Here is a 57,671-nt window from a genome sequence, read left to right as displayed (position 1 = left end):
CGCCGCTATAGCTTGGGCGAGGAATCCGCCTTCCCGCCCAAGTCGCTGCGTTGTTTGTGCGCTGCGGAAGGTAGAGTATTCTCGGTAATATCCCAGTGATGTTGATACTCCGATGATTACGAACGCCGTCAACGGGATAATTGCCAAAATCATTAAAAGTAGAGATAGCGGCAGTCTCGACATATGTTCCTCATAGACGACTATAAATTACACCGGCTTCCATTAGCGACGCGGTCCAGAACATTGCGACATTGACCGCTATGTGTGAGATGACCTCGGCATAATTACTATAAGATTAACCCCTGTAGTGGTCTTGAACTGCGTTGCGCAGATCGGAACATCGTCGCGTTCAGGGGATCATCTGCAAGACAGATCTTGGGCCGAGGCAGTCGGATTTTCTGGAGAGTGCTGTTGCTACAAGCCTTGAGGACAGTCGAGCGTGCCGGCTGATCGTAGCTCGGTCGGCGCAATCTGCTTATGATATACGCAATGTTTCCGAGGGAAGTACCCCATAGCGCTTGCGATAGTCCGCAGAAAATCTGCCTCTATGCACGAAGCCCCATTTCAGAGCGACCTGCGTGACCGAGAGGCCAGGTTCGCCTGTCATCAGTTCCTGATGCACTAATTCCAACCGTAGGTGCTGCAGGAATGCCAGAGGGGTCGTATTCCGAAAGTTGCGAAAACCGCTTTGAAGAGTGCGTCGGCTTACGCCACAAGCCGTTGCGATTTCCTCAAGAGATAGCGGCCGAGTAATATTGGCACGCATATAGTCGACCGCCCGCTTAACGGCCTTGGGTAAGGGTGATTCAGCAACGCGGCATAACTCAGATGAGTAGCGATGCTGCGCAGCTTCGATCAAAAGCTCCATCGTCGTTTCAGTGAGGTGATGAAGTGCTATCGGTGATTGAAGGAGGGTTCCGTCTCGTAATCCAGCATACAGCACTGGTACCAGTTGAACCAAAAGGGAGCCGAACCCGACCGATAGGTCGATTTCTGGCGAAAAATCGAGGCTGCCTCTTATTGGCGTATTGAGCCGACATCCCAAACGGCGCGTCAGCTCATCATGGGCGATCCTAAGCCCCAAATGTTTCCTTGGCCCAATGAATTGGGTCGTACTCGCCGACATACTGTTCACGAAAACGCCCCGCGTTCCCTCTGACGGGATTTGTCTGCCGTCAACGGTAACGACCGATCGCCCATGTAGTGGAAGCATGATGATGTTTGCCTCCGCCGGTCCCCGGTGCTGGACCGTTAGGTCGCCCTCGTAGTGCGCGGCAATAACCGCAATCGGACCATTGGTAATCGCATGTACATCGTAGGCGATCGTCTTATCGCCATGTACATGCGCTTCAGATTGCGGGGAAAGCCTCGAAAGCGCTGCCGCGAGTTCCTCGCTGCAGGTACCTTTGAGCGAGAAATGGTCAATCTTAGAGGGGGACACTCTCAACTCTCCACATCATCACTTCTTCCCGAAACGGTATTCAAGCATGAGGCCCGCCTATCGCTAACGACAGGCGGACAGGGCAATTGACTTGTCGCGGCCAGTCCTCGCCGTGAATTCGACGCAGTCGAAGTCGCCTAAGTTGATAGTGCGAAGATCAATCATTGTTATATATGGAACTCCGACAGAATTGTTACCTGCTGCCAACCATCGCTTCGCAACCGATTCCCAAATGTCTGGCCTTTGATGGTCTCCATTCACGGCCCAGCAGACTCGGGCGTGCTCGCGCTAGCGACTAAACCTCATCCTTTAAGGTTTCTTTTTGCGTGATCAAACGTGCGGAGTGATGGCCGGAAACAAAGATCCATAGCCAGCTTAGTCCCACTGCCAATCTGCTCCTCGTACCTATCAGGAAGTAGATATGGGCAAGCCCCCAAATCCACCATGCAATTCCGCCCTTGAGCCGGATTTTCCCGAAGTCGATAACAGCCGAATTCGGCCCGATGGTAGCCAGGTTTCCCAGATGCCTATATCTGAACGCACTTGGAGTGGGTGTACCCAGACGTCGTGCTTCAATTACCGAAGCGACATATTTGCCTTGCTGTTTGGCGGCGGGAGCCACTCCGGGGACGGGTGTTCCATCAGCGGCCTTCACGGAGGCAGTATCTCCAATAATAAAAATCTCGGGCTTACCGCCAACAGTCAGATCTGGCTGCACGACCGCCCTACCCGCCCTGTCCTTTTCAGCACCGACCCAGGCGGCGGCGTTCGACGCTTGCACCCCCGCAGCCCAGATGACGGTCCGGCTTGAAACGAACTCATCTCCGATCGCGATGCCGTTCTCGTTGCATGCCGTCACGGGAATGCCTGTTCTCACTTCGACGCCCATCTTGATTAGCGACTGCTCGGCATATCTCGAAAGTGCTTCCGGGAACACGGGTAGGACACGTGGACCTGCCTCGATGAGAAGGATGCGCGCCGATCTGGTGTCGATGCTACGGAACTCCTCAACAAGGGTTCGTTGGGCCAGTTGCGCTATAATCCCAGCCATCTCCACGCCTGTCGGGCCTGCTCCGATTATGCTGAACGTGAGCATTGCCTTCCGCCGTTCGGGATCAGTCTCCAATTCGGCCTTCTCAAACGCGAGAAGAAGCCGCCGCCGGATGGTCGTCGCGTCTTCGAGTGCCTTTAGCCCGGGCGCAAACGGCTCCCACTCGTCCCGGCCAAAATAGGCGTGCCTTGCACCTGTCGCGAGAACGAGCGTGTCATAGGGAATAGCATTCCCATCCTTGAGCGATACTACGCGTGCCTCGGTATCAACGCCAACAACCTCGCCCAGCAGCGTCGATACATCCTTTCGTCCTCTGAACAATGCTCTGATGGGCCAGGCTATCTCCGAGGTTGCCAATACAGTCGTGGCAACTTGGTAGAGGAGCGGTTGAAAGAGGTGATGGTTGCGCCTGTCGACGATCGTTATGGAAGTGTCGGGACACTTGAGGTCCTTCGCTAACTGGAGTCCGGCAAAGCCACCGCCGACTACGACAACTCGATGCGTATCCATTTCGTCTCCCTCAAACCTGCGCGCTCGGGGCGCGCGCCTCGTAGAAATGGCCATTGCGCCCGATCAGTCGCTGATACGGGTATTTACATTAATCGACGGTGGACTCACCAACAGTGGAAGAAGAGGCTCCAGCACCCGCTTGACATTAGGATGTTCGCCATGGCCAACGACAGCCGCCTCATTCTGCCAGCCGTCTAAGATGATGAAAGTGTTCGGATCGTCCGACCGCTGGTAGAGGTCGTAGTAGAGACAACCAGACTCTTCGCGGGCGGGTCCAATGAATTCCTGAAGGAGTTCTTTTACGCGATTTCGATTTTGGGACGTGGTTTTGAATTCCACGACAAGGTGCTGTTCCTCTGACTTCTTCGATGTCATTTGCGCTGGCTCCTAATTGAAAACGACGACCGGCTTGATCACTCGCCCGGCTTCGGCGTCCGCGATCGCTTCGTTGATCTTCTCGAAGGGATACTTGGTGATCAATTTTTGGAAGGGGAAAAGCCCAGCCTGATTAAGATCCATCATCTGCGGAATGAACAGCTGTGGAATCTGATCACCAAGGATCGCACCCTGGATCTTGCGATTGAACACCATTAGATCGAGGGGGATGGGAATGTCGTTCCCGAGCGCGTCGAGGCCGAGCAAGACAACGTGCCCGCCGGCACGGGTGCACTTGATCGAGTTCAGAATAACCGGAATGATGCCAACTGCGTCGATCGCGAAGTCGGCACCGCCGCCCGTCAGCGCATGGATCTGGTTGACTACGTCGGGATCTTTGCCGTTGATCGCATGTGTGGCACCAAGCCCCATGGCCATGTCTAGCCTCTGCTGATTCAGATCTATGATGATAATCTTGCTGCACCGACGAACTTTGGCGGCCATCACGGCGGCCATGCCGACAGCACCTGCGCCGAAAACGGCTATCGTCGACCCTATTTCCGGCTTCATCGCGTTTATCACTGTTCCTGCACCCGTTGCCATGCCGCACCCGAGTGGCGCAGCGTCGGTAAGGTCGAGGTCTGTTTTCGGCAAAAGCGCTGCATTGTTTTCAGTCGCAAGGATATGCGTCGCAAAGGACGACTGGCCCACGAAATTGCTGCCAATGCCAACTTCATCGCAGAGCAATGCCTTCTTACCATTCGGACGAAGCCCCGTAAGATTGTACTGGGTATAGTTTTGGCAGTTCATTGGGTGAGAACGGCGGCAGTCGGCGCAGAATCCGCATGAGCTCTGGCTCAGTGCGACGTGATCACCCACTTTGAGGCTCTGAACTTCTGGTCCGACCGCCTCGACGACGCCGACGCCTTCGTGCCCCGGGATCACCGGTGCCGGCGGGCCAAAAATACCGTCGCGAAGCAGCAAGTCCGTGTGGCAGATCCCGCTCGCAACCGTGCGAACCAGGATCTCGTTGCCTTCGGGGTCAGCCAGTTCGAGTTCACGGAATTCCAGCGGGCTCTTTGGTTTCACGGCGACAGCCGCAGTGATTTTCACCATTATATTCTCCTGCGTTCTCCCGCAATTGCTACGGGAATGGCTTGATCGGCCCGACGGACTAGACGCGACCCGCGCGCGCACCGTAGATGATTGCGGCAAATGCAATGATCACGCCCTGGACGATAAGCTTGCCCGGCTCCTGGATGCCGAAGACGGTCAGCATCGCGAACAGGAAGCTGAAGGCAACGACGGCAACGAACGGCCCGGCGACGCCGCCCCGGTCGACGCCGAACGTCACACCGCCGAGGATCGTGGCGGCGAGCGCATTCATGAAGGTGTCGAAGCCTGGCTTGATGGTGCCGACCGCCAACGCGGATACCTGGACCAGGGCCGCGATGCCTGTCAGGGCGCCCGCGAGCGTGTGCGAGACAAAAATCGTACGTGCCAACGGAATTCCTGTAGTTTCCGCCGCCCTCGGATTGTCGCCGACGGCCCTGAAGTAACGCCCGACGATGAGAAAGCGAAATGCGATAGAAATCAGGGCGGCGATGACGATCCACAGGACCACGGAATAGGAAAGGCCGTGGATATTGCCGCTCGTAAGTATTCGAAGCCAGCTTGGCGTTGAACCGGGCGCGCGGCCGGCGCTCATGTATTGGACGATCCCAATCAGAATGGCCGAAACACTTAGTGTGGAGATAACGGCAGAAGCGCGCACGTATGCTACGAGTATTCCGTTTACACCCCCCACAGCTAGCCCAATCACAACAGGCATGAGGACGGTCATTAGCGGTGGATAGTTGTTGAGCTGGCCCGAGCTGGCCAGATAAATCGCGAACGCGAAAATACCGCTGACAGAGAGATCGATGGATCGCACCCGCATGACAAGCGACTGGGCGAGCACCGCGATCCCGAGCGGCGCTGACTGCTTGAGGATTACAAACCAGTAGTTGGGATTTATGAGCGTGGCGCTCACTGCTGGAGCAACCGCAACCAGGATTGCGAGCACATAGTATGCGGGCGGTAGCCCGAGTATCCACGAAATGGCGCTCTTACCCCTCAATAAGCGAGATGGTGCTTCAGTTTTCGAGTCTGATGTGGTCATCGAGAAGTCCATCTCTTTCAAAGTCCGATTGTTTTGCGTCGCTGCGAAACGACGAGTACGAGAAGCAACACACCCTTGACGACCGACTGAAGAAATGCAGAGACGTTGGCCAGATTCATCACATTATTCACTGTCCCGAGGATCGCCGCGCCAACGACGGTTCCCACAATGCTTCCGATGCCCCCGGCGAGGTGGACCCCACCCAATGCTGCAGCCGTTACAGACTCAATCCCGAATGAAGCGCCGCCCTTAGGATCACCCGATGCAAGGCGACCTGCAAGAAACATCCCCGCAGCGCATGCGAATAGAGCGGAAAGAACATACGCTTTGATGATGGTGCGCTCGACGGGAACACCGTTCATCCGTGCGTTGAAGTCATTGCCGCCGGAAGCGAAGAGGTAGAGGCCGAAGGGACGACGATAGAGAATCCAGGATGCGAAGAGCGATGCCGTGATCAACCAAAACAATGAGTTAGGTACGGGGCCGATGGATCCGGCTACCGAGCCGGAAAGCCACTCCGGAACGCGCCCACCTGGGATTGGCAAAATGATCAACGCGATACCTTGGCCGATGCCCATTGTTGTCAGCGTCATGATGATTGGATGTACATTGAGGCGCGCGACACCGTAACCGTTCGCTACTCCGAACCCCATCGCCACCGCGATGCAGATAAGCACGCGGGTTATCTCAGGAAGATCAAGCGTCATGATCGTCGTCGTTAGACTGATGACGGACCCAACCGACACGTCGAGGCCGCCAGTGAGAATGACGAACGTCTGACCGAGAGCCGAGATGACGAGCACCGTCGATTGCGCCAGGAGATTAGACAAATTCTCCGGATCCATGAAGTCCGGCAATAATATTACCGAGGCGACAACCATCACCAGGAGCGTTCCAATGGAAAGCCCGATCGCTCCCGCGCGATAAGGGAGCTTCAGGCGACTGGCAAATGAATTCATAAGTTATCCTCCTCAATGCACCGCAGCACGGGGATCCGGTGACGCACTCGCCCCCAGCGCAGTCTCGAGGATTCTTTCCTCGGTCGCCCCCTCTGCGGACATCTGCCCGACGATCTTCCTGTCATGAACGACCAAAATGCTGTCGCAGAGCCCTATAAGCTCAGCGTGCTCGCGCGACGAAACCACGACAGCACCGCCACGATCACTGAAGTCCCGCAGCAATCTGTAAATCTCTGCCTTTGCACCGACGTCGACGCCGCGCGTGGGCTCCTCAATAACGAGGATGTCCACTCCGGAGAGCAACCAGCGGCCCAGCAGCACCTTCTGCTGATTCCCGCCCGAGAGTTTACCTACGGGCGCATTGGGATCGGCGGCCGCAACTCGTAACGACTTGATCACCTCGCGGACCTTCGACACCGATCGCCACGCAACGCTTGCCATATTCCGATTGAGCTGTTTTCCCAGCGCGATGTTGTCGTAGATAGGCAGGCGCAGGAACAGCCCTTCCTGCTTCCTGTCCTCAGGGATAAAACCGATTCCTGATGCGACCGCGCGAGCGAACCCTGACCCTACATTCACCACATGCATGCTGTTGTCGGGGCCGGCACGCCACACGGCGATGGCCTTTGGCGATTCAACGCCCACAATGGCACGCATTATCTCTCGCTGGCCCTGTCCTTCGAGCCCTGCCAGCCCGATGATTTCACCTTTTCTGACAACGAAAGTGACTGTCGAGCTGCTGTCGTCGAGGCGCAAGTCCGAAACCTCCAGCATTGCCGCTCCGGTGGCCTGCGAGCGCGGCGGAAAGAAGTTCTGAAGTTCGCGACCAACCATTGTCGCTACCAGCGTTTGCAAGTTGAAGTCCTCCGCTCTTGCAGTCCTTACCCAAGCGCCATCTTTCATGACGGTGATGGTGTCGCATAGTTCGAAGACTTCATTCATGCGATGAGAGATGTAGACGACAGCCTTATGTTGAGCCTTAAGGTCGCGGATAACCTTGAAAAGATGCGCGACATCGGTCGAGTTCAACGCCGCCGTTGGCTCGTCGAAGATGAATACGTCCGCGTTCGACGTAAGTCCCTTCGCGATCTCTACTGCCTGCTGCTGCGCGACAGTCAGTGTCTCGACGATCGCGGTTGCGTCGAGCTGTGGAAATACGTCAGCCAGCAAAGCGCGAGCGCGTTTCACTACCTCGACGCTATCGATCGAACCGTCAATGCGACGAGGTTCGTGGCCCAGGAACATGTTCTCAGCAACGGTGAGATTGGGGATCAGGGTAAACTCCTGAAACACCGTCGACACTCCCGCCAACCGTGCCTCCTTAGGGGAACGGAAATTGACTTCCTCCCCGCGGAGCCGAACACTTCCTGCGCCCGGCTGATATACCCCCGCCAGAATACGCATCAGGGTGGACTTCCCCGCGCCGTTTTCCCCCATCAGAGCGTGCACGGAGCCACGTTCCAGGGAAAAGCGAACGTCCGAAAGGACTTTCGTGAAACCAAACGATTTGTTGATGCCGACCATCTCGACAAGCGTGCTCATGGGAATTTCCATCTTCGACAGGGATACGGGCACGAGTGATCGTGCCCGTAGTTCATCAAGCCTTGAAATAATCAAGGAGCTTTTCGTTCGGCATTTCGGTCGGCGCCCAGTACGCATCAGTGAGATCTGCGCGATAGAACTGGGAGAGCGTCTCGTCGGTGATCGGCTTGGGGCGGTTCGTCCAGTTACGCTGAATCGGCTTCCCATCCAGCAAGGCGAAGGCGGCCCGTAGCGCGGCAGTAGACAGAGCGGGTGGGCAAATCGGACCGATCGAGGAAAGTTTTTCGTCATTCCAACGACGCATCCAGCCGTTAAGTGCTTCGCCCGTGATTGGGGGGATCGTTGAGGCGCCAGCCTCCTGCAAGGCATCCAAAACGCCAAGAGACATGTTGGCTCCATCGGTCCAGATGCCCGCGACATCGGGGTCGGAGAGATACAAGCTTTCGGCGATCTTCTTTGAGTCCTCATAAGACCAGCTTCCGTGCTGGGTCGACGTGATCTGAAGTCCAGACTTGCTGAAGACTTCCATGGCGCCTGCATAACGATCTGCATCGATGGGATGCCCGGCGACGCCACGCAGAACCCATACCTTGCCCTTGTTGCCAAGCTTGTCGACGAGGAACTGAGCCATCACGCGCCCGAAATAGAAGTCGTCGCCCTGGACCTGAACCGTAAACTCCTCGGTGTCGACGCGTCCGAGATAGACTACGGTTGGAATGCCAGCAGCCTTTGCCTTCTTGATGCCCTCGACGGCGGAACCGGTGGTTAGCGGTGCGATGATGATCGCATCGACCTTCTGGGCGATCAGATCCTCGATATCGGCAACTTGTTTGGAGGCATTGAGATCAGCGCTCCGGAACTGGTAATCAGCGATCCGATCCTTGTTCTTTTTTACTTCATATTCGGCTTCAAACGCCGTCTGGTAGGTATGCGTTGAACCAGCGAGGCCGTAGTGGCTGTGTCCGATCTTCCACGGGCCTGACTTCTTGAACTTACCCGCGTCGACAATTGGGTTGGCGCCTTCGGAGGGCCAAGTGTCAGGTAGGAGACTGATCGCGTCGTCGGCGCGAAGAATCCCCGGCATTCCGAACGTGCCGGCTACAGCAATTGCGCCGCTCGCTTGTAGAAATGTACGTCTCTTCATGAAAATTCCTCCTCCGGCCGCTCTGGGCGGCATTGTCTGTTAAGGCGAGAGCCTTGCCTTCCCAAGCCGTGCCGGACTCTCCTCAATACGGCGGAGTGCATTGGTATGAACTATCAGACAATCTGTCAATAAATATAAACTTCGACGTTTGTTTTTTTCGACATCGTTTTGTTTTCACTTGCACATAGTCGCACTTGACGGATTGTCCGATAGTGCGACAATATTCGTGTTCGCTAAATCGATGGGAGGGTTATGAATGTCCACTCTGGTGATTGTCCGGCATGGCCAAAGCGAAGGGAACGCGCGCGGGGAGTTCACGGGTACGAGCGACGTTCCGCTCACACAGGAGGGCTGGTCTGAGAGCAGGCGAGCCGGCTCACTGCTCGCGAACCTCGGCATCTCGTTCGATATTGCGTTTAGCTCTGCCCTCTTGCGCACAGTCGACACTTGCAGAGCGATTTTGAACGAAACCAACGGCGATCTGCTGGAGCCAATCAGGAGAACCGAGTTGAACGAACGCGACTACGGACAGCTCACCGGCATCAACAAGAACGTGGCACGTGAGCGGTGGGGCCAGGATGTTGTCCAGGTTTGGCGCCGCTCGTACAGCACTCCACCACCTGGGGGAGAAAGCATACGGGACATAAGCGCGAGGGTTCTGCCCTTTTTGATAAGCGAAGTGTTCCCCCCCTTGTTGAGAGGGAAATCGGTTCTTGTGGTGGCCCACGGGAATACGATCAGGTCACTAAAGCAGGGCATCGAACGCCTCACGATCCAGGATACGCTCGCTATTGAGTCACCGACCGCCGCGCCAACTGTATACCGGATCGCGTCGGACCTCTCGATCATCGAGAAGACTAACGTCCTGGTTGGTACTGTCTGTTAAGCCTGGCTGGCAGTAGCATCGTTTGTAGTCGGTTGAACTTGGCAATACCGGTGTCTCGAAGCTGTCGATAGCCTTCAGAACCGGCTCGACGTCGGCAAGCGACGCCATCCGGCTCGCCTCACACGTTGCTACTAAATTTTCGTCTGCCGATCTTTCAGCCCAAAGCGGGACAAGACGCATGCTCCCTTTCGAACATGCATCGGAACCCTTTGATCACTTCAAATCAGCGTTCACTCGTGACTTTGCAAAAATGCAGCCCTGCTCCGGTTGAACTGATCTAATTTATAGAGTAATTATTGACTGATTGTCTGACGATGAGTACGTTCGCGCGAATTGCGTTGTGAGCCTTGGAGGACAGTTACATGAAGCAGGCATATGCGGCGGTCTCGCGCGAAAAGGCGAAGCCCTTGATCTTGGAGTGCATAGGGATTGAGGAACCTCGTGCAGACGAGATTTTGGTCCGCATCGTCGCATCGGGGGTATGTCATACCGACCTGGTGGTCAGGGACCAGGGATATGACGTACCTCAACCTGTTGTGTTGGGACACGAAGGCTCTGGCGTCGTCGAGGCCGTCGGGAGCGCAGTTAAAGATCTTGTGCCCGGTGATCACGTTGCTTTGAGCTACGCCTATTGCGGCAAGTGCGAAAAGTGCCTTTCCGGTACACCTTTCTACTGCGAGGACTTCTTCGGTCGCAATTTCCGCGGCACTCGTCCGGATGGCACCTGCCCGATCCATGATTCTCACGGGAAACAGATTAGTGGCTGCTTCTTCGAGCAGTCGTCATTTGCAACCTACGCCATCGCCAGCGAACGAAACGCCGTGAAGGTTGCAAAGGATGTTCCACTCGAGTTGATCGGACCGCTCGGGTGCGGGCTTCAGACCGGTGCTGGCGCGGTACTGAATTGCCTCAAGCCGAAGCCCGGCTCGTCAATAGCAGTGTTCGGTGCTGGTGCGGTTGGCATGGCGGCTACGATGGCCGCGAAAATCGCCGGATGCGCGACCATCATCGTGATCGACTTGAACGATGAACGGCTGGAACTTTCGCGCGAACTCGGGGCGACGCACACGATAAATGCCCGCAGATTGGACAGCGTTGCCGCGATCAGGAAGATCGTCCCCGCAGGCGTTGATTTCAGCTTGGAATGCACGAGTTCGCCGCGAGTTTTCCGTCAGGCAGTCGACTGCCTTGGTACGCCGGGAACATGCGGTCTCGTTGGCTCGTCCGCTCTCGGCACTGAAGGCACGATCGATATCGGGAACTTCCTTTTCGGCCGCACATTGATCGGCGTTGTCGAAGGACAAAGCGTTCCGTCCGAGTTCGTCCCGCAGTTGATCGAGTATTGGCAGCAGGGACTTTTCCCGTTCGACAAACTGGTTCAGTTCTATGACCTCGACCAGATCAACGAGGCGATGGCTGATTCCGAGAGCGGCAAAGTCATTAAGCCGATCCTTCGCATGAAGCATTAGTTTTGCGAGACTTTTCGAAAGACAAGACGGACCGCGATTAAATGCGATCCGTCGGAACAGCCGTGCTCAAGACGCCTGGCAGGGCCCACGCAAAAGCTCTAGAGTCTGTCAGGTTTATTTTGAACCATACCCTGCATGTCTGAGGTAGTTGGAGCACTCTTGGGGACTGAACGTCTTCAAGAGTTCTCCAATGCGTCTCCATGTTGTTTCAACGGTTCGTTCGTCTGCCTTTCTGACGAGTGTCTTGAGCTTTGCGAACATCATCTCGATGGGATTGAGGTCGGGGCTGTAGGGCGGCAGGAAGAAGAGATGTGCACCGACATCTCGGATCGCATCGCGGGCCGGCTTTCCTTTGTGGCTTCCGAGATTGTCGAGGATGACGATGTCACCGGCTTTGAGTGTCGGGACCAGACATTGCCGAACCCATGCGGTGAAAGCGATGCCATTGATGGGACCATCGAGGACGAAGGGGGCAACGATGCTATCGCGGCGTAAGCCGGCCAGGAAGGTCAGTGTCTTCCAATGACATGAGGGACTTCTGCAATGAGGGGCTCTCCCCGCTGACACCATCCGCAGGTGCGTGTCATATTGGTCTTGACCCAGGTCTCGTCGATGAAGACGAGACGGTCCGGATCAAGCCGATGCTGATGGGTCTTCCACCGCATCCGGAACCGGGCCACCTTCGGGCGGTCTTGCTCGCTTGCCACCAGCGTTTTTTTTGAAGGTCTTGCCTTCGCTGCGCAGAAAGCGCCAGACGGTGTCGTGAGACACGTTGATCCCCGCAGCCTTCAGGTCCGCCGACAGTGCGCGCACCGTCCAGTCGGACTTGACTTGTAGCCGCTGACGCACGGCGTCGGCGGCCGCACCCCTCAGTGTCGGTTTGACATAGCCGCCGATCTTCGCCGGCGCCAGGCCTTTACCTGAACGATCGAGCTGTCCGATCCGTACCGCTGTCGCAGCCGATATGCCGAACCGCTCCGCTGCGGCGCGAACCGTCATGCCATCATTCAACGCTGTAGCAATGCGCGTTCGCAAATCCAGAGAAAGAGGTCGCACCATCATCGCTGGCCTCCACACCAGCAATGACCTTGAATCACAAAATCAAAGACAAGGGAATCTCCGCACGATTCCGATTAGCGCTGATGACCTGCCACTGCGAATTTCCTCCAGAATTGATTAGAGTCCGGCCCATCAAAGGACGGACGAATGAAGAAGCAGAGATTTACCGAAGAGCAGATTATTGCGGTGCTGAAGGAGCAGGAGGCTGGTGCGAAGGCCGCCGACCTTTGCCGCAAGCACGGAATTTCAGAAGCGACGTTTTACAACTGGAAAGCCAAATACGGCGGCATGGAAATCTCTGAGGCCAAGCGGCTGAAGGCGCTTGAAGATGAGAATGCCAAGCTGAAGAAGCTGCTCGCCGAGCAGATGCTGGACGCAGCAGCACTCCGCGAGCTACTTTCAAAAAAATGGTAGGGCCTGCCGCCAAGCGTGAAGCCGTCACGCATCTGAAGGCCGTGATGGGTCTTTCGGAGCGGCGGGCCTGCCAGATCATATCCGCCGACCGCAAGACGGTGCGTTATCGGTCCTGCCGACCGCCGGAGGTGGCGCTGCGGGCAAAGCTGCGTGACCTTGCAAACGAGCGTCGGCGTTTCGGCTATCGGCGACTGTTCGTCCTGCTTCGACGGGAAGGAGAGCCGTCCGGCGTCAATCGCATCTACCGGCTCTATCGCGAGGAAGGGCTTTCCGTTCGCAAGCGCAAAGCCCGGCGGCGTGCTGTCGGCACGCGTGCACCGATCCTGGTCGAAGCGAAGGCCAATGCCCGCTGGTCGCTGGATTTCGTTCACGACCAGTTCGCTTGCGGAAGGAGGTTTCGCGTGCTCAACATCGTCGATGACGTGACGCGCGAATGCCTGGCGGCGATCCCGGACACCTCGATCTCCGGTCGTCGCGTCGCTCGCGAACTGACGACGCTGATCGAACGGCGCGGCAAACCGGGGATGATCGTCTCCGACAACGGCACGGAACTCACTTCGAATGCTATCCTTGCCTGGTCAAAAGATCATAAGGTCGAGTGGCACTACATCGCGCCGGGAAAGCCGATGCAGAATGGCTATGTCGAGAGTTTCAACGGGCGCATGCGCGACGAGCTGCTCAACGAAAGCCTGTTCTTCGGCCTCGACCATGCCCGAAGCGCCATTGCTGAATGGGCCGACGATTACAACCACTTCCGGCCGCACTCATCGCTCGGATACCAGACCCCGGCAAGCTATGCCGATACCATTGCCGCAACCGGCTCCAACGCTGCGCGAGATGAAAGCTTCGCGTTTCCGCCGGTTGCTCACACCGCGCCACTTGGCGTATTCAAAACCGCCGGGGCTCTAATCGCTGCTGGATGAAAGTTCGGTGGCAGGTCACTGACAGACTCTAGGACTCTGCCGGTCAAAGGCGGCCCCCTACAATCACCGGCAGGTAAGTGGCGAGGGCGGCTCCGTTATCCAAGGGGTCCAGAGAACACCTGCGCGCCAAACACTGAAAAGACGTTGTTCCGGCCGACGTGTTCAGCTGACGTGTCCTGGTCCAACAGGTGGCCAAACCGATCGCGCTTTGTCTTAAGATAAGTGATGTTGGACGCGCTAGATGCGGCGATCAGACTCTGGCGAGACGACACGATGACGCCTGACGTTCGCAGCGCCTCTATTTTTGTAGGATTGTTGGTCAGAAGCCGAACGCTGCCGATACCGAGGTCGCGGATGATATCCGCCGCTGCGTTATATTCGCGGGAATCAGATGCGAAGCCGAGTTCCCGATTTGCCTCAAGAGTATCACGACCATGATCCTGCAGGCTGTAAGCCGCAATTTTGTTTCCTAAGCCAATGCCACGCCCCTCTTGCCCACGCATGTAGATCACGCAACCAGCGCCCGCTAACTGGACCGCCCGAAGAGCCATTTCGAGCTGTTGACCGCAGTCGCATCGCATGGACCGGAACGCCTCACCTGTCAGACATTCAGAATGCACCCGTACCAGAACGTCTTCCTTCTCGCACAACTCGCCAAGTGTCAAAGCTAAGTGTTCCGTTCCCGTCAAACTATCGCGATAAGCAATTGCCTTGAAATCCCCAAACCGCGTTGGCATAAAGGACTGCGCGTAACGCTTTACCCTCGTATCACGACTCCTGCAGTACTCAATCAAAGCGTCGATCGTTACTATGTGCAGGCCATGTTCGATTGCGAACTTCTCGAGATCTGGCAGTCGAGACATGGTTCCGTCGTCATTGGCGATCTCGCAGATTACGCCAGCCGGCGCCAGGCCGGCAAGTCGTGCAAGATCCACGGCAGCTTCGGTGTGGCCAGGACGGCCCAGGACACCGAGACGATTTGCACGCAAAGGAAAAATGTGACCCGGTCGCGATAAGTCTTCCGGCCGCGTCTGCGGATCGATGAGCGACTTGACGGTTGCTGCTCGATCTTCGGCTGAAATCCCTGTCGTTGTGCCGTGTTTGCAATCGACGGAAACGGTAAATGCCGTCTGCAGTGAGTCCGAATTACGTGTGACCATCAGGGGGATCTCGAGTTTGTCGAGACGTTCGGCTGGAAGTGGCACGCAGATAAGGCCTCTCGCATATTTCATCATGAAAGCGATGTGCTCAGCTGTTATTTTTTCGGCAGCAACGACTAGGTCGCCTTCATTCTCCCGGTTTTCGTCGTCGACCACGATAACCATCTCGCCCGCTTCGATCGCCTCGATCGCCTCATCTATGCTCGAAAAAGACATGGAATCCTCCTCCTTATTATGGGCTGACGGCGCGACGCGCGGCATCGAGCTCTCTGTCGACAAGCGCGCGCAGGTTCTCAGAAAGAGCATCGTTCTGAAAATCTTCATCGAGAGCGAAAATGAAACGGCTATGTATTTGCGCTTCGAAAAAGTCGAATAAGGCTTCCATCGAGGCTTCGACGAGCGGCTTGTGACTCGATGCTTTACCGGTTGCAAAAGGGATCACATAGCGGCCCTTAAGCGCTTTCATGTCGACAAGGTCGAATAAATGCTTCAGCAACCCAGTGTAAGAGATGCTTTGTAGACCGGACTACCAACAACTAGCACGTCACTAGCCAAAATATCGTTGAGTGCCGCTTTAACAATCTCAGCGGCGCTGGAGGGCAACACTGTTGCCCCAAGGTGCGGATGAAGGTCGACAAGGTCCCAGCAGCTTGCTTCGTTGCCGGACGCGCGCACCCGATCCACCATGAAGTCTGCTACGGCCCGGGTTTTCGAGGGGCGCGATAAATTCCCCGTTATCACAACAACTTTCATGTCACAGGACTCCCAACATTCTCGCATAAGACAATCTTACAATTTTCACTCACACCGCAATGGAGGTCGTTGAGGACCCGTGGGGGCAAAAATAGTCCTGCGGTGTCCTGAGCCCTCACAACCCGTAATTTCCCAACCTCGAAGGCTGGATTGCTTCGCAGAAGTCTTCTGTCTCGTACGACTTTATTCTCTCAATGGGTGGGCTCGCCGTGCAAACGCACCTACTGTCTGCAATCCCTGCCGCTTTTACCGACCCAGCACGTTTGCGTTAGAACCTCCTGGACACGGAATGAGGCGTTGCCGCTTGATATACGGTCGCCGTGGCTCCACCTCAGTTACGACAGGTAGTATCCCGGTCACTTACGGGAACTCTGGTGAGCTTGCCTTCGATGGATCATGGGCGAGCCAAGGTGCCGCATGCGATACCCATACGTTTGACATCGGCACACTTCCAGGATCGGTATCGAACGTGCCGGCTCTAACGACTTTGAGCTCCGGGCTGGCCGGCCGCTCCGCATAAACGTGCGAGCCACATACCGAACAAAACCACCGCAGCTTTCCAGGCGTCGATTCGAAGCTATGAAGCGTATCTTGGCCTGTAAGGATCTTGAAGTGCTCGCTTTTCACCTTCGCAGCGGTATTGTGATCAGCGGCGTGTGACTTCCGGCATGTTTGACAGAAGCAATTCCACATGGGTCCATCAATTTCCTGAACCTGGTACGTAACCGCTTTGCATTGGCATGATCCGAAGATTGGCATCGGGTATCCTTTCACTGATTCATTACGTTGATTTCAAATTTCTCGTCGCCGCTAAGCCAGCGTTTGATGTTGCGCGCAGCCTGGCGGATGCGGTGTTCGTTCTCGACGAGCGCCAGACGGACGTAGTCGTCGCCCATTTCGCCGAAGCCGATACCCGGTGCAACGGCGACGTCGGCCTTCTCGACCAGCAGCTTGGAAAACTCCAGCGAACCGAGATGACGGAACTTTTCCGGGATCTTCGCCCAGGCGAACATGGTGGCGGCCGGCGGCGGCACGTCGAAGCCGGCCTTGCCGAAGCTTTCGACCATGACGTCGCGACGACGCTTGTAGACGTTGCGAACCTCCGCAATGTCGGAACCGTCGCCGTTCAGCGCATGGGTCGCGGCCACCTGGATCGGCGTGAAGGCGCCGTAGTCGAGATAGGACTTGACGCGGGTGAGCGCCGCGATCAGCCGCTCGTTGCCGACGGCAAAGCCCATGCGCCAGCCGGGCATGGAAAAGGTCTTCGACATCGAGGTGAATTCGACCGTCACATCCATTGCACCCGGCACTTCGAGAACCGATGGCGGCGGAGCGCCGTCGAAGTAGATCTCGGAATAGGCAAGGTCGGAAAGCACGATGATGTCATGCTTCTTGGCGAAGGCGACGACGTCCTTATAGAAATCGAGCGTCGCGACGAGGGCCGTCGGGTTCGACGGATAGTTGAGGATCAGCGCCAGCGGCTTCGGGATCGAATGCCGGACCGCCCGCTCCAGCGGCGGGAAAAAGCTCTCATCCGGCTCAACCGACATGGAGCGGATCACGCCGCCCGCCATCAGGAAACCGAAGGCGTGGATCGGATAGGTCGGATTCGGGCAGAGGATGACGTCGCCAGGCGCGGTGATCGCCTGCGCCATGTTGGCGAAGCCTTCCTTGGAGCCCAAGGTGGCGACCACCTGGGTATCCGGGTTGAGCTTGACGCCGAAGCGGCGGGCATAATAGGCGGCCTGGGCACGGCGCAGCCCCGGAATGCCCTTGGAGGAGGAATAACGGTGGGTGCGCGGATCCTGCACGACCTCGCACAGCTTGTCGACGATCGACTGGGGAGTCGGAAGGTCAGGGTTTCCCATGCCGAGATCAATGATATCGGCGCCGCCCGCTCGCGCGCTTGCTTTCAAACGGTTGACCTGTTCGAAAACATAAGGCGGCAAACGTTGAATTCTGTGAAAGTCCAGCACACTATTTCCAATCAAATCGCAGATACCTCCCGCGCCGATTATAGAAACCGACGCGGGAGGCTGGGAGGTCTCCTTCCGGAGAACATTCATTACTTCTTCGGCCGCCAAGCTAACGGATCTTCAGGACGTTCGAAGTAGTTTGCAGCGACGTCTGCAGGCCACCAGCCGCTGTTCTTCGGCTCGATCCAATCCGTGGAATTGGGATCGCAATCTTCCTTCAGCACTTCCTTCACGTCATCAATGGTGTAAGGAAGCGCAGGACGAAGAATCGACTGGATCTTTGGTCCCTGGCCTTCGAGCGTTCGCATCATGACGTCCCACACAAGGCGGGCATCAGACCGCGGCGGCCAGAAATGGAAGCTCTTGCTTATGAAATCAGGGTTCTTACGCCAGTAGCAGGCTGCGGAAGCCTCACCCCCGAGCACGATAGGCATCATGTCGCGGCCGGATTGCTGTACTGCGTTCACGACACCGTTTTCTGAAGCGGACTGAACGAGAATGCCATTAACCTCAGCAAGATTGGTGGCAAGAAACTTCTGAACCTCAACCTGGGCGACCTGGTCGGTCCATTTGCCAGCTATCGTGCCTACAATTTTGATACCGGGGAATTTATCGAACGCGTTCTTCGCGCCGATGTCGAAGCTGTCCGATGATGCGAAACCGGGGATGCCCGATACCATCAGGACGTTGCCTTTTTCACCGATTTCCTTGGCAAGCCATTCAGCAGCCTTGTAACCACCGTCGGTGTTATTCTCTGTGGCATTGATTGCGTAGGGTGATGTGACATAGCCCGAGACTGAGAAGACTGGCACGCCTTTCGAATGAGCATACTCTATGGTCTTGTTAAGTGCGGTAATGTTCGAGCAGCAAATGACGATCGCATCAACACCGTCGTCAACCATCTGCCGCATCTGCTGGATTTGGACAGCGTCTTTGAGGTCAGACTGCGTGACGATTAGATCGGAGACTAGGCCTGCTTCCTTATATTTCGGAAGCAATACGTTGGTGAATTCGTCCAGGATGTTCGCGCGCCAGGTATTACCGGCATATGTGGATGCATAACCAATTTTCCACGGCGGTGGACGTTTTGGAACAAAATCCTTGTACACCGTCCCCCCGAGCGGAATGGCGGGATCGATATTCTCGTAAAGCGCCTTTTGGTCCGGCGGCAACGAATCGAGGCCGTCAGCCTTCGCCACGCCGTTCATGTGATAAAGGCTCGACAGCGTAAAAAGCGCTGCAACGATTTTCTTCAGCATTCAGGGCCTCCTCCCCTTGTGGTTCCGCTCAACCGCCGGCCCCTTTGGCCGCCAGCCGCGAAAATCCTGCCAGAATCTGGCAGAGTTCGTGTCGGGACAGCAATCGCCGTCCCGAGGACTGGTTCAGTTGCGCAGACCGGCTTGCTTGAGCAGCGGCATGACACGGTCGTTAAAGAAGGGAAGTTCCTCGTTGTAATCGACCATTGTCAGCAAGGCGCCGTTGACGCCTGTATTGCTGAGATCCACGAGCTTGTCGGCGACTTGTTCTGGATTGCCGACGATCGGGTATCCACCCCAGCCAGCGACGAAGCGTTCCTTGAATTTTTGATACATTTCGGCAGAATGGTTTTGAGATTGCACCTGCAGAACTTCACAGATGTTCTCGCATGCCTCCCAGTCACCCTTCTGGTTGACGTAGTAGTCGTAGTATTCCTTTGCTTCCTTCTCCGTTTCGCGAACGATAACGGGGCAAGCTGTGAATGTGCCAAGATCACGGTTATATTCATTACGCGCCAGGTCCTTCACCTTTTTGACCCAGGCAGCGCCGGATTCCATGTCTTGCATGAAGCCGAAGTTGAAGTCGCAGAACTTGGCGGTGAAATGCAGTCCCTTGCCCGAGGCGCCGGCGCAGATCAGGAGCGGGCGACCCGCCTTGTTGTAGGGTTTGGGTTCACTGAAGGCGTCTTTGACTTTGAGGAACTCGCCTTCGAAGGTAACGCCATTGCGTTTCCAGAGCGTCTCGACGATATCCATCCATTCAGTGGCGTATTCATAGCGGGTGTCGTGCTCCATCATAGGAACTCCGAACATTTCCATTTCGGGAGTGAACCAGCCGGTAACGAGATTGAGGCCGTATCGACCCTTCGAGATGTGATCGATTGTTGTCGCCATCTTGGTTGCAACAATCGGGTTTAGCGTCGGAATGTGAGTCGTTGAGAAGAACTGGAGCTTCGTGGTGACCGCCGCGAGAGCGGCCGCCCAGGTGAACGTATCCATGTTCACGCCATTGAAGTTTGAAGGACCGCCAAAACCACGCCAGCGTGCAATCGGCACCATGCATTCCCAACCGGCTGCCTCAAGCTTCTTTGCAATCTCGACGTTGTGGTCGAAGGTAGGTTCGAACGTTGTCTCAGCGAGCGTAATCGCGCATGCATTCGAGCAATTCGTGCCAAATACGCCGAGCTTGAGCTTGTTATCATTGAACATTGGGTTTCCGGCAGCGCGGAAATCGTCTTGTGCGGTCACTGTAGTCCCTCCTCGGGCCGGCAACGGATGATGCTCAGCCCACTCAAATGCGTTGAATAACTAGATGCCCATCTCGTCGAAAACTTCCGCTGCCACGCGGAAGCTGTCGATGGCCGCAGGAACACCGCAGTAAATCGAAACCTGGAGGAAAACCTCCCGAATTTCCTCTTTGGTAAGACCGTTGTTGATTGCTCCGCGAACATGCAGTTTCAGCTCATGCGGACGATTGAGGGCCGAAATCATCCCGAGATTGAGGATGCTGCGCTGCTTGCGCTCCAGGCCCGGCCGATTCCAAATTGCGTCCCAGCAGTATTCCGTGACGAGGGTTTGCATCGGCCAATTGAAGTCGGTGGCTTTGCTGACCGACGCATCAACATAGGCCCCCCCCAAGACTTCACGCCGGGTCTTTAGTCCGCGCTCAAAGCGCTCTGTGACTTCACGTCCATGAATTTCTCTTGCGGGTGCCATATTGCTCACGCTTTTCTCCTTGCCGCCCTTGGGCTTTCGATGAGTGATGTGATTGGTGGTTAAAGCCACCTACTATGCGGCCGATCCACTGATGGACGACGACCTGACGAGTTGACCGTTTTCGTAGAGAAGCGGCGCGATTGACTCGATGAACCGTGCTTCGAGCACTTCTCCGAGCACAACATCATGCGTTCCAACGTGAACGACATCTTTTAGCTTGCAGACAAACGCCGCCTGCGCATCGGACAGGACCGGCATGCCGTCGAGAGACAGCCACTCGCCGTAATGAAAGCGCTCTTCACCCTTCAATTGCCCACTGAACAGCGGCACAAGATCGGCATGTGAAAGATGCAGCATGTTCACGGCGAACTTCCCGGAGATCTTCAAAGGCTGATTCACCGAAGCCGATTGGTTGATGCAGACAAGAACAGTTGGTGGGTCCGCGGTAACCGACTGGACCGCGGTGGCGGCCATGCCATGACGGACCCCGTTGAGTTCGGTCGTGATCAAGCAGATGGTTGATGTGAACCGACGCATAGCTGCCTTAAAAGCCAACTGCGCCTCAGTGCTGGTATCGGCCATATTGTCCTCCCACGGCCAAATTCGATCGAGCCTAGATAAACAGATCAGCAGACAATCTGTCAACCGGATTTTCACAATTGACAGATTGTCTGCTAAAATGTCTTCTAAGGCACCCAAAAATGAGGAGATGGTCGATGGATTTGAATCAAAGGGTTTGTATCGTCACAGGGGGCGGCAGCGGCATTGGTCGTGCGACCGCCGAGCTTTTCGCAAAGAACGGCGCCTATGTGGTTGTTGCTGATGTCAATGAAGACGCCGCGGTTCGTGTGGCGAACGAGATCGGCTCGAAGGCTTTCGGTGTTCGCGTCGACGTCTCGTCCGCCAAGGACGCGGAAAGCATGGTTGAGAAGACGACCGCAAAGTGGGGCCGGGTCGACGTGCTCGTCAATAATGCCGGGTTCGGAACGACGGGGAATGTGGTGACCATTCCTGAAGAAACTTGGGACCGGATTATGTCCGTAAACGTCAAAGGGATCTTCCTTTGCTCAAAGTACGTCATTCCTGTTATGCGACGGAACGGCGGAGGTTCGATCATCAATACGACTTCCTACACCGCAACCTCAGCAATCGCGGACAGGACTGCCTACGTAGCATCGAAAGGAGCAATATCTTCGCTGACGCGCGCGATGGCCATGGATCATGCGAAAGAGGGAATTCGTGTCAACGCGGTCGCTCCAGGGACAATCGACTCTCCTTACTTCACGAAAATCTTCGCCGAAGCGAAGGACCCCGCGAAGCTTCGCAGCGATTTCAACGCCCGTGCCGTCATGGATCGGATGGGGACAGCTGAAGAGATTGCTGAAGCAATGCTTTTTCTTGCGTCCGATCGTTCGAGGTTCGCGACCGGTAGCATTCTGACGGTCGATGGCGGCTCCTCGATCGGAAACCACCTGGTCAAGTGAAGGAAAGGGCGGCACTCGTCATGCCCTTACATTTGAGGCAGGAACACCGGGTATAAGGCTCCAGCCTCGTTGATCATTGACGTGTTCCTAACCCGTCAATGACAGCACAGAGCTGTTGGCCTAGGCGCAGCTCTTGTCGGACTTGCGGCACGCTCCAGCAAATATGATAGAGAAGGAGAAGGACTGCCGGCGACAACTAGATCTAACAGCGGAAACTGGATCAAGGACATTTCGCAATTTTTGTCGAATAACCCCACGATGTCGGTCAGATGACGTCATGCGAGTGCCGACCTTCCGGAATAGCCGCATGCTGGTTCCGAATGCCCTCTATCGCAACGCTGTCGGCATAAGTTTAGTCCGGAATACAAGGTGATACGATCGTGTCCCGGGAGGTGGTGTAGGTCGCGGCTGATGGCCGTGCTTTCCCGACATGGGTCGGAAGGGGATATCAGCGTGCCACAGCGGGGCAGGCTGATTTGGGGATCATCGCTCATTTGGGCCATGGTCTCAAGCGTCATATACCTGGCGCGTTGAACGGCCCATTCGTCATTCTGTTCGAGCAGCAATGCACCGACGAGACGGACGATGGCTTCGTCGTTCGGAAAGATGCCGGCGACCTCGGTGCGTCGCTTGATTTCGCCGTTGAGACGCTCAATTGGATTCGTCGAGTGTAGCTTTGCCCGGTACTCTTTCGGGAAGGTCATGTAGGCGAGCACGTCCTCTTCAGCGTCGTCCATGATGGTGGCAAGCTTCGGCACTTTCGGCCTGATTTGATCGGCGACACTGCGCCATTGTGCGCTTGCTGCCTCCGGGGTCTCCTGGGCAAAGGCCGTCGCGATGAAGGCGGATACGACCCGCCTGCCGCTCTTTCCAGCATGCGCGAGCACGTTCCTCATGAAGTGAACCCGGCACCTTTGCCAAGTGGCATTGAGAACCTTGGTGACGGCGGCCTTGAGACCTTCGTGCGCATCGGAGACAACAAGGTTCACACCACGTAATCCTCGACGTGTCAGCCTGCGCAGGAATTCCGTCCAGATCGGTTCGGCCTCCGAGGTGCCAACTTCCATACCCAGGACCTCGCGCCGACCGTCACTGTTGACGCCGACCGCGATAATGACGGCGACTGAGACGATGCGGCCGCCACGCCGGACCTTGAGATAGGTCGCGTCCACCCAGACGTACCGCCACTCACCTTCAATCGGCCTGTCGAGGAACGCCTTCACTTTGACGTCGATCTCTTCGCATAGGCGGCTCACCTGGCTTTTGGAGATGCCGCTCATACCCATGGCCTTGACCAAGTCGTCGACAGAACGAGTCGAGATTCCCTGGATATACGCTTCCTGGATAACGGCCGTCAGAGCTTTCTCTGCCATCCGACGCGGTTCAAGGAAGCTCGGAAAGTAGCTGCCTTTGCGCAGCTTCGGAATGCGAAGCTCGACGGTGCCAGCCCGCGTCTCCCAATCGCGGTCACGGTAGCCATTGCGTTGTGCGAGCCGCATCGAGTTCTTCACACCGAAGTCTGCACCCGTAGCCGAGCCTACTTCCAGCTCCATCAGCCGCTCGGCAGCAAGGCCGATCATCTCACGCAACAAATCTGCATCGGCACTCTTCTCAACAAGGGAGCGCACGTTCATCATGTCATTGGTCATCGGTGATCTTTCCGTCAGGTTGGTCTTGAACAACCCGACCCTAGCGGAAAAACACTGATGGCCGCCCGCAAAGCCGATCACCCGCTACAGCGCAACGAGAAGCGCGCGGGCGCTCGGCTTTACTCCCTACCATCACCTACGCCACGTACTGGGACACGATCGGTAAATGGCCAACGCGGTTGCTTTGTGATCAGCCGTTATCTTCGACGAACCGAATAGCGTCTTGCAAGAAGCTCCGGAAATAGTCAGGATTTTCGCACATCGGAAAGTGCCCAAGCCCCTCCATAACGACATGACGGCTGCCAGGAATGAGGGCCGCTAGCGCTGCTCCGTCTGCAGGCGTCGCAGAGTAGTCATAGGTCCCGGAGAGAAGAACGGTCGGTGTTCGCTTGGCATCAATCTTCGGACCGACGACGGCACCGTCGAACTCGTCGCTGTAGAACGAAAGATCGCCGGGATAAACTCCAGGAGCACCCTGCGAGTAGATCCAACTGGCGCGGCGTCGCTCTTCTTGCGGGCTGAGCGGGCTCATGATTCCGCGGACATAGGCTGAGTTATGAAGCGACCCATGAACGTTGACGTTGTGTTGAAAGGGGTTGCGACGGCCCTTTGACTTCAACGGCGGCTCGACCGCAATTACACCCATTAGACGTTCCGGTCGCTCCGCCGCCAGCACCATGCACATCGCCGCGCCCATAGATCCTCCAACGACGATAGCTCTGTCTCCGACGAGCTGGTCGAGTATCGCCGTGCACCAGGTCAGGTAGAGATCCGTTGTGAGTTGATAGGGCGAGCCGTCCCAAGTTAAAGGAGGCATCGAACGTCCGTGAAACGGCAGATCAACTGAGATCAATCGGTTCGTACGCGCAAACCCAGTGTCGGAGAGTTGCGGTAGAAACTGACGGCCGTCTGCGCCAGCCGTATGGAGGAAAAGGATAGGAGTTCCTGCACCGGCTTCCTCGTAAAAGATATCGTGTTCTACGCCGCCGACCTCTACCCGCTTATAGCGTCCGGTGACCTGTTCAATATTTCGATCGACCTTCGGCGCAACTAGGGGCGGAGACGCTACGACGATCTCGAACAGTCGCTCCAGAGCGGGACGCGCTTGAGCGATTGCTACGGGCGAACCAGATAACGTGAACTCAGGGTTAGCGAGTTGAAAGGCGGTGAACGAATGGTAGGTTGCCGGCGGCGGCACCTGCATAACCTTTTCCCAAGCTCCTTCTGGGGCACTCAGTATGACGTCAGCATTTTCGTCCGCGCCGTCCAGTGCGACTATCCCGCCTCCCACAGCAAGTGATGACTTTTCTGGTCCAACTTGCAACGAGATCCGTGTTGTAAGACCTGGGGTCAGTCGCGGTAGCTCCGGATCTTCGATCGCCAGGGTTACGCGTTTAATCAGCTCGGCATGGGCGCCCATACGTCCTCCCTAACAAAATGATGTTGTTGGGAAGCCGCACTTCCTGTGTCTCACCTCCCATAAGAGAGGTAAGCAGATTTTCAGACAATCTGTCAACCTTAGCCGTCGCCTGAACTTCGTTTTGTGGAACTACTCGGAGGTTTCGACGGGGTTCTTGCTCAAGTAGTCCAACGCCACCTTAGCCGCGATTTCGATATGGCGCTTGCAAAGCGCGGCTGCCCTGTCGCCATCACGCAACGCAATAGCGGCCGCAATCTCTCTTATCTCGAAAACGCTGTTCTGCAGCCGCCCTGGCTGGGTCATCGATGTCATCCGCAACAATGTGACCCGGTTGTGCAACGACGTGAGCATTTGCTTCACAAACACGTTCTTGCTGCCGGTCATCAAACAATCGTAAAAAGCGGTCTTGGCTTCGATGATCCGCGTTCCGGAACCGCTCTTGGCTGCGGCTTCGAACGCTTCCACGGTCTCGAGGAGAGCAACGATCTCTTCATTCGAACCGTTCTCGGCGAACTCCTGGCCGGCAAAGCTTTCAAGCAGCGCGCGTACACTATAAAGCTGCCTAGCCTCCTCGTAGCTGATAGTGCTGACAACCGGCCCCCGATGCGGATAGCTAGTAATAAGCCCTTCAGCTTCTAACTGGCGCAGCGCCTCGCGAACTGAAGTTCGGCCAACCCCGATGAGTTCGCACAACTCGCGCTCCACCAGCCGCTGCCCGGGCTTGAAACGGCCACTTGAAATAGCCTGCCGGAGCTTATCCTCAACAAGGATTCGAAGAGAGGCGTTTTGACGTGTAATCTGGAGGTCGATCGTTCCCATTCACAACAAACCTTCGATGAAATTTCTAGTGACGCACAGAATCAATATACTGCCGGAGCGTTTCGTAGGACAACCCGATTGTCTGCAAACAGCAAAAATTTCAATCGGTTTATTGTGGGTCACAGGAGAACTCTAGCGAACTGGAGGTCTGGCGCAAGGGGAGAAAATTTCTGTAGCACCTCAGGGTCATGACCCGGAATGATGAGTCCGTTTGCTCCGGCAAGGACGCGGAGCTTGTTGTAACCCTCGATTACCTCTAGGTAATCTGCAAACAGGGGAAACGCGCCGTCATTTTCAAGATAGTGCTGGAAATGAAGCGCGTCGGAAGCGATAACCAGCAAAGCGCCGCCTGTTGCCACCGTAACAACTTGCAAACCTTTCGAGTGACCGCCAACCAGATGCACCCTGCATCCAGGAACAATTTCCCCATCCCCATCATGGAACCGTACCCGTGACTGAAAAACGAGCCGGACCGCGTCGACGACACCTTCTGTAGCAAAAGGCCGACGCATTCGCTCATGGCACATACACCGCCCCGTTCCATACGCCATCTCCCGATCCTGAATGTGAAAAGTGGCGTTAGGAAAGGCCGGGAGGTTTCCGGCGTGATCGTAGTGCAGGTGTGTCACAACGACATCAGTAATTTCGCTGGATTTGATGCCAAGGCTGCTCAGTGCTGCCACCGGATGGATCAAGAGGGTCCGCCCTCTGGCCGCGCCCTCTCCGGCTTCGAAACCAGTGTCAACAAGAATTAATCGGTCCTCGAGACGGATCAGCCACACGAAGTAGTCGATTTGTGATGGACGATCATGAATGTCATCCGTCTCTAGTATCAGGTCACTTACTGGTCTTTGCGCGGTGCCGTAATGGATGGCGAGCACTGTCCACTCGTTCAAGAGAATTCTCCCCGCCATCAGTCCATCAAGACTAGGTGTCGATTGATCTCGGCCCTGTCAAGACGGTCGAAAACCTCATTGATCTCATCAAGGGGGCCAGTGCTCGACAGCAATTTGTCCACTGGCAGCTTACCTTTGAGGTAAAGGTCGATATAGCGGGGTATGTCGCGCGATGGCACGCAGGAACCCATATAGCTGCCCTTGATCGTTCTCTCCTCTCCGACCAACGGCAAGGGCGAAACCTCGAAACGGGAATTTGCGCTGGCCAGTCCGGCCGTAGCGGTCATCCCTCCGCGCCGGGTAATCTCATATGCAAGCTCGAATGCCTTTTTGGATCCAGCCATCTCTATCGCGTAGTCTACCCCGCCGCTTGTCGCGCCTTTTACTTGGGCAACAATATTCGGCGAGGTGGCCAAAAAAGTCTTCGTCGCTCCCAGCTCCTTGGCAAGATCCAGCTTCGCTTGGATTAGGTCGATCGCCACGATATCGCTTGCACCGCTCGCAACAGCGCCAAGTATCGCCGAAAGGCCTACGCCGCCGAGCCCGATTACCGCCACACTACGGCCTGGGCGGACCCCACACGTGTTCATCACAGCTCCAACGCCGGTCATAACGGCACAGCCGAAGAGAGCAGCTGTCGCCAAATCGATATCTTTGGTCACTTTGACTACCGAGCTCGCCGACACGACAGCATATTCGGAAAACGCAGAAACGCCGCTATGGTGGTTAATTTCGTATCCTCTCAAACGGATGTGCTTGCCGCCGGATAGAAGCGTTCCTGCAGCATTGGCCTGGTAGCCCGGTTCGCAGAGGCTGGCGCGGCCTTCAGCGCAATATGAGCAATGGCCACAAACCGGCAGAAATGACATGACTACATGGTCACCAACCTCAACCTTCTCGACACTCGGTCCGATTGCTGCGACGACGCCAGATGCCTCATGGCCTAGAGCGACTGGAAGCGGACGCGGTCTGTCCCCATTGATTGCGGACAGGTCAGAGTGGCAGACACCGGCAGCCTTGATCTTGACCAACACCTCCATGGGGCCAGGCGGCGTCAGTTCCACAAGCTCAATCTTAAGAGGTTTCGAATTTGAATAGGGCTTCGGCAGACCCGACTCCCTGAGGATTACCGAACGCATCTGCATCTTTGAGATTCCTTATCGATGTGCAAGCAACTGCATTGGAGAGGGGATATAGCGGAATCCGTCTCCGTTTCGCACCACATGCCCGGCACCTGGCCATGCGAAGTGATAGGACATTACCGCAATGCGATCTGTCGCCAGCATATCAAGCACGCGCGTGCGGGATCTAGCTGACAGCTTCGGGTCCGTGTCGTATCGGAATTCCATCATCGGCCTCTCCATCAACAGGATATGATGGTGCGTAAGGTCGCCGAGAAAACAGAGGCGATCGTTTCCCGACTGCAGCATAAAACAATGATGACCGAGCGTGTGGCCGGGGGCCGAAATCGCGTGAACGCCCGGCAAGAACTCCTCGCCGTCTTTGAAAAAGAAGGTCCGATCCTTGTGGGGAAGCAGGTTTCGCCGAGCGTTATCGATTTGAAATTGAAATGAAGAATCGATCGACGACCCGTCCGTCCAGTCCGTGAAGTCTCGCTCACTGATGAAGATGTCGGCGTTCGGGAAATTTAACCTTCCATTGGCATCGCACAGACCGCCGATATGATCGATATGGGCGTGCGACAGAACCACCGCATCGATCTCCGTCGGATCTCGACCTGCCTCTCTCAGGCTTGCTAGGAGCCGACCTGTGGTGGGCCCGAAAGCTTTGGAAGACCCCATCCCGGTATCAAATAGAATTGTTCTTCCATTTATCTCAACAAGCGGCACGTTTTGCTCGAGTACAACTTTGTTCGTTGGCAGGAAATTGTCCTCTAGCATCAGGCTGACCGTGCGTGGCTCTACCCCCAAGAAGTTCAGGCGAGGATCTCCTAGCTCTAACGGCCCGTCGGACAGTACCGTGATTTTTCCATCGCCAAATTCGAACGGATAAAAATACGGAAGCTTGGCCAGGTGATGCATACTAAGAGACACTGATTTTCCTCCCATCAGGTGCTTGGCTACATTTTTGGCAGATTGTATGATAATCTGTCAAATATTTTTGAAGAAAGCCATATCGAGAGCGACTGCCTTGCTTTAGGAGCCGGTGTACCGCGTTTTCCCCGGCCTACCGAATGCCGCGCAGTAGGAGCAGAGCATTCGAGAATGCGGCTCGCGGGGCCGCACAACGCATGGTCGTTGACCCAGCGTTGCCCCCTGTTCCGCGAAAAACCGCAGACATTCAGAGATTGACGAGGCTCAAGTTGAGTTGTCTCACAGCGCGCACCGCATCACCGTCCATCAGACAGGTGACTTTTTCCCATATTCGCGCTCATCATCGCGAAGCGGCGTAACGATCTGAAACGAAGCCGGTGGCGGACGCGCGCACCCAAAGAGCGATCAATTCCATCTTCGGCAGGGCCTTGCTGTAAAAGAAGCCTTGCGCCGAACCGCATCCGTTCGCTGCGAGAAATGCTGCCTGCTCGGCGGTCTCAACACCTTCCGCCACCACGTCCTGTCCAAGACATTGTGCAATGGACAGAATCGCTTTGACCAATTCTTCGTTCCTTTTGTCCGAGCTATTTATGAATGACCGATCGATCTTCAGCGTGTCGATCGGGAAGCGGGCTAGATAGTTGAGCGCCGAGTAACCGGTGCCAAAATCATCGATAGCAATCGAAAATCCCATTTGACGCAGCTTAAGAAGCGTCTGCAGGGTCTCGCCCTTCCGATCGAGAAGCAGACTCTCCGTGATTTCGATTTCGATCCATTCCGCGCGGCAACCGGTTTCACCGAGGATTGCAGCGATCTCGTTTACCAACCGTGAGCATTGGAATTGCTTACCCGAAAGGTTGACTGCAATCTTGTGCAGGTGGTGGCAATCGGCGTTCAGCTCCTTCGCCGTCTTGCACGCTTCACGCAGCACCCATCGCCCGAGTTCAACGATCAGCCCGGTATCCTCAGCGACCGGAATGAATCGAACCGGCGGAATCATGCCCATCTCGGGATGAGGCCATCTCAACAACGCTTCCGATCCTATCATAACGCCGCTGTCCAGAAGCACCTTGGGCTGGTAGTGCAGCTCCAATTCTTCGCGCTCGATAGCGCGGCGCAATTCAGATTCCAACTGCATGCGCTCCTCCACGCCCACAGTCAAATCCTTCGAATAAAAGCGAAAACTGTTTCTCCCCGAGCGTTTGGCAAGATACATCGCAGAGTCGGCGTATTTCACCAGATCGTTGACATCTGTGCTGTCGTCGGGCGAGATCGCGATGCCTACACTGCATGACACGTAGACTTCCTTGCCATCCAATAGGAAAGATTCCTTGAATCTCTCGAGGATCGAGCACGCAACCCAATCGAGATCGTCGGTTGTCTGGATTTCCGGCAACAGAATCGCGAACTCGTCGCCGCCGAGACGCGCAACCGTGTCGAGATCGCGGACAGATTTCTTAAGCCGGGTAGCGACCTGGCAGAGTAGTTGATCACCCACAGGGTGACCCATCGTATCGTTCACGACTTTGAAATGGTCGATGTCAATCAGCATTACCCCTGTCCGCCGACGTTGAGACGACGCGTCACTGACGACCTTTTGCAATCGCTCGTTAAACAGCAAGCGGTTCGGCAAAGAAGTCACCGGATCGTAAAAGGCCATTTGCCTGATTTTTTCCCGCGAGGCGTTCAGTTCCGTGACATCGCGAGAGACCCCGAGGACTCCTGTAACCTCTCCCCCGGCGCCGAGGACCGCAAGTTTACGTGTTTCGAGAAGAATGGACTGACCGTTCTCCGGGGAAACCACCCAATTCTCGTCGATAAGTATGCCACCGGCTTCGATCGTGGCCTCATCAGATTTTCCGGAAATGTGAGCTCTCTCAGCCCCGAACAATTCAAGGTCCGTTTTTCCAACGACCTCCGCCTCTGATTTCCCGGTCAGCCGCTCAAATGCATGATTGCACAAAAGGTGTACGCCATCGACATTCTTTACCCAAACCATGTCAGGAATGGTTTGCAGCACACTTAGCAATTGCGTCCGCACGGAGTTGATGGCGTCTTCCGCCTGCCTTCGTTCCGTGACATCACGCGAAAATGCCAGGAGCGTGGTGGCGGCGTCAGGATCGGCGCTTGGTCGTCTAGCCACCGACAACTCGAACCATCGGGTCTCGCCGTTTGGCAAGGATACGCTAATGCATCGACCGTAGGCAACTCCTTCACTGCTTGCAGTTCGAAGCGCCTCCATTGCAATAGCCGCTTGATCAGGCGCAAGAACTTGGTCGACCGTCCTACCCAGTAGCATTTCCCGCTGCTGGGCTAGTAGTTCGGGATTTCTGGTCCAGACCTGAAGATATCGCCCATCCTCGTCGACCTCAAACAGAACGTCTGGAATAGCGGTGACGATCCCTTGGGCTAGTTCGAGAGCGTTTTTGAGTTCCTGCTCCGCCAACTTGTGTTCGGTTATGTCGATGATAACGCCAATCAGACCCGCGGGCTCGTCGTCGTGACCTCTGAAAACTGCCTTGTTGCAGACAACATCCAGGATGGCGCCGTTTGCGAGAGCGATCTTACGCTCGGAGACTTGGGCTCCACCCCTTTCAAGAAGGCCTTTCTCTTCAATAGAATAAATTTCCGCCAGTTGCGTTGAACTGAGATCAAAATCTGTATTCCCGATGATCTCGTCGCGCGAGCGACCGAGGAGATCTTCGAAAACCTTGTTGCAACCGACATAGCGACCGTGCAGATCTTTGAAGAAAATTGGGAGGGGCAACACGCCGATCAATGCTTCAAGCAGCGCTCCTCGGTCGGCTGAGGTATCATGATGCAGCGCTTCGTCTCTCCGGCGATTGCGCCTTTTCTGAAAAAAGGAGCGTTGCCAAAGCGGTTGTAAAGTCGAATTCATCGTGAAGCTCCTTACCGAGGGCCAAGACAGGATGCATCATCCATCCGATCAGGAATTCCGGGAACGCCACCCAAATCATTCGAGCAACAAATTGATGCAGATATGTCAGTAAGGCGTCGAACCGCGCGTCGGCCTGAGCCGGATAGTGCGATCGGAAATGAACTTTGCTTTCACATTCGAAGCAACAACCTTCGCGGCAGCACGTAGATTGATTGGCGCAATGAGTATGTTGTCCCGTTTGGCGAGAGGAGGGCCGGAGGAAGAATGCTACCGCGGAGCAAATATGTTCGGGGGAACCGGATCGCTTGTCTCATGTCTCCTGAGGCGACCCGGGCATTTCCCAATTTGAACTGTCATTCCTTAGCGCAGCCTACCTTGCACGAGAGCCGATCATGAAGGCACCGCATTCCACACAGACCCCGCATGCGATCTTCAATTGGCCGGCTTCCAGGAGAGCGGATCCGCTGGGTTATCGAAATATTTAGCAGCAGCGCTGGCAGACCACCAAGCTGTATTCTTCGGCTCGATCCAATCCTCAGAGTTAGGATCGCAATCAGCTGGCAAATCCGCCATTACATCCTCTATGGTACTGGGAATTGCTGGCCGCAGGATTGTCTGAATTTTGGGGCCCTGTCCCTCAAGAGTTCGCATCATTACGTCCCATACGAAACCCGCCTCAGAGCGCGGCGGCCAGAAATGAAAACTCTTGCTTACGAAGTCGGGGTTCCGTCGCCAGTAACAGGCTGCCGAAGCTTCGCCCCCTAGAACGATTGGGATCATGTCGCGCCCGGACTGGCGCACCGCGTTGATAACACCATTCTCAGCTCCCGACTGAACGATAATACCATCAATTCGACCGGGATTCGCTGCAAGGAATTTTTGCACCTCGGCCTGCGCGACCTTGTCTGTCCACTTCCCGTCGACATGACCTACGATCTTTATCTCGGGATAATACTCCAGAGCCTTCTTTGCGCCGACGTCAAAGCTGTCCGAGGAGGCAAAGCCGGAGATCCCCGAAACGAGAAGCACATTGCCACTTCCTTCGATTTCTTCAGCGAGCCACTTCGCCGCCTCAAACCCGCCTTGCATGTTGTTCTCAGTTGCGTTGACGGCGAACGGCGATGTTACGTAACCAGAGTACGAGAACACAGGCACTCCTTTTGAATACGCATACTCTATCGTAGGATTAAGCGCCGTGAGGTTCGAACAGCAGATAATAATTGCATCAACGCCGTCGTCTACCATCTGCCGCATCTGCCTGATCTGGACAGCGTCTTCAAGATTTGACTGGGTGACGATGAACTCGGAGACCAGCCCCGCTTTCTTGAAAGCTGGAACAATCTTGTTTGTGAACTCATCAAGAATACTCGCACGCCAAGAATTGTCAGCATATGTCGATGCGTACCCAATTTTCCACGGCGGTGCTCGCTGTGCCTTAAACGTGCGGAAGACAGATTCACCTGTAGGCAACTTTGGATCGAGCAACTCGTAGGTTTTTCGTTCCTCCCGCGGCAATTCCGTAAGGCCACCGGCGGCCGCTACAGAAGGGATCACCAAGCCGGTGATTAGAATAATGGCTCTTGTAATTTCACGTATGCGCACGGATTTGATACCTCTCGTGTCTCTGAGCATTGCAAAGCAGTTGATCTCTTGAAGGTTGATCGGCTCTAGGTGGGTTTTTTACAGTCAGACGGGCGGCGAAAGGGAGACCAAGAGCCTAAGGCCGGATTTCGCTTCCGTAAGCGGATTTCCCTTCAGTAGAACGCCGCTATCACAGTGGCCATCCGACGCGTGGCAGTCTCGTTCGATGCGCAGCTTACGCCACTAACCTAACCCGACGCGTCGACTTATCTTCGGTCAATTTGAATGAAGCGAGCCGCTCGCTGAGTTCGTTAGTCTGATCCGAGAGAGTCTTTGCCGCGGCATTTGTCTGCTCGGCCATGGCAGCGTTTTGTTGTGTTCCCTGGTCAAGTACATTGACGTTATTGTTGATCTCGGCGAGGGACGCCGCTTGCTCGCGGCTCGAATTGACGATTTGATCAATCCGATCGGAAATCTTCAAGATCGACGCCGTTATGTTGTGTAACGCCTCACCTGCTTTCCCCACGTAATCTGAGCCGATCGCCACCTCCGAAGAGGATTCCGAAATCAGGTGGCGAATCTCGCGGGCTGCAGCTGATGATTTCTGGGCAAGTTCGCGCACTTCCTGGGCTACGACTGCAAAACCCTTTCCGGCATCTCCAGCACGAGCCGCCTCGACACCAGCATTTAGTGCCAAAAGATTTGTCTGGAACGCAATCGTATCGATCAAACCAATGATTTGGCCGATCTTGTGGGACGCGTCTTCTATTCTGCCCATTGCGTTGATCGCATCGGTCACAATGGTTGCCGCACCCTCGGCGTGTTCTTTAACAACGGACACGAAAGCCTGGGTTTCATAGGCATTCTCGGATGATTTTCTGACCGTGACCGTCACCTGTTCGACGGCGGCCGCAGCCTCCTCCAGTGAGGCGGCTTGCAATTCAGTTCGCCGCGACAGATCATCTGAGGCTTTGAAAAGCTCGCTGGTTCCCCATTGAATTTGATTGGTATTCTCGTCGATATGAGACACTGTCTCTCTCAGGATCGAAAGCGAGTGATTGAAATCGCGCCTCAGCGGCTCAAGATTGGGATGGAATTGGCGGTCAATTTCTTGAGAGATGTCGCCACGCGCCAATCGAGATAACGCCTCTCCTAGAATGGTGACGGCAGTTGCGACCTCCTCCTCCATCTGAGCGCGTTCGCGTTCACGATCCATCCGCTCCTGTTCAACGGTTTTCCTATCGGCTTCCGTTCGTGTCTCGATGTCCATCTTCGAGACAGCATTTTCACGGAAAACCTCGAGTGCGCGAGCCATTTCACCTATTTCGTCTCTCCGGTCACGTCCGACAATCTGCGATCGAAGATCGCCCTTTGCCAGCTCTTGCATGCGCTTCGCGATCCGTTCGATCGGGGCGCGAAGTGTCGCCATCAGGCCGGCGCCAGCCGCCAAGGCTACCAAGACGCCGGACACTGTGGCGATAGTTGACAGCAAGCGGGCAAGATTGCTTTCATTGCGAGCATCGTTTTCCTGAGTTGCTGCAAAGGTTACGAGGTTTTTCCAGATCTCCTGGCCGGTTTTGTCCGCCTCAGAATATTGCGCTTGGCGGGCTTCCGCTATCTTGACCAGCTTCTCTGTGTTCTCTTGGATAGAATCCACCTGGGCGAATAGATCTTCCTGCATTTTATCGAAGCCAGATATCGAGCTGGCAACGCCTCCAACTGCCACGGTGTCACGCGCCAATTTTGTAAGTTGCTCAACGAGGCGCTGCTGATTCTCTGCGTTGGCTGTACGGAACAGGTTATTGATTTCGATTTCGATCGAATCGGCGTCCTGGCCGATCGTTGTCGCCGTCGCAACAAGCATTTCGGAATCCGTCAACGCTTTATCCAACGCCCGGATCGCATTTGTTCCTTCAATCATGTGCTGGATCGCATCCACTCGCAGGTTCGTCGCAAAGCTCTGTAGGTCAGAGCCGGCAAGCCGTGTGGAAGGGTCGACAAATTCGGGGTTGGCGATTAGCTTGGCGATAGTCCTCTCAATTTTAGTAACGGCCTGCTCGTCAGCAGTCGAGACTACCCGCTTGACTGTTTTTAGCGACTTTTTGATCACAAGCCCTTGCTGGGCGACAGTCGGAGGCTGCTTCGCTCCGTCCGGCAAGCTCACCAAGTCTTCCGCCATGTGTTGCATAACTGATGCCGTATCGAGTGAGCGGGTAGCCTCCCGGAGCATGGTTTTCCCGGAGTTCTCCTGATTGCGTACTTGTGAGCGCACATCAACCGCAGCCAATTTAAGGGCGCCTCCGACCTCCTTGATCTTCGACAAGTTGGAAACAATGTCGCTGCGAACGGATTCCTCGTCATTATGCAAAGACCACATGCGGCCGATGCTGCCCGAGATAACGGACATTGCCGATACACTGTTTTCGAGCGCACCAGTTTCGCTCCCGCTACCTGCCGCCGCTTCCTGGAGCGACTGCATGGTTGCGCTCTGCCCGTTTAAACTTGTCAGCGCCTCATCTCGGTACTCCGTTGAGCTTTGCGCCAAAAAGCGGTTCATGCTTTCCGCGACACTTCGAAACCCGCTCAAGGTCTGAAGAACCTCATTTGAAAGCCGAAGACGAGACTGAAGCAAGCCAGTTGCTTTTAAGCCGACCCCACCAACTGCCGCCAATATCAGGATCAAGGGTACAAGTACCAATAACACCTTTGCTCTTATGGTAAAGGTGGACAACAGGCGATCGACGAACATACTTACCTCCAAAGGGCTCAAACGGTGCTGGGGCCTCGCTTTTGGAATAGTAATGTTTGAGCCTGAACGAACATGGATAAGAGTTTCACTAAAACAATCGAAACTTTTTTACGTGTTGTTAGGATTTGACCTCTTACCCATTGCGTCTTTCGAGAAACTTAACGGAAGGTTAATACCTGCAGATTTGCCGGATCAGAACGTGTGAGTGGATCTATCTGCACCGAGGATCGATCTCCAGCACGTTCCCTGTCAGCTTTCCGGACAGTTCCGAATTCGCCAGGAATTGCACGGCGTGGATCACTGTTCGAAGCACGTCATTTTCGCTTGAAGACGTAGAGTTCACATCGCTGGCGTGTACAGCATTTATCCTCAGCCCGGAACCGAAATATTGCCTAGCAATTGCGGAGGTAGTAGTGCGCAACGCCGCTTGAAGGACGGCTTCTGCTTCCAGCGAGGTCGTCTCTTCGAACCATGCGACGTCCACTACGGCAAGCTCCGCGCCCTGAAGTCGAGAGCTAAAGGCACCTGTAACTCTGATTAGATTGGATACGGCATCAAGCCCCAGATTCGCGCTGGATAGCAATCCCGTTACAGTTTGGGTTGTTTCATTTCTGCGGAAAACTATGTTCACCAGAACGTCGACCCGTCTCCAGCGCAAATACACCTGGTCAGCCATTGAGTTGACGTAAACGTCTCTGTTCGGGTTGACTTTGACCGGTAAAAAATTGTTTCCCTGGCCTTCAGCCAGGGAGGCGAAGTCGGCGGGATTGGCGTCGCCTACGGCGACCCGATAGCCTTTTTCTATAAATGAGCGCGCCAAACAAAGACCAACAGGATTTGACGCGCCTATCAAGACACAGACTTTTTCCCCAGGAGAAATGTTGGCGTCACTGTCACGTTCAACCAGTACCTCGGTCGATGGAGTATGACACGCCTTGTGAGTCAGAGACGCTTGTATCACGCGCCGGTCGCCGCTTCCGGCAGATTAAGAAGGTCGACAATTTGTGCATTTTTGGCCAAGTTTAGCACTTATAACTCCCGGTCCGTCGCTGCGTCTCCCGCGAACAAGCAATGCGCAGGCGATATAGTAAAATTTTTGTCCGACAATCTGTCAATTCCTTTTTGCGATTTTCGGCGGACACATGTCGAGACCGGCGTCATTTTGAGGCCTCATGCCCGCAATGCCGTAAGCATCGGTATTCCGACACCCGGTTGAGTTTGATGTGGTCTTTCCTGTTAATCTTCTCTCGCCGCCACGTTCCGATTTGATCGCGCTTTTCGCGTTCGCGCGGCACAGACAACAGCACGCCTATGGCAGCACAAGCTGTTTGACCATCATCAGGTTTCGTCCTTAAGCTCTTCTTTTGCCCAATCAGACGCCCGGAGTCCGTACCCGCTAAGAAGAGCGCAAAGTCAACTCAATGCGACGAGGCGCGGCTGACGCATTGATATTTGCCGCGACCGCCTCGCTTAGTAGGCCAAAAGAACTCGTCGACGTCTTTGCGTCTCCGAGTGTTGAGCCTGGAGCGTGCCTCTCTTATACGTCATAACCGAAGTATGCTGATGCGCAGGTTAAGAGGACCAGCGTGTGGCGAAATCGTGGGGCCATCCTACAGCACAATCATTTTTCTCCGTGTCGACTCAACGGCCTCCAAGGTCGGTTGGCGTAGGTTCTCTCCCACTCATAGCACTCCCACCCTTCCCGTGACGGGCTGCGATCGAAAGCAGCCCGTCACCCCTCGCCTTGGGAGGCATCTTTAGATTGATTTGCCGTGCGGGAACTCCACTAGAACCGTGGCAGATTTCCCTGATGCTGCCTTGCCTTTGATCAGGAATAGCATTAACGTATATCAGACAATCTGTCAATCTGTTCGAGGCTTGTGGAAGCCAGTCATCGCATCATTAGAGGCTTCCCAACTGCAGCGCTGAAAAACTAGGAGGCCATCTCGAGCGGGAGAACGTGGATGTCGGTGCTGGTGATGATCCGCCATGACGAAAGCCTAGGGAATGAGAGATTCAACCGGCCTCCACAAAGGTCCGAATCGGTCATGTACGCGATCAAAATCGCTCGCACGCCATCCGGTCTCGAGCTTTGAAGGTTTGGAAAACTAGTCCCGGCATGTGCGAGTTGGTGTTCATAGATAGGTTTATATTGGATGACCGAAAGTTTGTTCAGCAAGCCCGATGAAGGGACCTTAGTGAAAGACAACTTTATCGAGGGCTCCGATCCCGAACGTCTTTTGCCTTTGATATCATCGCCCCTGGCGTCCTCTGACCTTGCTCAACACGACAGTAGATCGCTTAACTCTCGCTGCAGTCGAATTTCCCTTGATGGTTTTGGCGTTGCGGATGCCCATCATGAAGAGGCGTTCTCGGTCATGATAGATTCCCCAGTTGACGTCGTAACGGTCTTCCTGCCGGCGTCCGGGAATGCAGTCTTTCATTGGTCTGGGCAACAGGTAGAGTCGCCGCATGTTGCAAATGCTCCGCTGAATGCCCGACAAGATGGCATAAGATCTCAACTGTCATTGACGATCGATACGCAATCCTTGCGTGACAAGCTTTCTCGCATGCTCGATCGGACGATCAGCGGAAATCTGCAAATTCAGCCGACCCTTGATCTTGCATCGAGCGCGGGAACGCTCATGCGAGAACTAGCCCTGTCTGCCCATCGCGGCCTCAGTGCCGGGGGGGCTCTGCGACAATGCCCGTCGGCCTATAGCTCGCTCCTCGACGGTAAGCGTCCGGCGAACGCATTTTCGGGTGTCGAGAGATGGAATCTATAGGCCGCGTTTCATCTCATCGGCCATGATGCGGTCGATTATTTCAGGATCGCACTGTGTGTCGATGAGGAACTCGCGGATACCGCCGTCCCACGTCCTGATGTCGGCGAGTAGGCTTTGAAGTTCTTCGATGCCATTCTCGGTCAGACCCTTCGTGCCGTCTTCACTGCCATCGCCGACGTAAACCAGTTCGCCTTCGGAGATGTTGTCCGAGTTTGCGGTCACTTCTTCGATCAGTTCGAGGTTTTCGCCGATCATGCCGGCGACTTGGCTGAGTGTGTAGATGAACCTCGAGCGCGCCATCAGGCGGCCTCGCATCGAGCTTTTGCCGGCGTCCAGTTCCAAGGCAGGAGGTCTTCAATTCGGTCTTCGGGGTGATCCTGGATCCGGGTCAGGACATCCGTCAGATAGACCTCTGGATTATGGCCTTGCAGTTTGACCGTCTCGATGATGGTGAGGATGTTGGCGATGCGCTCGCCGCCCTTGTCCGAGCCGGCAAACAGCCAGTTCTTCCTTCCAATTCCAAGCGGACGCATGGCTCGTTCAGCGATGTTGTTGTCGATTTCGACACGGCCATCGTCGATGTAGACGCTCAAGGCTGCCCATCGCGACAGGGCATATCGCATCGCCTCGGCCAGCCTCTGCTTCTGAGGCAAAGTCGAGAGTGTCGCCTCGATCCAGGCCTTGAGTTCGTCCAGAACAGGCCGGGCATGGTGTTGGCGCAGGGTGCGCCGCTCGTCAGCCGACATGCCTCGGATACGGTTCTCGATATCGTAGAGAGCGCCGATGCGTGACAGCGCTTCCTCAGCGATCGGAGACGGCTTGAGCTTTATCACATCATGGAACTTGCGGCGCACATGCGCCATGCAGGCGGCTTCAATGATCTGGTTGCCATAGAGCTTCTTGTAACCCCCGTAGCCGTCGGCATGCATGACGCCGCTGAAGCTTGCCAGGTGATCAGCCGGATGTGCGCCCCTGCGGTCGGGGCTGTAGTAATAGGCAATGGCTGCGGGAGTGGCGGATTGATAGCCACTGCCGTCAAAGATGTAGACCCAGACCCTGCCGGTTTTTGTCTTGCCCCGCCCGGGGTCGAGAACATCGACCGGGGTATCGTCCGTATGTATTCGGTCGAGTGCGGCGATATGGGCCCTGATTAACAGGACAAGTGGTGTCAGCAATGCAGATACCCGGCCGACCCAGTCGGCCATTACGGATCGGGAGATGTCTATCCCCAACCGGTCGTACATCTCTGACAGGCGGTAGAGGGGAATGTGATCGTCGAATTTGGCGATCATGATGTGGGCGAGCAGCCCCGGCCCGGGTTTGCCGCGCTCGATCGGCAAGGTCGGCATCTCGCCAGCCACTGTCGTATCGCATTCCCTGCAGATCATGCGCTTCTCGACATGCCGGACAATCTTGACCGACGCCGGCACGTGCTCCAGCACCTGGACCACTCTGTCGGCCGCCTTCAGGAACGAAGTGCCACCGCAGGTCGGGCAATTGCAGGGAGCTGCATAGACCAGTTCTTCGGTGGTGAGATCATCGGGTAGAGGCTTGCGCTTCGGCTTCTCGGATGCGTCGTCCAACTCCGGCAGAGGCGGTTTCCCGGAGCGCTGTTCAGCCTCGGCCCGGGAGGCCTCGATCTCCTCCAACATCAGCTCGAATTGCTCGATCTTCCTGTCGATCTTTTCCGAAGACGCGCCATGTTGCCGATGTCGGAGAAGCTCCAGTTGCGCGCGAAGAAGCCCGATTATGGAGTCTCGCTTGATGACCTCGGCTTCCTGGCTCTCAAGTTTTGCCGCCTGTTCCGCGACGAGTGCGCGCAAAGTATTGAGCTCGTCCTGACTGTCCAGCGGCGCTGTTTCCATATCCGCGAAACTAGCCGATTTGCCTCTGACGCACCAGCGTTAAGCTTCCCATGCCCCTGCAAAATATAGCTTTTATCCCGTTCGGCCGGGAGCGGAAGTCCACGCCGGGCGTCGCCAATCGATCCCCTCAACGAGCATCGAAAGCTGCGCCTGCGTCAGGTGCGCTACACCCTCTTTCGCCGTCGGCCAGGGAAAGTATCCGCGCTCCAAAATCTTGTAGAACAGACAGAACCCCTGGCCATCCCACCAAAGCAGCTTGATCCGGTCCGCGCGTTTTCCGCGAAAGCCGAAGATTGCGCCCGAGCCCGGTGCCTCCCTCACGACCGTCTCCACCAGCGCGGACAGACCATCAATGCCACGCCGCATATCGGTCACTCCGCAGGCCAGATAGACCCTCACATTCCCCGATGGGCCGATCATACCGCCTCCACGCAAGCGACGAGCGGGCCAAGCAGCTTCAACTCAACGTCAACCGCAACCTTCAAGCTCCGACCGTTTCGAAGCAAGATCTCAACGATCGTCGGCCTTGTTGATGCGGTAGACGGCTGGCTTACGCCAACCTCCTCCGTGATTTCCACCGGGAGGAACACCGTCGGCCGATCGGCATAGTTGAATGATTGCCGCCACAAGCGGATCTGGCCCGGATGAATGTCGTGCCGGCGCGCCACATCGCCAATGCGAGCACCGGGCTCATCAGCTTCCGCAAGTATCCTCAGCTTCGCCTCGTCCGACCAACGCCGTCTGCGCTCGGTACCGGACATGATCTCTATGCGAGCCATGAAACCTCTTCGTTCTGGTATTAATGTCAGCACTAATGCTGGTTCTAATGCCAGAACATCGCCTGATTTGGCCGATCAGCAAAAACAGCTCACCGTACGCTCACCCTCGACGCGATAGAGTACCTTTTGATCGAAAGCTGTATGCATCGCTATACCGATGAACTTCGTCGTCCGGCTCCGTCTCCCACGCCTCGCCACGTGAAACGGGCAATGGAGTTTATGGAAGAGCATATGGCTCAACCCATTTCCCTTAACGATATCGCCGCTGCGGCCAAGGTCAGCGTGCGGACTTTGCAGCACGGCTTCCGACAATTTCGTAATACCAGCCCCACAATGCACCTCCGAGACTTGCGTATGTGCGCAGCTCGACAGGAACTGCTGCAAAACGGCGCTAAAATCAGCGTTTCGGAAATAGCGCTGAAGTGGGGCTTCACACACCTCGGCCGTTTTGCTGCAGAGTACAAGAGACGTTACGGCGAACTGCCATCTAAAACAGTGCATATGAGCGATGTTCTGCCGCATAGGCGATCTATGTGTGCTTCGCAGGCCTCTCCGCCCGAAAGCTGACCCGGAAATAGCCCTTCGCGATGGCGCTGTGGTTCGCAGCGCTCCACCGGGCTATACCATCGCTGCGCCCTTAATTTTTCGGTCTGTCGCCACAGACGGTCAGCAGCCGAGCGTACAGTGCTTCAAGGTGATTGGTGATTTGGATCATTTGCAGCCGCTCTTGCTCCAGGCGCTGCGACTGTGCATCTTCGTGGCTTTCTAAGTGGGTATCTGTCTTAGCCTGTTGCCCGAAATTGATTGCGATAACTTTGGACATCTTCGAACTCTCGTTGAATTTCGTTAATACTCCGCGTCTTGAAGGAAGACAGTCGCGGAAGGTGAAAAAGCAAAAGTCTGCTAGGCAGCTGCGATGCGTCCTGATTGGTGCCAAACCTTTGCTCAAAACTAAGGAAGCATTCCATCCCTTGTTCAAGCGGAGTGATTCCGTAGCTGAAGGTTGGGTCGAAGTCGCGCCTAAGTCCGAACCGGTTGGATCCGATCGCCGTTGATCGATAGAATGCCAGAGACCTGATCGACGACCGGGCCGATGATACCATCTGCTACCTCAACGACGACAATGGCGCTGTGGCTAGACCGATGGGATTGGTTATCTCGGCAGCAAGCTCTATCACCGGAATGACAGAACCGGCAGATCCCTGAACCGAGAACATGCGTTAGGGGCAGCGGCGTCGCCTCTGCTAACCCCCGGATTTCCGGGATCAACGTCGTCTTCATGCAGAACTGCTGGCTGCCAGATGGAAACCGATAATATCCTGCGATGAATTATGACATGATTCATTAAAACTCTTCCCATTCCTTAGTCGCGACAGCGGCTGTAGTACGTCCGCCGAAGGCGCCGGCAAGCTTCTGGGAGAGGGCACGCGCTGGCGAGGCGGCCGGCTTACCGTTCTGGTGGGCAACACGCCGTACAAAAGTCGAACCGTCGAGCCTGAAGCGCGCAATAAGCCGCGCCAGATTGGAAGCCTCATCCGCCAACCGGTTGGTGGCCGCCGTCGATTCTTCCACCATCGCCGCATTCTGCTGGGTTGTCTGATCCATCTGGTTGACCGCAGTGCTGACTTCCGCCAGCCCGGTCGATTGCTCTCGTGCCGCCGTCGAGATCGTATGAACGTGCTCGTTCACCTTGATCACGTGGCCTCGGATTAGACCAAGGGCATCGCCTGTGGCCGTTACCAGCCTGACCCCAGTTTTGACCTCGTCGCCGGACCGGTTGATCAGCGCCTTGATATCCTTGGCGGCAGTGGCGGAGCGCTGTGCCAGTTCACGCACCTCCTGAGCCACAACGGCGAAACCCTTTCCAGCGTCACCCGCACGCGCCGCCTCGACGCCGGCGTTGAGGGCCAAAAGATTGGTCTGGAAGGCGATCTCGTCAATGACGTTAATGATCTGGCCGATTTCATCCGAGGCCTGCTCGATGCGGCCCATGGCGGCGACCGCGTCTTTGACAACCGCGCTCGACTGCTCGGTGCTTCTGCGTGCCTCATCGACCATATGGCTGGCTTCCGTGGCTCTTTCTGTCGAGCTTTTTACCGCCACCGTGATTTCCTCAAGCGCCGAAGAGGTCTCCTCCAGGGCCGCGGCTTGCTGTTCCGTGCGCTTTGAAAGGTCGCCTGAGGCGATGCGCATCTCGCCGGCTCCGCCGTTGATCGTGTCGACGGCGGAGCGAACCTCGCCTAATACGGATCGAAGGGCTGCCATGGTGGCGTTGACATTACTCTTCAGTTCACCAAAGGCTCCCTGAAACTCGCCGCACATGTTTTCCGTCAGATCCCCATCGGCAAGCGCTGAGATAACTCGGCGAGTTTCGGCGATGCCCCGGTCAACAGAGGTGACCAGTTCGTTGACGCTTCCTGCAAAACGGTCGAGAGCCGCATCGCCGTATTTCTTGGTGATGCGATGGGTGAAGTCACCGGCTACGGCGGCTGACACCACCTCGGCAATGCTCGACTGCAAGTCGGCGCTCTTGGCCTGCAACGCGGCCTCCTGCGCGTTCAGATCGCGGGCCTTGATGCTGTTTTGCTTGAATACCTCAACGGCTCTCGACATCTTGCCGATTTCGTCGGCGCGCATTGCGAAAGGAACCTCAGTGTCGAGATTACCATCTGCCAGTACGCCCATCGTGGTAGTCAACCGCGAGATCGGATCGGTAATCTTCCGGATGCAGTAAAGCAGGGCTATAATGCCCGTCGTAGTTGCCAGCGCCATGGCAAGAATGGTGACCAAAACCGTCGATGAAACGGCGCCCATCGTATTTCCGACGGCCGCGACTCCACCACGCTTGTTAACTGCGACATCCTGGTCAAGGAGCGCTCCGCTATCATTATACAGTTTCGTCGTGGCGTCACTCGTTAGAAGAGCGAATGCTTCATCCTTCTTGCCTGCCTGCATTAGTTTAACAATCCGCTCGCCATCCTCCTGATATTGCGTCCACAAAGCGGAGAACGCGTCATAGGCCTGACGCTCCTCGCCGGATGTCACCATCGGCTCATATTCACCACGGGCATTCGCGAGATCCTCCATCTTCTGGCGGAAGGTGGTGATATTATGCGCAAGGCTCGTCGAATCTGATGAGTTTGTCACCAGCCTGAACTGCAGGATGCGGTAGTCCCCGGTGATCGTATTGATCCGATTTATCACATCGATCGATGGCAGCCAGTTGCTGGCAACTTCGGATATATTGCTCCTAATGGACAGCAGCTTGACGATACTCACGATGCCCTGGCCCGCCGCGAGAAGAGAGAGCAGAACAAATATCAAAGATAAAGCGAGTCTAATGGACTTGGGCATAAAGGCAAACCTTTTAGGTGAGGTGGACGATCGACTTGTCTACTCAAATCTTCCAATTGCCGTTTCATTCATTCGAACGGCAGATCAATCTTGTGGGTCTGTGACATAGCTGAGAATACCTATTGGTTGCGTTGGTTAATGAAGCCTTTCCTGCCCGTCTCGAATGCAAAAAGACGACGTTTTAAGGATAGTCAGGCGTCCAATGGATCGTCCGCGCTTACAAGGAGGATGCAGCCGGCAAAATTTCATTTGGCGCCGTTCGAAGAGCATCATCGTTTTCAGCAACCGAGTTTCGCCCCGCCACGAGCGACCTAGAGCAAGTCCTGCGATCGATGAATCGATTGTGATGTGACGGCGTCCATCGAAGCTGATTCAACTCCACAGAGAAGAGGTGGATGATGGGACAAGCCCTGAGCGATGATCTTCGAATACGGGTTTTGAAAGCGTCTGCGGCGGGCATGTCGGCTCGACAGGCTGCGGCCCGTTTCGGAGTTGGGATTTCGACGGCGATCCGCTGGATTGCAAGAGCGAAAGAGGGTGAGTTAACTGCTCTGCCACAGAGCTGGAGACGACCTTCGGCAGTGGATGCACACGAGGAATTCGTTGTCGCGTTGATCAACGAGCGTAGGGATGTGACGCTCGATGAGATGGTTGAGCGCTTGTCCGTCGAGCGGCAGGTGAAGATCAGCCGCAGCGCACTTGGCGCCTGGCTTCGAGGCCGTGGGTGGACCTTTAAAAAAGACCGCACACGCACTGGAGCAGGACCGACCGGACGTCTGAAGCGCCGGCGCGCCTGGTTCGATGGTCAATTGGACCTCGATCCGGAGAAACTGATCTTCATCGACGAAAGGTAAGCGTCCGGCGAACGCATTTTCGGGTGTCGAGAGATGGAATCTATAGGCCGCGTTTCATCTCATCGGCCATGATGCGGTCGATTATTTCAGGATCGCACTGTGTGTCGATGAGGAACTCGCGGATACCGCCGTCCCACGTCCTGATGTCGGCGAGTAGGCTTTGAAGTTCTTCGATGCCATTCTCGGTCAGACCCTTCGTGCCGTCTTCACTGCCATCGCCGACGTAAACCAGTTCGCCTTCGGAGATGTTGTCCGAGTTTGCGGTCACTTCTTCGATCAGTTCGAGGTTTTCGCCGATCATGCCGGCGACTTGGCTGAGTGTGTAGATGAACCTCGAGCGCGCCATCAGGCGGCCTCGCATCGAGCTTTTGCCGGCGTCCAGTTCCAAGGCAGGAGGTCTTCAATTCGGTCTTCGGGGTGATCCTGGATCCGGGTCAGGACATCCGTCAGATAGACCTCTGGATTATGGCCTTGCAGTTTGACCGTCTCGATGATGGTGAGGATGTTGGCGATGCGCTCGCCGCCCTTGTCCGAGCCGGCAAACAGCCAGTTCTTCCTTCCAATTCCAAGCGGACGCATGGCTCGTTCAGCGATGTTGTTGTCGATTTCGACACGGCCATCGTCGATGTAGACGCTCAAGGCTGCCCATCGCGACAGGGCATATCGCATCGCCTCGGCCAGCCTCTGCTTCTGAGGCAAAGTCGAGAGTGTCGCCTCGATCCAGGCCTTGAGTTCGTCCAGAACAGGCCGGGCATGGTGTTGGCGCAGGGTGCGCCGCTCGTCAGCCGACATGCCTCGGATACGGTTCTCGATATCGTAGAGAGCGCCGATGCGTGACAGCGCTTCCTCAGCGATCGGAGACGGCTTGAGCTTTATCACATCATGGAACTTGCGGCGCACATGCGCCATGCAGGCGGCTTCAATGATCTGGTTGCCATAGAGCTTCTTGTAACCCCCGTAGCCGTCGGCATGCATGACGCCGCTGAAGCTTGCCAGGTGATCAGCCGGATGTGCGCCCCTGCGGTCGGGGCTGTAGTAATAGGCAATGGCTGCGGGAGTGGCGGATTGATAGCCACTGCCGTCAAAGATGTAGACCCAGACCCTGCCGGTTTTTGTCTTGCCCCGCCCGGGGTCGAGAACATCGACCGGGGTATCGTCCGTATGTATTCGGTCGAGTGCGGCGATATGGGCCCTGATTAACAGGACAAGTGGTGTCAGCAATGCAGATACCCGGCCGACCCAGTCGGCCATTACGGATCGGGAGATGTCTATCCCCAACCGGTCGTACATCTCTGACAGGCGGTAGAGGGGAATGTGATCGTCGAATTTGGCGATCATGATGTGGGCGAGCAGCCCCGGCCCGGGTTTGCCGCGCTCGATCGGCAAGGTCGGCATCTCGCCAGCCACTGTCGTATCGCATTCCCTGCAGATCATGCGCTTCTCGACATGCCGGACAATCTTGACCGACGCCGGCACGTGCTCCAGCACCTGGACCACTCTGTCGGCCGCCTTCAGGAACGAAGTGCCACCGCAGGTCGGGCAATTGCAGGGAGCTGCATAGACCAGTTCTTCGGTGGTGAGATCATCGGGTAGAGGCTTGCGCTTCGGCTTCTCGGATGCGTCGTCCAACTCCGGCAGAGGCGGTTTCCCGGAGCGCTGTTCAGCCTCGGCCCGGGAGGCCTCGATCTCCTCCAACATCAGCTCGAATTGCTCGATCTTCCTGTCGATCTTTTCCGAAGACGCGCCATGTTGCCGATGTCGGAGAAGCTCCAGTTGCGCGCGAAGAAGCCCGATTATGGAGTCTCGCTTGATGACCTCGGCTTCCTGGCTCTCAAGTTTTGCCGCCTGTTCCGCGACGAGTGCGCGCAAAGTATTGAGCTCGTCCTGACTGTCCAGCGGCGCTGTTTCCATATCCGCGAAACTAGCCGATTTGCCTCTGACGCACCAGCGTTAAGCTTCCCATGCCCCTGCAAAATATAGCTTTTATCCCGTTCGGCCGGGAGCGGAAGTCCACGCCGGGCGTCGCCAATCGATCCCCTCAACGAGCATCGAAAGCTGCGCCTGCGTCAGGTGCGCTACACCCTCTTTCGCCGTCGGCCAGGGAAAGTATCCGCGCTCCAAAATCTTGTAGAACAGACAGAACCCCTGGCCATCCCACCAAAGCAGCTTGATCCGGTCCGCGCGTTTTCCGCGAAAGCCGAAGATTGCGCCCGAGCCCGGTGCCTCCCTCACGACCGTCTCCACCAGCGCGGACAGACCATCAATGCCACGCCGCATATCGGTCACTCCGCAGGCCAGATAGACCCTCACATTCCCCGATGGGCCGATCATACCGCCTCCACGCAAGCGACGAGCGGGCCAAGCAGCTTCAACTCAACGTCAACCGCAACCTTCAAGCTCCGACCGTTTCGAAGCAAGATCTCAACGATCGTCGGCCTTGTTGATGCGGTAGACGGCTGGCTTACGCCAACCTCCTCCGTGATTTCCACCGGGAGGAACACCGTCGGCCGATCGGCATAGTTGAATGATTGCCGCCACAAGCGGATCTGGCCCGGATGAATGTCGTGCCGGCGCGCCACATCGCCAATGCGAGCACCGGGCTCATCAGCTTCCGCAAGTATCCTCAGCTTCGCCTCGTCCGACCAACGCCGTCTGCGCTCGGTACCGGACATGATCTCTATGCGAGCCATGAAACCTCTTCGTTCTGGTATTAATGTCAGCACTAATGCTGGTTCTAATGCCAGAACATCGCCTGATTTGGCCGATCAGCAAAAACAGCTCACCGTACGCTCACGACGAAAGTGTGCTGCAGAGGCACGGAAGGAGTTCAGTGTGAGCTAACCCCGTAACGTGAAGCTGCGTGAATGATGGAGGATGGCCCTCCGGGATCGGCTTTCAGGAGCGGGTCTTAAACCAGTCCGAGCTGCTGCGGTAAAGAGCCGTGGTGGTGAGCGCCGGATGAAAAGTTCGGACGAGATCCGAGCAGGTGCGTGTCCGAAAGACGAACGAAAGTGAACCCTCCGAAGACGCGCCGTTATGAATATAAGCGTCGTCGAAACCAGGACTGTTTCGTCATCCTGGGACAAGTCCGCCGGGTGCCTGATGATTGGGCGGGCGGCGACCGGCGTAGAGGGGGCGTGTTGGACACAGGCTTTCACCCGGAACTGCAGGAACCAGGCTCCTGATGCCAAGGGAGAAGCCCAAGCGGAGAAACCGTAAGGCGAGAGTACCGATGCAGGAGACTGGGGCGGACCGATCCGTATGAGCGTTGAGGGCCCTGTAATGGGGCCGGAGCAAAGGGATCGGATCAGGTGGTCGTATTGTTTGGAACAACTGGAAACAGGATGACTCGATAGGTACGACAGACAAGCCGTTTCGGATTGAGAAGCGGCAAGTGTACGAAGCTTACAAAGCGGTCAAAGCCAACCGTGGTGCAGCCGGGTGGACGGTGAGACCCTGGAGATGTTTGACAAAGACCTTGCGAGAAATCTCTACAAGATCTGGAATCGGCGGTCAGTGATCGGATCGCGCAGATGGTGGTCAAGCAGATGATTGATCCGGAATCCGACATCAAAGCTGTTCGACAATCTTCCGCATGATCTCTTGCTGAAGACGGTCAGAAAAGACGTTAAATGCAACTGGGCTCTGCTCTACATCGAAAGATGGTTGACCGCGCCTATGGAAAAGAACGGAGAAGTCATTGAGCGGATGCGTGGTACCCCGCAAGGGGGCGTGGTCAGCCCGATCCTATCGAATCTCTTCCTGCATTACGCGTTTGACGTCTGGATGACCCGGACGCATCCGGATCTACCATAAAGGCCTGGCGCCGGCGAAGATCGGCGGCTACGTCAAACCGACACTGAGGGTGCGGCCGCCGACAACTACACCTTGACGCGTCGCTGGTTGACGCGAATGGCTTTCGCTTGACCCTCCACGCTGGCACGTGCAGCATCGTCGGCCTGATCGATTTCAGGACGAACGCGTGCATCGATCGGGTGGTGATCATGCTCCTGCTCAGGACTCCGATACGTTGAAACGACAACGCCACGGTGCAACAGCTCGTTCATGTCGTGTTACCTCTTCGAAGGATACAAGCTATCTGGGAAAGACTTACCTTGTAGGGCATTGGCGGAAGGATCGACAATCGAAAAGACAGGCAGAAATCTCGTCTGCAAGGCCGGCCCCAGAAGGGGTCGGAAGGGAAGATCCGTAGGACAGCTCCCGCGAAACCTCTAGAAAAGTCCAGCCTTTTGAGACCTCGCAACCGGCGGAGAGGATGTTGCTGTCCTGCCTCTATTCAACAGACCTCTCCCCCTTTAAGTTCAGTCGGCGAGCGACCCTTGGGCGATCGCTATGCGCCGATCCCGCCCATGCAGACGTATTTCATGGATAAGAAGTCATCCATTCCGTACTTTGAGCCCTCTCGGCCGAAGCCGGATTGCTTGACTCCGCCGAATGGCGCTAATTCGGTGGAAATCAGACCCGTGTTCACGCCAACCATGCCGTATTCCAGCGCCTCTGTGACCTTCCAAACGTTCCTGAGGTCGTTGGCGAAAAAGTAGGCTGCCAAGCCGAATTCCGTATCGTTCGCGAGTTCGATGACTTCCTCGACAGTATCGAACTTGAACACCGGAGCCAGAGGCGCGAAGGTTTCCTCACGCGCAACCTTCATATCCTTTGTGGCACCCGAGAGAAGCGTTGGTTGGACGAACGTGCCTCCGCGAGCATCGCGGTCACCACCAACCACGACAGTCGCACCCTTGGTCACAGCGTCATCGATATGACCATAGAGCTTTGCTACCGCTTCATCGTTGATCAACGGGCCGATCGTCGCCCCGCTCTCAAACCCGTCAAGAACCTGCAAGGCACTCACGCGCATTGCCAGCTTCTCGACGAACCTGTCATGGATCCCGCTCTGTACGTAAATACGGTTCGCGCACACGCAGGTCTGACCCGCGTTACGAAACTTAGAAAGCATAGCCCCCTCGACCGCCTGGTCGAGATCTGCATCGTCGAAAACGATAAACGGCGCATTGCCGCCGAGTTCCAGGCTCAGCTTCATGATCTTCTGGGCGCCTTGCGCCATCAAGATACGGCCAACTTCGGTCGAACCGGTGAAGGTCAGTTTCTTGACGACCGGGTTGGAGCAGACCTCCTCGCCAAACATTCTTGCATTATCCGTCGGGAGGACGCTGAACAAGCCATCGGGTATTCCGGCACGCTCCGCGAGGATCGCCAATGCAAGCGCCGATAACGGAGTCTCGGCAGCAGGCTTGAATACGATCGCGCAGCCGGACGCGAGCGCCGGCGCGATCTTGCGGCACACCATCGCCGACGGAAAGTTCCAAGGAGCGATGGCGGCCACAACGCCAACCGGCTGCTTGATGACAAGCAGTCGCTTGTCGGCCTGGTGACCTGGAATGGTGTCACCATAGACACGCTTGGCTTCCTCGCCGAACCATTCGATGTAGGAAGCGCCGTAAGCAATCTCGCCACGCGCTTCCGCCAGTGGCTTGCCCATTTCCGATGTCAGAATTACGGCCAGGTCTTCAGCGTTAGCTACCACCTCTTCGTAGAACTTCCGCATGATCAGCGAGCGTTCCTTCGCCGAAACCTTAGCCCACTTCTTCTGTGCAGCCTTTGCAGCATCGATAGAGGCTCGCACTTCAGCAAGGCCAGCGCTAGGCAAAGAGGCAAGGACGTCCATCGTGGAGGGGTTTAGCACGTTGATGCGTGTGCCGTTTACCCCTTCGCTCGACCACTTTCCTCCAACCAGCATCTGCTCGCGAACGAGAGTCTGGTCCTTTAAACGGCCTAGCAGGGTGCTGGAGATTGCCATGGATCTTCCTTTCTATGCATTGATCATATCTGATTTCGAATGTGTGGTGACCGTGCGTATATCGCGACCATCGGAACGATGAGCAGACCGACGACAGCCTGCTGCGCCGGAAAGTTCAGTCCGAGGCCAACTAGAAGCGAGGTCAGTACAGTCAGGACAAGAACACCGAGCACTGTCGCGCCATAGCCGCCCGCCCCACCAAGAAGCGACGTCCCTCCAATCACCACCGCTGCTACGGTGGTGAAAAGATAAGGGTCGCCCACGCCGACGAAGCCACCACCGGAAAACCCTAGTAGCAGCATGCCCGTGATTGCAGACATGGCACCGCTGACGCTATGGATGACGGTCCAGACCTTGAATTCGGAGATTCCGAGGCGGGCGGCCGCCGTCCGGCTTCCGCCGACGGCGTAAATGCTGCGGCCAAACCAGGTGTTGTACATGAACCATCCAAGCGCGATGGCGACGATAGCCCAGATCACGATGACCGGAGGCAGCGACAGGCCGAAAAACTTTCCGTTGAACGCCGAAATGTTCCTCAGCCATTCGGGTACCGGAGCAAACACTGTACCACCAAACGCCGAGCCGAGTGAGGTGTAGATCTGGACCGCACCGACGGCCGCGAAGCCAACTCCGAGCGACATGATCAGCGCTTGCCCTTGGAGACGGAAGCTCAGGGCGCCATTGGCGGCCCCGACAAGCGCACCGAGGAGCATGACAACCAGCATCGCGAGGGGAGCGGGAATACCTGCGACCATAAGGCTGGGAAGGAGGATGTTCGCGCCTCCAATAATATATGGTATCGAAAGATCGAGCGCACCGACCAGAGCGCACAGGGTCTGGCCAATGGAGGCAAGCCCCAGAAACGCTGCGAGAAGAAGGATTGAACGCGCGTTTTGGGATGATACGAAGCCGGGGACCAGCAATGCACCGAGTGCTAAGAGAGAGGCCAGAAGAACAAAGCCAATGACGATGCTCCGATGAGCCTTGAGCGGGTTAGACTTCTGAGCCGATTTGATTTCGGAATTCATAACTGTCGCGACCATTATCTTGCTCCTTACACAACCGCGCGGCGACTGATGACAAAGACGTTCACGAGAAGTGATCCGACGAGGATTAAGCCGAATGCCATCTGGGTAACGAACCCCGAAACCGTGCCGAAGTTGAAGGTGGAGAGGAGATAGGAGATGAGGAACATGTTGATCGCGCCAAGCGTAGATCCAAGTGCTCCACCACGACCACCGGAGAGGCTCGCACCTCCGAGAACCAGGGCCGTAACAGCCTGAAGGGTGTAGGTGCTGCCCTGCGTCGGATCACCAGAGGAGATCAGCGCCGTGTAGCTGAGGGCGGCAAGTCCAGCGAATGCTCCACCAACAACGTGGGCGATGATGCGGACTGCGTCCACTCGAACGCCGCTCGTATACGCCATGCGCTCATCCGCACCCGTCATGCGAAGGTTGCGGTAAAACATAGTCCCCCTGAGAAGGAGCCATAATGCATACGCTGCAACCAGCAACAGCAAAACAGGTGACATGATGTCGGTCCCCGCCCCCCAGCTAAGCATCCAGTCGGGCGCGACTCCACCCGGTCGGGACATCACCATCAGGTTCAACCCGGAGAGGACAAGAAAACCCGACAGCGTAACGATTATCGGAGCGACACGCACATAAATGATAACCAGCGCCTGGAGTAGCTGGAATGCCGCTCCCAGGCCGACTGCCCATACTATCACTGCGATAGGGTTGGTAATTCCGTTACCCACAAGCCAGGTAATAAGGGTAACGTTGATGAACCCCATCAAGGGGCCAACTGAAAGGTCCACTGCTCCACGACCCGCCATGACAATGGGGGTGAGGGCAAGCGCCGTTAGAATCAAGGGCGTGGCGACAAGGATTGCACCTGCGAGGCCGTTGTTCGTGAATAGCCCGTGTCCGCGTAGGGCAACGGCGACCAAAAGGACAATGAATAGGCCGGCCGGCACGAAGAGGGAACGGTCCTGGGTGATTTGACGGAATGCGATTCCAGACATCATGCAGTCCTTTCCAGATCGAACTCGATGGAGGCGTTTGGCGATTTTCCAAACATTGCGGCCAAGATTGGCTCTTCCGCTATGTCCTCGCCTGCTAGCGACCGGAAAAGCCTTCCAGCAAAGAAGACGTCGACGCGGTCCGCAAAGCCGATGAACTCTTCGATTTCGCTTGATAGATAAATCACGCTGCCACCCTTCTCCGTGAACAGGCGCAGTTCGCGGTAGAGATCGCGCTTCGTTCCGAGGTCGACACCGCGAGCGGGATCGTTAAGGACGATGACGGACGGTTCGTTTGCAAAGGCACGGCCGATCAAAACTTTTTGCTGATTTCCGCCCGACAGTGAGGTGATCTTGTTCGCCGGACTTCCAATCTTAATCCGGAGCCGATCCACCTCGCGTTTGAACATGGGTTTGAGGCCGGCCTTATTGATTATACCAAGAGGACCGAGGTTCTTGCGATAGACGCCGATGGCAAGATTTTCGAAGATGCTCTGCTGAGGGAAGATACCTTCACGCTTGCGGTCGCCGGAAATATACGAGATTCCTGCTTTGGTAGCGTCTTCGAGCGATGCGACCTTTTTCATTCTCTCGGTGCTGGATGACCAGACTTGGACATTACCACCAAAAGGCTGGATGATACCCGCAACGGCGCGTACGAAAGCGTCCTGCCCCTGCCCGTCGAGTCCTGCAACACCGATGATCGCTCCTTTCGGTAGATCGAAATCGAAGGGCGCTGCCGCGCTGTGAGTAACGAGGTCTCTTACCGCTACCACGGCCGGCGCGGCGGCGCCTACTTGCTTTGATTCGTACGCCTTCGCGTCGCTTGCGTTTCGGTCCGCGGGCGTCATCATTGAAAGCAGGTTCTCTTCAGTTATTTCATGCTTCTCGAGCGTACCAATCGTGACGCCGTCGCGAAGGATCGTGGCTCGATCGGCGATGCGGACAAGTTCAGCGATCCGATGCGTTACGATCAGCACGGTCGCACCTTCCCTACGGAGACGATCAATTTCCTCGTGGAGGCGGATCGTGGAATCGAGGTCTAATGCCGCAGACGATTCATCGAGGATGAGGACCTTCGGCCTGCGCAAGACCGCTCGCGCAATAACTATCCATTGCTTGACGCTCAGAGGCAATGCCCCAACGTTCTGATCGAGATCCACGGGCTTGCCGACGAGGCGTTTCAGGATCTCCTCAGCCTCGGTACGCCGACCACTGCCGCCCTGCGAGCGGAAGATGCCGTCGCGCCCGACATACAGGTTTTCCAATACACTGGCCTCGTCGGCCACCAGCACTTCCTGGAAGATCGTTGTCAGCCCGATGCGCTTGGCGTCAGTCGGAGTCGAAATCTCTTCTCCAAGGACCGAAACGCTCCCGGAATCTGGGTGCAACACTCCAGACATGATCTTCGCCATCGTGCTTTTGCCACTTCCATTCTCTCCGACGATGGCGTGCACTTCTCCGGCCCGGGCTTCAAAATCACACTTCTTTAAGGCCTTAGTCTCGCCGAAAGACTTGGCAACATTGATCAACTTGATCGTAGTTTGGTTTTGCATCGGAGATCCTCTAATCCCAACGGCCGCGCGAGGCGGTCCTCCCACAAGAGAAACTTCTGTCCGGTGGCAAGACCCACCGGGCAGAACAGTTTCACTTCGACACAGGCTTCCAGGGATCAGCCGGGCGTTCGAAGTAGTCTGCAGCAATCGCAGCAGGAAACCACCCGTCCGCCTTGGGCTCCACGAAGTCTGTCGAGTTCAAGTCGCAATCTTCTGGTATTGCCGCGCGGACTTCATCGATGGTGTAAGGCAAGACGGGTCGAAGGAAGGACTGAACCTTAGGGCCTTGTCCCTCCAATGTGCGGAGCATGATCTCCCACATCTGTTGCATCTCGCGACGCGGCGGCCAAATATGGAAACTCCTGTCCACAAACTCGGGGTTCTTGCGCCAGTAGCACGCGGCGGAAGCTTCCCCCCCGAGAGTAATCGGGATCATGTCTCGACCTGACTGCAGCATTGCGTTGAGAACGCCGTTCTCTTGGGCCCCCTGCGTGAGGATCCCATCAATCTTCGTCGGGTTCGTCGCAAGAAACTTCTGAACTTCGACCTGGGCCACCTGGTCGGTCCACTTCCCTGCAACTTCACCGACGATCTTTATGTCGGGGTACTTAGCAAGTGCTTCCTTAGCCGCTTTGTCAAAGCTGTCCGAAGAAGCGAAACCGGGAATACCAGAAACGAGAAGGATATTGCCCTTCTTTCCTATTTTTTCCGCCAGCCACGTCGCCATCTCGGCACCGCCCTGCGCGTGATTGGCCGCGCCATTGATGGCGTATGGCGACGTCACGTAGCCCGAAAATGAGAACACCGGCACACCGGCTTTGTAGGCATATTCGATCGTCTGATTAAGAGCCGTGACGTTCGAGCAGCAGATGATGATTGCATCGACGCCTTCGTCCACCATCTGACGCATCTGCTGGATCTGAACGGCGTCTTTAAGATCCGACTGGGTGACCACGACATCAGACACCAGGCCCGCAGCCTTTGATCGCGGTAAAAGATCGCTCATGACCGCATCGAGAGCTGCGGCTCGCCAGGTGTTGCCAGCGTAGCTGCTTGCATAGCCGATCTTCCACGGAGGACCCTTTTTGGGCTTGAAGTCTTTGTAGGCGCTCGCCCCCAATGGAATCTGCGGATCTACAGTTTCATAGATCTTCTTTTCTGTAGCCGGTAGCTGATCGACACCATCCGCGTAAGCGGTTGTCGCCAGGGCGCTAACCGAGATCAGCGCCCCAAGTGTGACATTCAGAATGCACCTCATTGAAGTTCTCCTCCCGAGAAAAGGATCAGGCAACCTTAGACCGAGCTGCTGATGACTGTTGGATCTCCTCAAGAATCGGCAACAGATACTTCCGGAACTCGCTATAGTCCTCAGTAACGGGAAAATGTCCGAGCTTTTCCATTGTCCAAAACTTGGAGCCTTTGACCAGGTCTGCAGCAATCTTGGTATCGGCCGGGGACGTGTTTGGATCGTATTCGCCCGTGAGGAAGTATAGCATACATTTCGACGTATCGATTTTGCTGGCTTCCTCTGGCGACACATCGTGGTCGTAGTAGTAGTAATAAAGATCACCCGCGAAGATTCCCGGTCCACCGCAGCTGTATTCCCACTGGATTTCACGGACATTCGCTTCTGGCGAGTACGGTGAGATATTCAGCATCATCGCCGCACCGATGGAGGTGCGATTGACGTTTGGATTGTCGAACTCCCTGCGGATGCCAGCCATACCGACGTCGACGTACTCCGCCGCCGAGCGCAACGCACCTTCGACCGAGATCGTGGCGCGGAAGTTGTCCGGATAGTTCGATGCCAGGTCGATCGCGAGATGGCCGCCCATGGAGCTGCCCAAATAAACGGGGCGGTCTAGGTCGAGCGCTTTTGAGAGTTCGAGCTGGAAGTCCATCATGAACTTCTTGGTCATGTTGTATTCCTTCTCCCACCAGCGAACGCCGTAGGGGGGAAGGGACTTGCCGTGATACGGCAGATCGAACGCGATGACGCGAAAATTTTTTGTCACGTCGGAATCGCAAAGCATATGACGGTATTGGCGACCGTCGGACCCTGCCGTATGACCGACGAGAAGCGGAATCCCCTGGCCCGCTTCTTCGTAATAGACGCGGTACTCGATACCTTCTACGGTGAGATAGAGATAACGGCCGATAATGGGGTCAAACTTGGTCATGCTGCTGCTCCTTCAGAACGGGCATTGCGCATCAGGGTGGTCATGCGGTTGAGAGCAGGCAGATACGCGAAGGTTTCGTTGTTACTGCT

50 protein-coding genes and 5 pseudogenes (2 of these 55 running past the window's edge) are annotated in these 57,671 nt (G+C 56.0%); 8 read left to right on the top strand and 47 right to left on the bottom strand.

Going from position 1 to position 57,671, the window contains the following annotated elements; genetic code table 11:
* From Tal182_RS25245 to Tal182_RS25205, 9 genes are all read right to left on the bottom strand, one after another.
* A protein-coding gene (locus Tal182_RS25245; RefSeq protein WP_016737440.1) for a methyl-accepting chemotaxis protein crosses the window boundary here: on the bottom strand, positions 1–183 show its beginning. 2,079 nt of this gene lie to the left of the window's left edge; only the first 183 of its 2,262 coding nucleotides appear in the window; the start codon lies at positions 181–183; its stop codon lies beyond the left edge, outside the window.
* A 292-nt stretch (positions 184–475) separates the two neighbouring features.
* On the bottom strand, positions 476–1,441 hold the full coding sequence (locus Tal182_RS25240) for an AraC family transcriptional regulator (RefSeq protein WP_008534397.1): 966 nt from the start codon (positions 1,439–1,441) through the stop codon (positions 476–478).
* Positions 1,442–1,736: 295 nt separating this feature from the next.
* Positions 1,737–3,002, bottom strand: coding sequence for an NAD(P)/FAD-dependent oxidoreductase (locus tag Tal182_RS25235; RefSeq protein ID WP_016737439.1), 1,266 nt, complete (start codon positions 3,000–3,002; stop codon positions 1,737–1,739).
* 63 nt (positions 3,003–3,065) lie between these two features.
* Positions 3,066–3,377 carry an antibiotic biosynthesis monooxygenase gene (locus Tal182_RS25230; protein ID WP_004671505.1) on the bottom strand — a complete coding sequence of 104 codons (312 nt, stop codon included), beginning with the start codon at positions 3,375–3,377 and terminating at the stop codon, positions 3,066–3,068.
* 12 nt (positions 3,378–3,389) lie between these two features.
* Positions 3,390–4,493, bottom strand: coding sequence for an NAD(P)-dependent alcohol dehydrogenase (locus tag Tal182_RS25225; RefSeq protein ID WP_004671507.1), 1,104 nt, complete (start codon positions 4,491–4,493; stop codon positions 3,390–3,392).
* A 58-nt stretch (positions 4,494–4,551) separates the two neighbouring features.
* Positions 4,552–5,550, bottom strand: coding sequence for an ABC transporter permease (locus Tal182_RS25220; RefSeq protein WP_029532395.1), 999 nt, complete (start codon positions 5,548–5,550; stop codon positions 4,552–4,554).
* Between the two features lie 5 nt (positions 5,551–5,555).
* Positions 5,556–6,497, bottom strand: a complete 942-nt coding sequence (locus Tal182_RS25215) for an ABC transporter permease (protein ID WP_004671512.1) — start codon at positions 6,495–6,497, stop codon at positions 5,556–5,558.
* Positions 6,498–6,509: 12 nt separating this feature from the next.
* Entirely contained in the window at positions 6,510–8,039 is a 1,530-nt protein-coding gene (locus Tal182_RS25210; RefSeq protein ID WP_016737438.1) for a sugar ABC transporter ATP-binding protein, read from the bottom strand.
* Between the two features lie 55 nt (positions 8,040–8,094).
* A complete protein-coding gene (locus Tal182_RS25205) occupies positions 8,095–9,183 on the bottom strand; it encodes a substrate-binding domain-containing protein (RefSeq protein ID WP_016737437.1) in 1,089 nt (362 codons plus the stop codon).
* A gap of 256 nt (positions 9,184–9,439) precedes the next feature.
* Here Tal182_RS25205 and Tal182_RS25200 point away from each other — a divergent pair, with 256 nt between their 5' ends.
* Together Tal182_RS25200 and Tal182_RS25195 are read left to right on the top strand one after the other, a co-directional pair.
* Complete coding sequence (locus Tal182_RS25200) at positions 9,440–10,069, top strand: 2,3-bisphosphoglycerate-dependent phosphoglycerate mutase (protein WP_008534389.1); 630 nt, start codon at positions 9,440–9,442, stop codon at positions 10,067–10,069.
* Between the two features lie 362 nt (positions 10,070–10,431).
* Positions 10,432–11,538: an NAD(P)-dependent alcohol dehydrogenase gene (locus Tal182_RS25195; RefSeq protein ID WP_016737436.1), complete on the top strand. Its 1,107-nt coding sequence runs from the start codon at positions 10,432–10,434 to the stop codon at positions 11,536–11,538.
* A 114-nt stretch (positions 11,539–11,652) separates the two neighbouring features.
* Here the strand turns inward: Tal182_RS25195 and Tal182_RS25190 are convergent.
* Positions 11,653–12,597 (bottom strand): annotated as a pseudogene (locus Tal182_RS25190) (IS630 family transposase).
* 147 nt (positions 12,598–12,744) lie between these two features.
* Between Tal182_RS25190 and Tal182_RS25185 the strand changes: the two are divergent.
* Positions 12,745–13,934, top strand: a protein-coding gene (locus tag Tal182_RS25185) for an IS3 family transposase (RefSeq protein WP_094299120.1) whose coding sequence is annotated in 2 segments (ribosomal slippage) — positions 12,745–12,997 and positions 12,997–13,934 — 1,191 coding nt in all. Because the reading frame shifts where the segments join, the coding sequence is not laid out codon by codon here.
* A 95-nt stretch (positions 13,935–14,029) separates the two neighbouring features.
* Here the strand turns inward: Tal182_RS25185 and Tal182_RS25180 are convergent.
* From Tal182_RS25180 to Tal182_RS25145, 9 genes are all read right to left on the bottom strand, one after another.
* Positions 14,030–15,310: a bifunctional 3,4-dihydroxy-2-butanone-4-phosphate synthase/GTP cyclohydrolase II gene (locus tag Tal182_RS25180; RefSeq protein ID WP_037145498.1), complete on the bottom strand. Its 1,281-nt coding sequence runs from the start codon at positions 15,308–15,310 to the stop codon at positions 14,030–14,032.
* A gap of 16 nt (positions 15,311–15,326) precedes the next feature.
* Positions 15,327–15,560: a hypothetical protein gene (locus tag Tal182_RS32915; RefSeq protein WP_245344893.1), complete on the bottom strand. Its 234-nt coding sequence runs from the start codon at positions 15,558–15,560 to the stop codon at positions 15,327–15,329.
* 23 nt (positions 15,561–15,583) lie between these two features.
* Positions 15,584–15,847: an NAD(P)H-dependent oxidoreductase gene (locus tag Tal182_RS32910; protein ID WP_245344892.1), complete on the bottom strand. Its 264-nt coding sequence runs from the start codon at positions 15,845–15,847 to the stop codon at positions 15,584–15,586.
* Positions 15,848–16,207: 360 nt separating this feature from the next.
* Positions 16,208–16,606, bottom strand: coding sequence for a GFA family protein (locus Tal182_RS25170; RefSeq protein ID WP_009987854.1), 399 nt, complete (start codon positions 16,604–16,606; stop codon positions 16,208–16,210).
* An 11-nt stretch (positions 16,607–16,617) separates the two neighbouring features.
* Positions 16,618–17,835 carry an LL-diaminopimelate aminotransferase gene (locus tag Tal182_RS25165; protein WP_026188837.1) on the bottom strand — a complete coding sequence of 406 codons (1,218 nt, stop codon included), beginning with the start codon at positions 17,833–17,835 and terminating at the stop codon, positions 16,618–16,620.
* 77 nt (positions 17,836–17,912) lie between these two features.
* Positions 17,913–19,082: an ABC transporter substrate-binding protein gene (locus tag Tal182_RS25160; RefSeq protein WP_016737432.1), complete on the bottom strand. Its 1,170-nt coding sequence runs from the start codon at positions 19,080–19,082 to the stop codon at positions 17,913–17,915.
* A 123-nt stretch (positions 19,083–19,205) separates the two neighbouring features.
* Complete coding sequence (locus Tal182_RS25155; RefSeq protein ID WP_016737431.1) at positions 19,206–20,327, bottom strand: LLM class flavin-dependent oxidoreductase; 1,122 nt, start codon at positions 20,325–20,327, stop codon at positions 19,206–19,208.
* Positions 20,328–20,387: 60 nt separating this feature from the next.
* Positions 20,388–20,795, bottom strand: coding sequence for a carboxymuconolactone decarboxylase family protein (locus Tal182_RS25150; protein ID WP_008534380.1), 408 nt, complete (start codon positions 20,793–20,795; stop codon positions 20,388–20,390).
* A gap of 72 nt (positions 20,796–20,867) precedes the next feature.
* Positions 20,868–21,377 (bottom strand): flavin reductase family protein, encoded by a 510-nt coding sequence (locus tag Tal182_RS25145; protein ID WP_008534378.1) that lies wholly within the window; start codon positions 21,375–21,377, stop codon positions 20,868–20,870.
* Positions 21,378–21,511: 134 nt separating this feature from the next.
* On the opposite strand from Tal182_RS25145, the gene Tal182_RS25140 reads away from it, so the two are divergent.
* On the top strand, positions 21,512–22,279 hold the full coding sequence (locus Tal182_RS25140) for an SDR family oxidoreductase (RefSeq protein WP_004671535.1): 768 nt from the start codon (positions 21,512–21,514) through the stop codon (positions 22,277–22,279).
* 464 nt (positions 22,280–22,743) lie between these two features.
* Here Tal182_RS25140 and Tal182_RS25135 read toward each other — a convergent pair.
* From Tal182_RS25135 to Tal182_RS25085, 10 genes and pseudogenes are all read right to left on the bottom strand, one after another.
* Positions 22,744–23,928, bottom strand: a pseudogene (locus Tal182_RS25135) (IS256 family transposase); the annotation flags it as partial.
* Between the two features lie 190 nt (positions 23,929–24,118).
* Positions 24,119–25,348 (bottom strand): alpha/beta hydrolase, encoded by a 1,230-nt coding sequence (locus tag Tal182_RS25130; protein WP_008534369.1) that lies wholly within the window; start codon positions 25,346–25,348, stop codon positions 24,119–24,121.
* A 129-nt stretch (positions 25,349–25,477) separates the two neighbouring features.
* On the bottom strand, positions 25,478–26,167 hold the full coding sequence (locus tag Tal182_RS25125; protein WP_016737430.1) for a GntR family transcriptional regulator: 690 nt from the start codon (positions 26,165–26,167) through the stop codon (positions 25,478–25,480).
* A gap of 119 nt (positions 26,168–26,286) precedes the next feature.
* Positions 26,287–27,081, bottom strand: a complete 795-nt coding sequence (locus Tal182_RS25120; protein ID WP_016737429.1) for an N-acyl homoserine lactonase family protein — start codon at positions 27,079–27,081, stop codon at positions 26,287–26,289.
* A complete protein-coding gene (locus Tal182_RS25115; protein ID WP_004673287.1) occupies positions 27,081–28,208 on the bottom strand; it encodes a zinc-dependent alcohol dehydrogenase family protein in 1,128 nt (375 codons plus the stop codon). Before Tal182_RS25115 ends, Tal182_RS25120 begins: the two co-directional genes overlap by 1 nt.
* Before the next feature lie 12 nt (positions 28,209–28,220).
* On the bottom strand, positions 28,221–29,117 hold the full coding sequence (locus Tal182_RS25110) for an MBL fold metallo-hydrolase (protein WP_237350508.1): 897 nt from the start codon (positions 29,115–29,117) through the stop codon (positions 28,221–28,223).
* 340 nt (positions 29,118–29,457) lie between these two features.
* Positions 29,458–32,016, bottom strand: a complete 2,559-nt coding sequence (locus Tal182_RS25100; RefSeq protein WP_004673285.1) for an EAL domain-containing protein — start codon at positions 32,014–32,016, stop codon at positions 29,458–29,460.
* A gap of 432 nt (positions 32,017–32,448) precedes the next feature.
* The gene (locus Tal182_RS25095) at positions 32,449–33,648 is read right to left on the bottom strand and encodes an ABC transporter substrate-binding protein (RefSeq protein WP_016737427.1); all 1,200 of its coding nucleotides are present in this window, start codon (positions 33,646–33,648) and stop codon (positions 32,449–32,451) included.
* Between the two features lie 184 nt (positions 33,649–33,832).
* Positions 33,833–36,346: a HAMP domain-containing methyl-accepting chemotaxis protein gene (locus Tal182_RS25090; RefSeq protein WP_008534365.1), complete on the bottom strand. Its 2,514-nt coding sequence runs from the start codon at positions 36,344–36,346 to the stop codon at positions 33,833–33,835.
* Between the two features lie 211 nt (positions 36,347–36,557).
* Positions 36,558–37,307 carry an SDR family oxidoreductase gene (locus Tal182_RS25085; RefSeq protein ID WP_016737426.1) on the bottom strand — a complete coding sequence of 250 codons (750 nt, stop codon included), beginning with the start codon at positions 37,305–37,307 and terminating at the stop codon, positions 36,558–36,560.
* A 1,195-nt stretch (positions 37,308–38,502) separates the two neighbouring features.
* Between Tal182_RS25085 and Tal182_RS25080 the strand changes: the two genes are divergently transcribed.
* On the top strand, positions 38,503–39,132 hold the full coding sequence (locus tag Tal182_RS25080) for a hypothetical protein (protein WP_245344891.1): 630 nt from the start codon (positions 38,503–38,505) through the stop codon (positions 39,130–39,132).
* Here the strand turns inward: Tal182_RS25080 and Tal182_RS33235 are convergent.
* From Tal182_RS33235 to Tal182_RS25060, 4 genes are all read right to left on the bottom strand, one after another.
* A complete protein-coding gene (locus Tal182_RS33235) occupies positions 39,127–39,432 on the bottom strand; it encodes a hypothetical protein (RefSeq protein ID WP_009996984.1) in 306 nt (101 codons plus the stop codon). The genes Tal182_RS25080 and Tal182_RS33235 overlap by 6 nt on opposite strands.
* Positions 39,432–40,997 carry an IS66-like element ISRel19 family transposase gene (locus Tal182_RS25070; RefSeq protein ID WP_009996985.1) on the bottom strand — a complete coding sequence of 522 codons (1,566 nt, stop codon included), beginning with the start codon at positions 40,995–40,997 and terminating at the stop codon, positions 39,432–39,434. The genes Tal182_RS33235 and Tal182_RS25070 overlap by 1 nt, the downstream gene beginning before the upstream one ends.
* A 72-nt stretch (positions 40,998–41,069) precedes the next feature.
* Positions 41,070–41,417, bottom strand: coding sequence for an IS66 family insertion sequence element accessory protein TnpB (gene tnpB, locus Tal182_RS25065; protein ID WP_009996986.1), 348 nt, complete (start codon positions 41,415–41,417; stop codon positions 41,070–41,072).
* Positions 41,414–41,776, bottom strand: coding sequence for a transposase (locus tag Tal182_RS25060; protein ID WP_009996987.1), 363 nt, complete (start codon positions 41,774–41,776; stop codon positions 41,414–41,416). Before Tal182_RS25060 ends, tnpB (Tal182_RS25065) begins: the two co-directional genes overlap by 4 nt.
* A 108-nt stretch (positions 41,777–41,884) precedes the next feature.
* Here Tal182_RS25060 and Tal182_RS25055 point away from each other — a divergent pair.
* Positions 41,885–42,343, top strand: a pseudogene (locus tag Tal182_RS25055) (helix-turn-helix transcriptional regulator); the annotation flags it as partial.
* A 70-nt stretch (positions 42,344–42,413) separates the two neighbouring features.
* Here Tal182_RS25055 and Tal182_RS25050 read toward each other — a convergent pair.
* Both Tal182_RS25050 and Tal182_RS25040 read right to left on the bottom strand, forming a co-directional pair.
* A complete protein-coding gene (locus Tal182_RS25050; protein ID WP_004673279.1) occupies positions 42,414–42,599 on the bottom strand; it encodes a hypothetical protein in 186 nt (61 codons plus the stop codon).
* A gap of 521 nt (positions 42,600–43,120) precedes the next feature.
* Complete coding sequence (locus tag Tal182_RS25040; protein ID WP_004673275.1) at positions 43,121–45,130, bottom strand: methyl-accepting chemotaxis protein; 2,010 nt, start codon at positions 45,128–45,130, stop codon at positions 43,121–43,123.
* A gap of 398 nt (positions 45,131–45,528) precedes the next feature.
* On the opposite strand from Tal182_RS25040, the pseudogene Tal182_RS25035 reads away from it, so the two are divergent.
* Positions 45,529–45,978, top strand: a pseudogene (locus Tal182_RS25035) (transposase); the annotation flags it as partial.
* Between the two features lie 46 nt (positions 45,979–46,024).
* On the opposite strand, the gene Tal182_RS33230 reads toward Tal182_RS25035, so the two are convergent.
* The 4 genes from Tal182_RS33230 to Tal182_RS25015 form a co-directional block, all read right to left on the bottom strand.
* Positions 46,025–46,330: a hypothetical protein gene (locus Tal182_RS33230; RefSeq protein ID WP_009996984.1), complete on the bottom strand. Its 306-nt coding sequence runs from the start codon at positions 46,328–46,330 to the stop codon at positions 46,025–46,027.
* Positions 46,330–47,895, bottom strand: a complete 1,566-nt coding sequence (locus Tal182_RS25025; protein ID WP_009996985.1) for an IS66-like element ISRel19 family transposase — start codon at positions 47,893–47,895, stop codon at positions 46,330–46,332. The genes Tal182_RS33230 and Tal182_RS25025 overlap by 1 nt, the downstream gene beginning before the upstream one ends.
* Positions 47,896–47,967: 72 nt before the next feature.
* Complete coding sequence (tnpB, locus tag Tal182_RS25020) at positions 47,968–48,315, bottom strand: IS66 family insertion sequence element accessory protein TnpB (protein WP_009996986.1); 348 nt, start codon at positions 48,313–48,315, stop codon at positions 47,968–47,970.
* On the bottom strand, positions 48,312–48,674 hold the full coding sequence (locus tag Tal182_RS25015; RefSeq protein WP_009996987.1) for a transposase: 363 nt from the start codon (positions 48,672–48,674) through the stop codon (positions 48,312–48,314). The genes tnpB (Tal182_RS25020) and Tal182_RS25015 overlap by 4 nt, the downstream gene beginning before the upstream one ends.
* 592 nt (positions 48,675–49,266) lie before the next feature.
* Between Tal182_RS25015 and Tal182_RS25010 the strand changes: the two are divergent.
* Positions 49,267–49,797 (top strand): annotated as a pseudogene (locus Tal182_RS25010) (reverse transcriptase domain-containing protein); the annotation flags it as partial.
* Between the two features lie 68 nt (positions 49,798–49,865).
* Here the strand turns inward: Tal182_RS25010 and Tal182_RS25005 are convergent.
* The 8 genes from Tal182_RS25005 to Tal182_RS24970 form a co-directional block, all read right to left on the bottom strand.
* Positions 49,866–50,051: a hypothetical protein gene (locus Tal182_RS25005; protein ID WP_004668636.1), complete on the bottom strand. Its 186-nt coding sequence runs from the start codon at positions 50,049–50,051 to the stop codon at positions 49,866–49,868.
* A 284-nt stretch (positions 50,052–50,335) separates the two neighbouring features.
* Positions 50,336–51,823, bottom strand: a complete 1,488-nt coding sequence (locus Tal182_RS25000) for an NAD-dependent succinate-semialdehyde dehydrogenase (protein WP_008534338.1) — start codon at positions 51,821–51,823, stop codon at positions 50,336–50,338.
* A gap of 23 nt (positions 51,824–51,846) precedes the next feature.
* Positions 51,847–52,866 carry an ABC transporter permease gene (locus Tal182_RS24995; RefSeq protein WP_004668632.1) on the bottom strand — a complete coding sequence of 340 codons (1,020 nt, stop codon included), beginning with the start codon at positions 52,864–52,866 and terminating at the stop codon, positions 51,847–51,849.
* A gap of 11 nt (positions 52,867–52,877) precedes the next feature.
* Positions 52,878–53,852, bottom strand: coding sequence for an ABC transporter permease (locus Tal182_RS24990; protein WP_008534336.1), 975 nt, complete (start codon positions 53,850–53,852; stop codon positions 52,878–52,880).
* On the bottom strand, positions 53,849–55,402 hold the full coding sequence (locus tag Tal182_RS24985) for a sugar ABC transporter ATP-binding protein (RefSeq protein WP_004668627.1): 1,554 nt from the start codon (positions 55,400–55,402) through the stop codon (positions 53,849–53,851). Before Tal182_RS24985 ends, Tal182_RS24990 begins: the two co-directional genes overlap by 4 nt.
* 91 nt (positions 55,403–55,493) lie before the next feature.
* On the bottom strand, positions 55,494–56,660 hold the full coding sequence (locus Tal182_RS24980) for an ABC transporter substrate-binding protein (protein ID WP_008534334.1): 1,167 nt from the start codon (positions 56,658–56,660) through the stop codon (positions 55,494–55,496).
* Positions 56,661–56,685: 25 nt separating this feature from the next.
* Positions 56,686–57,582 (bottom strand): alpha/beta hydrolase, encoded by an 897-nt coding sequence (locus Tal182_RS24975; RefSeq protein ID WP_004668623.1) that lies wholly within the window; start codon positions 57,580–57,582, stop codon positions 56,686–56,688.
* On the bottom strand, positions 57,579–57,671 hold the 3' portion of the coding sequence (locus tag Tal182_RS24970; protein WP_004668622.1) for a hypothetical protein. It continues 291 nt past the right edge of the window; only the last 93 of its 384 coding nucleotides appear in the window; its start codon lies beyond the right edge, outside the window; the stop codon is at positions 57,579–57,581. The genes Tal182_RS24975 and Tal182_RS24970 overlap by 4 nt, the downstream gene beginning before the upstream one ends.

It is taken from the genome of Rhizobium sp. TAL182 (assembly GCF_002117725.1).
Classification (GTDB): domain Bacteria; phylum Pseudomonadota; class Alphaproteobacteria; order Rhizobiales; family Rhizobiaceae; genus Rhizobium; species Rhizobium esperanzae.
Note: the sequence above shows the minus strand (reverse complement) of the source record. Positions and strands in the feature narration are given on the sequence as shown.

What these genes read in the sequence shown, in the direction of transcription:
- Tal182_RS33230 (WP_009996984.1), bottom strand. Translation starts at nt 46,330, where the DNA reads ATGGCGCGCTCGAGGTTCATCTACACACTCAGCCAAGTCGCCGGCATG.
- Tal182_RS25050 (WP_004673279.1), bottom strand. Translation starts at nt 42,599, where the DNA reads ATGTCCAAAGTTATCGCAATCAATTTCGGGCAACAGGCTAAGACAGAT.
- Tal182_RS25095 (WP_016737427.1), bottom strand. Translation starts at nt 33,648, where the DNA reads ATGCTCAGAGACACGAGAGGTATCAAATCCGTGCGCATACGTGAAATT.
- Tal182_RS25120 (WP_016737429.1), bottom strand. Translation starts at nt 27,081, where the DNA reads ATGGCGGGGAGAATTCTCTTGAACGAGTGGACAGTGCTCGCCATCCAT.
- Tal182_RS24990 (WP_008534336.1), bottom strand. Translation starts at nt 53,852, where the DNA reads ATGATGTCTGGAATCGCATTCCGTCAAATCACCCAGGACCGTTCCCTC.
- Tal182_RS25225 (WP_004671507.1), bottom strand. Translation starts at nt 4,493, where the DNA reads ATGGTGAAAATCACTGCGGCTGTCGCCGTGAAACCAAAGAGCCCGCTG.
- Tal182_RS24980 (WP_008534334.1), bottom strand. Translation starts at nt 56,660, where the DNA reads ATGAGGTGCATTCTGAATGTCACACTTGGGGCGCTGATCTCGGTTAGC.
- Tal182_RS25180 (WP_037145498.1), bottom strand. Translation starts at nt 15,310, where the DNA reads ATGTCTTTTTCGAGCATAGATGAGGCGATCGAGGCGATCGAAGCGGGC.
- Tal182_RS25230 (WP_004671505.1), bottom strand. Translation starts at nt 3,377, where the DNA reads ATGACATCGAAGAAGTCAGAGGAACAGCACCTTGTCGTGGAATTCAAA.
- Tal182_RS25210 (WP_016737438.1), bottom strand. Translation starts at nt 8,039, where the DNA reads ATGAGCACGCTTGTCGAGATGGTCGGCATCAACAAATCGTTTGGTTTC.
- Tal182_RS32910 (WP_245344892.1), bottom strand. Translation starts at nt 15,847, where the DNA reads ATGAAAGTTGTTGTGATAACGGGGAATTTATCGCGCCCCTCGAAAACC.
- Tal182_RS25130 (WP_008534369.1), bottom strand. Translation starts at nt 25,348, where the DNA reads ATGGGCGCCCATGCCGAGCTGATTAAACGCGTAACCCTGGCGATCGAA.
- tnpB (WP_009996986.1), bottom strand. Translation starts at nt 48,315, where the DNA reads ATGATCGGCCCATCGGGGAATGTGAGGGTCTATCTGGCCTGCGGAGTG.
- Tal182_RS25025 (WP_009996985.1), bottom strand. Translation starts at nt 47,895, where the DNA reads ATGGAAACAGCGCCGCTGGACAGTCAGGACGAGCTCAATACTTTGCGC.
- Tal182_RS33235 (WP_009996984.1), bottom strand. Translation starts at nt 39,432, where the DNA reads ATGGCGCGCTCGAGGTTCATCTACACACTCAGCCAAGTCGCCGGCATG.
- Tal182_RS25115 (WP_004673287.1), bottom strand. Translation starts at nt 28,208, where the DNA reads ATGCAGATGCGTTCGGTAATCCTCAGGGAGTCGGGTCTGCCGAAGCCC.
- Tal182_RS25090 (WP_008534365.1), bottom strand. Translation starts at nt 36,346, where the DNA reads ATGTTCGTCGATCGCCTGTTGTCCACCTTTACCATAAGAGCAAAGGTG.
- Tal182_RS25140 (WP_004671535.1), top strand. Translation starts at nt 21,512, where the DNA reads ATGGATTTGAATCAAAGGGTTTGTATCGTCACAGGGGGCGGCAGCGGC.
- Tal182_RS25160 (WP_016737432.1), bottom strand. Translation starts at nt 19,082, where the DNA reads ATGCTGAAGAAAATCGTTGCAGCGCTTTTTACGCTGTCGAGCCTTTAT.
- Tal182_RS25150 (WP_008534380.1), bottom strand. Translation starts at nt 20,795, where the DNA reads ATGGCACCCGCAAGAGAAATTCATGGACGTGAAGTCACAGAGCGCTTT.
- tnpB (WP_009996986.1), bottom strand. Translation starts at nt 41,417, where the DNA reads ATGATCGGCCCATCGGGGAATGTGAGGGTCTATCTGGCCTGCGGAGTG.
- Tal182_RS25005 (WP_004668636.1), bottom strand. Translation starts at nt 50,051, where the DNA reads ATGAACGAGCTGTTGCACCGTGGCGTTGTCGTTTCAACGTATCGGAGT.
- Tal182_RS25215 (WP_004671512.1), bottom strand. Translation starts at nt 6,497, where the DNA reads ATGAATTCATTTGCCAGTCGCCTGAAGCTCCCTTATCGCGCGGGAGCG.
- Tal182_RS32915 (WP_245344893.1), bottom strand. Translation starts at nt 15,560, where the DNA reads ATGAAAGCGCTTAAGGGCCGCTATGTGATCCCTTTTGCAACCGGTAAA.
- Tal182_RS25145 (WP_008534378.1), bottom strand. Translation starts at nt 21,377, where the DNA reads ATGGCCGATACCAGCACTGAGGCGCAGTTGGCTTTTAAGGCAGCTATG.
- Tal182_RS25200 (WP_008534389.1), top strand. Translation starts at nt 9,440, where the DNA reads ATGTCCACTCTGGTGATTGTCCGGCATGGCCAAAGCGAAGGGAACGCG.
- Tal182_RS25000 (WP_008534338.1), bottom strand. Translation starts at nt 51,823, where the DNA reads ATGGCAATCTCCAGCACCCTGCTAGGCCGTTTAAAGGACCAGACTCTC.
- Tal182_RS24985 (WP_004668627.1), bottom strand. Translation starts at nt 55,402, where the DNA reads ATGCAAAACCAAACTACGATCAAGTTGATCAATGTTGCCAAGTCTTTC.
- Tal182_RS24975 (WP_004668623.1), bottom strand. Translation starts at nt 57,582, where the DNA reads ATGACCAAGTTTGACCCCATTATCGGCCGTTATCTCTATCTCACCGTA.
- Tal182_RS25080 (WP_245344891.1), top strand. Translation starts at nt 38,503, where the DNA reads ATGACCGAAAGTTTGTTCAGCAAGCCCGATGAAGGGACCTTAGTGAAA.
- Tal182_RS25060 (WP_009996987.1), bottom strand. Translation starts at nt 41,776, where the DNA reads ATGGCTCGCATAGAGATCATGTCCGGTACCGAGCGCAGACGGCGTTGG.
- Tal182_RS25070 (WP_009996985.1), bottom strand. Translation starts at nt 40,997, where the DNA reads ATGGAAACAGCGCCGCTGGACAGTCAGGACGAGCTCAATACTTTGCGC.
- Tal182_RS25220 (WP_029532395.1), bottom strand. Translation starts at nt 5,550, where the DNA reads ATGGACTTCTCGATGACCACATCAGACTCGAAAACTGAAGCACCATCT.
- Tal182_RS24995 (WP_004668632.1), bottom strand. Translation starts at nt 52,866, where the DNA reads ATGGTCGCGACAGTTATGAATTCCGAAATCAAATCGGCTCAGAAGTCT.
- Tal182_RS25170 (WP_009987854.1), bottom strand. Translation starts at nt 16,606, where the DNA reads ATGCCAATCTTCGGATCATGCCAATGCAAAGCGGTTACGTACCAGGTT.
- Tal182_RS25040 (WP_004673275.1), bottom strand. Translation starts at nt 45,130, where the DNA reads ATGCCCAAGTCCATTAGACTCGCTTTATCTTTGATATTTGTTCTGCTC.
- Tal182_RS25205 (WP_016737437.1), bottom strand. Translation starts at nt 9,183, where the DNA reads ATGAAGAGACGTACATTTCTACAAGCGAGCGGCGCAATTGCTGTAGCC.
- Tal182_RS25195 (WP_016737436.1), top strand. Translation starts at nt 10,432, where the DNA reads ATGAAGCAGGCATATGCGGCGGTCTCGCGCGAAAAGGCGAAGCCCTTG.
- Tal182_RS25015 (WP_009996987.1), bottom strand. Translation starts at nt 48,674, where the DNA reads ATGGCTCGCATAGAGATCATGTCCGGTACCGAGCGCAGACGGCGTTGG.
- Tal182_RS25125 (WP_016737430.1), bottom strand. Translation starts at nt 26,167, where the DNA reads ATGGGAACGATCGACCTCCAGATTACACGTCAAAACGCCTCTCTTCGA.
- Tal182_RS25100 (WP_004673285.1), bottom strand. Translation starts at nt 32,016, where the DNA reads ATGAATTCGACTTTACAACCGCTTTGGCAACGCTCCTTTTTTCAGAAA.
- Tal182_RS25235 (WP_016737439.1), bottom strand. Translation starts at nt 3,002, where the DNA reads ATGGATACGCATCGAGTTGTCGTAGTCGGCGGTGGCTTTGCCGGACTC.